Source organism: Bacillus paramycoides (genome assembly GCF_001884235.1).
Classification (GTDB): Bacteria; Bacillota; Bacilli; order Bacillales; family Bacillaceae_G; genus Bacillus_A; species Bacillus_A paramycoides.
This window is the reverse complement of the sequence record NZ_MAOI01000041.1, coordinates 1-56,406: the sequence shown is the minus strand read 5'-3', so window position 1 is coordinate 56,406 and position 56,406 is coordinate 1. Positions and strand designations below refer to the sequence as shown.

Annotated in this window: 61 protein-coding genes, 5 pseudogenes, 2 riboswitches and 1 other annotated feature (1 of these 69 only partly in view); of the genes and pseudogenes, 39 read left to right on the top strand and 27 right to left on the bottom strand. The window is 36.0% G+C overall.

The features are described 5' to 3' along the window. Window positions 1-416, bottom strand: the 5' portion of a protein-coding gene (thiT, locus tag BAU28_RS07160; RefSeq protein WP_071718164.1) for an energy-coupled thiamine transporter ThiT. 250 nt of this gene lie to the left of the window's left edge; the window shows 416 of its 666 coding nt (coding positions 1-416); the start codon lies at window positions 414-416; the stop codon falls past the left edge of the window. Between the two features lie 84 nt (window positions 417-500). Beyond that, window positions 501-602: riboswitch (TPP riboswitch) on the bottom strand. A 195-nt stretch (window positions 603-797) separates the two neighbouring features. On the opposite strand from thiT, the gene BAU28_RS07155 reads away from it, so the two are divergent. The 3 genes from BAU28_RS07155 to BAU28_RS07145 are packed head-to-tail and all read left to right on the top strand — an operon-like array spanning window position 798 to window position 3,194. Beyond that, window positions 798-1,025 carry a FeoA family protein gene (locus BAU28_RS07155; protein ID WP_002173924.1) on the top strand — a complete coding sequence of 76 codons (228 nt, stop codon included), beginning with the start codon at window positions 798-800 and terminating at the stop codon, window positions 1,023-1,025. Then, a complete protein-coding gene (gene feoB / locus BAU28_RS07150) occupies window positions 1,022-3,010 on the top strand; it encodes a ferrous iron transport protein B (RefSeq protein ID WP_071718163.1) in 1,989 nt (662 codons plus the stop codon). Before BAU28_RS07155 ends, feoB begins: the two co-directional genes overlap by 4 nt. Window positions 3,011-3,026: 16 nt before the next feature. Continuing rightward, window positions 3,027-3,194 (top strand): FeoB-associated Cys-rich membrane protein, encoded by a 168-nt coding sequence (locus BAU28_RS07145; protein ID WP_000989587.1) that lies wholly within the window; start codon window positions 3,027-3,029, stop codon window positions 3,192-3,194. A 37-nt stretch (window positions 3,195-3,231) separates the two neighbouring features. On the opposite strand, the gene BAU28_RS07140 is transcribed toward BAU28_RS07145, so the two are convergent. Beyond that, window positions 3,232-3,810 carry a lipoprotein BA_5634 family protein gene (locus BAU28_RS07140; RefSeq protein ID WP_048374403.1) on the bottom strand — a complete coding sequence of 193 codons (579 nt, stop codon included), beginning with the start codon at window positions 3,808-3,810 and terminating at the stop codon, window positions 3,232-3,234. Window positions 3,811-4,222: 412 nt separating this feature from the next. Between BAU28_RS07140 and BAU28_RS07135 the strand changes: the two genes are divergently transcribed. The 4 genes from BAU28_RS07135 to BAU28_RS07120 all read left to right on the top strand — a co-directional run bounded on the left by BAU28_RS07135 (window position 4,223) and on the right by BAU28_RS07120 (window position 6,730). Then, window positions 4,223-4,888, top strand: coding sequence for a PspA/IM30 family protein (locus BAU28_RS07135; RefSeq protein ID WP_002173920.1), 666 nt, complete (start codon window positions 4,223-4,225; stop codon window positions 4,886-4,888). A gap of 80 nt (window positions 4,889-4,968) precedes the next feature. Then, window positions 4,969-5,373 carry a DUF350 domain-containing protein gene (locus BAU28_RS07130; RefSeq protein WP_048374404.1) on the top strand — a complete coding sequence of 135 codons (405 nt, stop codon included), beginning with the start codon at window positions 4,969-4,971 and terminating at the stop codon, window positions 5,371-5,373. A 21-nt stretch (window positions 5,374-5,394) separates the two neighbouring features. Next, window positions 5,395-5,901: a DUF4178 domain-containing protein gene (locus tag BAU28_RS07125; protein WP_071718162.1), complete on the top strand. Its 507-nt coding sequence runs from the start codon at window positions 5,395-5,397 to the stop codon at window positions 5,899-5,901. A 13-nt stretch (window positions 5,902-5,914) separates the two neighbouring features. Further along, the gene (locus BAU28_RS07120; protein ID WP_071718161.1) at window positions 5,915-6,730 is read left to right on the top strand and encodes a DUF4247 domain-containing protein; all 816 of its coding nucleotides are present in this window, start codon (window positions 5,915-5,917) and stop codon (window positions 6,728-6,730) included. A gap of 408 nt (window positions 6,731-7,138) precedes the next feature. Here the strand turns inward: BAU28_RS07120 and BAU28_RS07115 are convergent, their stop codons facing one another. After that, window positions 7,139-8,011, bottom strand: a complete 873-nt coding sequence (locus tag BAU28_RS07115; protein ID WP_071718205.1) for a YitT family protein — start codon at window positions 8,009-8,011, stop codon at window positions 7,139-7,141. A 187-nt stretch (window positions 8,012-8,198) separates the two neighbouring features. Beyond that, window positions 8,199-9,233: a YdcF family protein gene (locus BAU28_RS07110; protein WP_071718160.1), complete on the bottom strand. Its 1,035-nt coding sequence runs from the start codon at window positions 9,231-9,233 to the stop codon at window positions 8,199-8,201. 715 nt (window positions 9,234-9,948) lie between these two features. Here BAU28_RS07110 and BAU28_RS07105 point away from each other — a divergent pair. Then, window positions 9,949-10,182, top strand: a complete 234-nt coding sequence (locus tag BAU28_RS07105; RefSeq protein WP_071718159.1) for a spore germination protein — start codon at window positions 9,949-9,951, stop codon at window positions 10,180-10,182. 177 nt (window positions 10,183-10,359) lie between these two features. Here BAU28_RS07105 and cydB read toward each other — a convergent pair whose 3' ends face one another. Further along, complete coding sequence (gene cydB / locus BAU28_RS07100; RefSeq protein ID WP_071718158.1) at window positions 10,360-11,388, bottom strand: cytochrome d ubiquinol oxidase subunit II; 1,029 nt, start codon at window positions 11,386-11,388, stop codon at window positions 10,360-10,362. Then, complete coding sequence (gene cydA, locus BAU28_RS07095) at window positions 11,378-12,727, bottom strand: cytochrome ubiquinol oxidase subunit I (protein WP_025148876.1); 1,350 nt, start codon at window positions 12,725-12,727, stop codon at window positions 11,378-11,380. Before cydA ends, cydB begins: the two co-directional genes overlap by 11 nt. Before the next feature lie 223 nt (window positions 12,728-12,950). On the opposite strand from cydA, the gene BAU28_RS07090 reads away from it, so the two are divergent. Next, on the top strand, window positions 12,951-13,514 hold the full coding sequence (locus tag BAU28_RS07090; RefSeq protein WP_071718157.1) for a beta-class carbonic anhydrase: 564 nt from the start codon (window positions 12,951-12,953) through the stop codon (window positions 13,512-13,514). On the opposite strand, the gene yidD is transcribed toward BAU28_RS07090, so the two are convergent. Further along, a complete protein-coding gene (gene yidD / locus BAU28_RS07085; RefSeq protein WP_071718156.1) occupies window positions 13,511-13,747 on the bottom strand; it encodes a membrane protein insertion efficiency factor YidD in 237 nt (78 codons plus the stop codon). The two genes, BAU28_RS07090 and yidD, sit on opposite strands and share 4 nt — an antisense overlap. A 128-nt stretch (window positions 13,748-13,875) precedes the next feature. Between yidD and luxS the strand changes: the two genes are divergently transcribed. Both luxS and BAU28_RS07075 read left to right on the top strand, forming a co-directional pair. Next, window positions 13,876-14,349 (top strand): S-ribosylhomocysteine lyase LuxS, encoded by a 474-nt coding sequence (gene luxS / locus BAU28_RS07080; RefSeq protein ID WP_025148878.1) that lies wholly within the window; start codon window positions 13,876-13,878, stop codon window positions 14,347-14,349. Window positions 14,350-14,581: 232 nt separating this feature from the next. After that, complete coding sequence (locus BAU28_RS07075) at window positions 14,582-14,821, top strand: hypothetical protein (RefSeq protein ID WP_071718155.1); 240 nt, start codon at window positions 14,582-14,584, stop codon at window positions 14,819-14,821. 335 nt (window positions 14,822-15,156) lie between these two features. Here BAU28_RS07075 and BAU28_RS07070 read toward each other — a convergent pair whose 3' ends face one another. Then, window positions 15,157-15,390, bottom strand: a complete 234-nt coding sequence (locus BAU28_RS07070) for a YczI family protein (RefSeq protein WP_071718154.1) — start codon at window positions 15,388-15,390, stop codon at window positions 15,157-15,159. A gap of 1 nt (window position 15,391) precedes the next feature. Next, a complete protein-coding gene (ytzI, locus tag BAU28_RS07065; RefSeq protein ID WP_071718153.1) occupies window positions 15,392-15,541 on the bottom strand; it encodes a YtzI protein in 150 nt (49 codons plus the stop codon). Between the two features lie 83 nt (window positions 15,542-15,624). Between ytzI and BAU28_RS07060 the strand changes: the two genes are divergently transcribed. Then, entirely contained in the window at window positions 15,625-15,942 is a 318-nt protein-coding gene (locus BAU28_RS07060; RefSeq protein WP_002173903.1) for a hypothetical protein, read from the top strand. Between the two features lie 84 nt (window positions 15,943-16,026). Next, entirely contained in the window at window positions 16,027-16,506 is a 480-nt protein-coding gene (gene mutTA, locus BAU28_RS07055; RefSeq protein ID WP_002015736.1) for an antimutator 8-oxo-(dGTP/GTP)ase, read from the top strand. A 200-nt stretch (window positions 16,507-16,706) separates the two neighbouring features. On the opposite strand, the gene BAU28_RS07050 is transcribed toward mutTA, so the two are convergent. Further along, window positions 16,707-17,372, bottom strand: coding sequence for an HAD family hydrolase (locus tag BAU28_RS07050; protein ID WP_071718152.1), 666 nt, complete (start codon window positions 17,370-17,372; stop codon window positions 16,707-16,709). Window positions 17,373-17,475: 103 nt separating this feature from the next. Here BAU28_RS07050 and BAU28_RS07045 point away from each other — a divergent pair, with 103 nt between their 5' ends. Both BAU28_RS07045 and BAU28_RS07040 read left to right on the top strand, forming a co-directional pair. After that, complete coding sequence (locus tag BAU28_RS07045) at window positions 17,476-18,585, top strand: hypothetical protein (RefSeq protein WP_071718151.1); 1,110 nt, start codon at window positions 17,476-17,478, stop codon at window positions 18,583-18,585. A gap of 262 nt (window positions 18,586-18,847) precedes the next feature. Next, window positions 18,848-19,075, top strand: coding sequence for a hypothetical protein (locus BAU28_RS07040; RefSeq protein ID WP_002173899.1), 228 nt, complete (start codon window positions 18,848-18,850; stop codon window positions 19,073-19,075). A 34-nt stretch (window positions 19,076-19,109) separates the two neighbouring features. Here the strand turns inward: BAU28_RS07040 and BAU28_RS07035 are convergent, their stop codons facing one another. Genes BAU28_RS07035 through BAU28_RS07025 form a run of 3 tightly spaced genes read right to left on the bottom strand, consistent with a single transcriptional unit; the run spans window position 19,110 to window position 21,692 of the window. Next, window positions 19,110-19,916: an ABC transporter permease gene (locus BAU28_RS07035; RefSeq protein ID WP_002173898.1), complete on the bottom strand. Its 807-nt coding sequence runs from the start codon at window positions 19,914-19,916 to the stop codon at window positions 19,110-19,112. Next, a complete protein-coding gene (locus BAU28_RS07030) occupies window positions 19,909-20,673 on the bottom strand; it encodes an ABC transporter ATP-binding protein (protein ID WP_071718150.1) in 765 nt (254 codons plus the stop codon). Before BAU28_RS07030 ends, BAU28_RS07035 begins: the two co-directional genes overlap by 8 nt. Before the next feature lie 11 nt (window positions 20,674-20,684). After that, window positions 20,685-21,692: an ABC transporter substrate-binding protein gene (locus tag BAU28_RS07025; RefSeq protein WP_002173896.1), complete on the bottom strand. Its 1,008-nt coding sequence runs from the start codon at window positions 21,690-21,692 to the stop codon at window positions 20,685-20,687. A 118-nt stretch (window positions 21,693-21,810) separates the two neighbouring features. Between BAU28_RS07025 and BAU28_RS07020 the strand changes: the two genes are divergently transcribed. The 6 genes and pseudogenes from BAU28_RS07020 to BAU28_RS06995 all read left to right on the top strand — a co-directional run bounded on the left by BAU28_RS07020 (window position 21,811) and on the right by BAU28_RS06995 (window position 27,860). Continuing rightward, window positions 21,811-22,107 (top strand): DUF3986 family protein, encoded by a 297-nt coding sequence (locus BAU28_RS07020; RefSeq protein ID WP_002173895.1) that lies wholly within the window; start codon window positions 21,811-21,813, stop codon window positions 22,105-22,107. A gap of 10 nt (window positions 22,108-22,117) precedes the next feature. After that, window positions 22,118-22,348 (top strand): hypothetical protein, encoded by a 231-nt coding sequence (locus BAU28_RS07015; protein ID WP_025148889.1) that lies wholly within the window; start codon window positions 22,118-22,120, stop codon window positions 22,346-22,348. Between the two features lie 104 nt (window positions 22,349-22,452). Then, window positions 22,453-22,629 (top strand): annotated as a pseudogene (locus tag BAU28_RS07010) (YwbE family protein); the annotation flags it as partial. Window positions 22,630-22,813: 184 nt separating this feature from the next. Continuing rightward, entirely contained in the window at window positions 22,814-24,880 is a 2,067-nt protein-coding gene (locus tag BAU28_RS07005) for an LTA synthase family protein (RefSeq protein WP_071718149.1), read from the top strand. 507 nt (window positions 24,881-25,387) lie between these two features. Then, window positions 25,388-26,617, top strand: coding sequence for an ATP-binding protein (locus tag BAU28_RS07000; protein WP_048374424.1), 1,230 nt, complete (start codon window positions 25,388-25,390; stop codon window positions 26,615-26,617). Between the two features lie 25 nt (window positions 26,618-26,642). Then, window positions 26,643-27,860 carry an ATP-binding protein gene (locus tag BAU28_RS06995; RefSeq protein ID WP_071718148.1) on the top strand — a complete coding sequence of 406 codons (1,218 nt, stop codon included), beginning with the start codon at window positions 26,643-26,645 and terminating at the stop codon, window positions 27,858-27,860. Window positions 27,861-28,172: 312 nt separating this feature from the next. Here BAU28_RS06995 and BAU28_RS06990 read toward each other — a convergent pair whose 3' ends face one another. Next, complete coding sequence (locus BAU28_RS06990) at window positions 28,173-29,093, bottom strand: Nif3-like dinuclear metal center hexameric protein (protein WP_071718147.1); 921 nt, start codon at window positions 29,091-29,093, stop codon at window positions 28,173-28,175. Window positions 29,094-29,213: 120 nt separating this feature from the next. Between BAU28_RS06990 and BAU28_RS06985 the strand changes: the two genes are divergently transcribed. Continuing rightward, window positions 29,214-29,537, top strand: coding sequence for an iron-sulfur cluster biosynthesis family protein (locus tag BAU28_RS06985; RefSeq protein WP_025148896.1), 324 nt, complete (start codon window positions 29,214-29,216; stop codon window positions 29,535-29,537). Window positions 29,538-29,649: 112 nt separating this feature from the next. Further along, window positions 29,650-30,555 (top strand): DMT family transporter, encoded by a 906-nt coding sequence (locus BAU28_RS06980; protein ID WP_071718146.1) that lies wholly within the window; start codon window positions 29,650-29,652, stop codon window positions 30,553-30,555. A gap of 28 nt (window positions 30,556-30,583) precedes the next feature. On the opposite strand, the gene BAU28_RS06975 is transcribed toward BAU28_RS06980, so the two are convergent. Beyond that, on the bottom strand, window positions 30,584-30,805 hold the full coding sequence (locus tag BAU28_RS06975) for a hypothetical protein (RefSeq protein WP_000639048.1): 222 nt from the start codon (window positions 30,803-30,805) through the stop codon (window positions 30,584-30,586). Between the two features lie 303 nt (window positions 30,806-31,108). On the opposite strand from BAU28_RS06975, the gene BAU28_RS06970 reads away from it, so the two are divergent. Beyond that, window positions 31,109-31,489, top strand: a complete 381-nt coding sequence (locus BAU28_RS06970; protein WP_071718145.1) for an ATP synthase subunit I — start codon at window positions 31,109-31,111, stop codon at window positions 31,487-31,489. A 668-nt stretch (window positions 31,490-32,157) separates the two neighbouring features. Here BAU28_RS06970 and pckA read toward each other — a convergent pair. Next, a complete protein-coding gene (gene pckA, locus BAU28_RS06965; RefSeq protein WP_025148898.1) occupies window positions 32,158-33,744 on the bottom strand; it encodes a phosphoenolpyruvate carboxykinase (ATP) in 1,587 nt (528 codons plus the stop codon). Between the two features lie 229 nt (window positions 33,745-33,973). Then, window positions 33,974-34,096: riboswitch (SAM riboswitch) on the top strand. Window positions 34,097-34,265: 169 nt separating this feature from the next. Here pckA and metK point away from each other — a divergent pair. Beyond that, window positions 34,266-35,465 carry a methionine adenosyltransferase gene (gene metK / locus BAU28_RS06960; RefSeq protein WP_025148899.1) on the top strand — a complete coding sequence of 400 codons (1,200 nt, stop codon included), beginning with the start codon at window positions 34,266-34,268 and terminating at the stop codon, window positions 35,463-35,465. A 43-nt stretch (window positions 35,466-35,508) separates the two neighbouring features. Here metK and BAU28_RS06955 read toward each other — a convergent pair whose 3' ends face one another. Continuing rightward, window positions 35,509-35,688: a hypothetical protein gene (locus BAU28_RS06955; protein ID WP_048374428.1), complete on the bottom strand. Its 180-nt coding sequence runs from the start codon at window positions 35,686-35,688 to the stop codon at window positions 35,509-35,511. A 6-nt stretch (window positions 35,689-35,694) separates the two neighbouring features. Next, window positions 35,695-35,874, bottom strand: a complete 180-nt coding sequence (locus tag BAU28_RS06950) for a hypothetical protein (RefSeq protein ID WP_025148901.1) — start codon at window positions 35,872-35,874, stop codon at window positions 35,695-35,697. Window positions 35,875-36,128: 254 nt separating this feature from the next. On the opposite strand from BAU28_RS06950, the gene BAU28_RS06945 reads away from it, so the two are divergent. Both BAU28_RS06945 and BAU28_RS06940 read left to right on the top strand, forming a co-directional pair. Next, window positions 36,129-36,638, top strand: coding sequence for a MogA/MoaB family molybdenum cofactor biosynthesis protein (locus tag BAU28_RS06945; protein WP_071718144.1), 510 nt, complete (start codon window positions 36,129-36,131; stop codon window positions 36,636-36,638). Next, the gene (locus BAU28_RS06940; protein WP_002173878.1) at window positions 36,635-37,237 is read left to right on the top strand and encodes a molybdenum cofactor guanylyltransferase; all 603 of its coding nucleotides are present in this window, start codon (window positions 36,635-36,637) and stop codon (window positions 37,235-37,237) included. The genes BAU28_RS06945 and BAU28_RS06940 overlap by 4 nt, the downstream gene beginning before the upstream one ends. 285 nt (window positions 37,238-37,522) lie before the next feature. Here the strand turns inward: BAU28_RS06940 and BAU28_RS06935 are convergent, their stop codons facing one another. The 3 genes from BAU28_RS06935 to BAU28_RS06925 form a co-directional block, all read right to left on the bottom strand. Beyond that, complete coding sequence (locus BAU28_RS06935) at window positions 37,523-38,665, bottom strand: glycosyltransferase family 4 protein (protein WP_071718143.1); 1,143 nt, start codon at window positions 38,663-38,665, stop codon at window positions 37,523-37,525. 12 nt (window positions 38,666-38,677) lie between these two features. Beyond that, window positions 38,678-39,211, bottom strand: a complete 534-nt coding sequence (locus BAU28_RS06930; protein WP_002173876.1) for a phosphatase PAP2 family protein — start codon at window positions 39,209-39,211, stop codon at window positions 38,678-38,680. Between the two features lie 145 nt (window positions 39,212-39,356). Then, window positions 39,357-39,869, bottom strand: a complete 513-nt coding sequence (locus BAU28_RS06925; RefSeq protein ID WP_002173875.1) for a gamma carbonic anhydrase — start codon at window positions 39,867-39,869, stop codon at window positions 39,357-39,359. Window positions 39,870-39,943: 74 nt separating this feature from the next. Here BAU28_RS06925 and BAU28_RS06920 point away from each other — a divergent pair, with 74 nt between their 5' ends. Both BAU28_RS06920 and BAU28_RS06915 read left to right on the top strand, forming a co-directional pair. Further along, window positions 39,944-40,747, top strand: coding sequence for an alpha/beta hydrolase (locus tag BAU28_RS06920; RefSeq protein ID WP_071718142.1), 804 nt, complete (start codon window positions 39,944-39,946; stop codon window positions 40,745-40,747). A gap of 40 nt (window positions 40,748-40,787) precedes the next feature. Next, window positions 40,788-41,852 (top strand): tetraprenyl-beta-curcumene synthase family protein, encoded by a 1,065-nt coding sequence (locus BAU28_RS06915; protein WP_071718141.1) that lies wholly within the window; start codon window positions 40,788-40,790, stop codon window positions 41,850-41,852. 34 nt (window positions 41,853-41,886) lie between these two features. On the opposite strand, the gene BAU28_RS06910 is transcribed toward BAU28_RS06915, so the two are convergent. The 5 genes and pseudogenes from BAU28_RS06910 to mnmL all read right to left on the bottom strand — a co-directional run bounded on the left by BAU28_RS06910 (window position 41,887) and on the right by mnmL (window position 45,429). Continuing rightward, entirely contained in the window at window positions 41,887-43,188 is a 1,302-nt protein-coding gene (locus BAU28_RS06910; RefSeq protein WP_071718140.1) for a PepSY-associated TM helix domain-containing protein, read from the bottom strand. Window positions 43,189-43,516: 328 nt separating this feature from the next. Then, window positions 43,517-43,705, bottom strand: a pseudogene (locus BAU28_RS30860) (hypothetical protein); the annotation flags it as partial. Next, window positions 43,693-43,770, bottom strand: a pseudogene (locus BAU28_RS29720) (amino-acid racemase); the annotation flags it as partial. The pseudogenes BAU28_RS29720 and BAU28_RS30860, both read right to left, overlap by 13 nt. 130 nt (window positions 43,771-43,900) lie before the next feature. After that, window positions 43,901-44,473, bottom strand: a complete 573-nt coding sequence (mnmM, locus tag BAU28_RS06900; protein WP_071718139.1) for a tRNA 5-(aminomethyl)-2-thiouridylate-methyltransferase MnmM — start codon at window positions 44,471-44,473, stop codon at window positions 43,901-43,903. After that, entirely contained in the window at window positions 44,470-45,429 is a 960-nt protein-coding gene (mnmL, locus tag BAU28_RS06895; protein ID WP_002173869.1) for a tRNA modification radical SAM protein MnmL/YtqA, read from the bottom strand. The genes mnmM and mnmL overlap by 4 nt, the downstream gene beginning before the upstream one ends. Window positions 45,430-45,540: 111 nt before the next feature. Between mnmL and BAU28_RS06890 the strand changes: the two genes are divergently transcribed. The 9 genes and pseudogenes from BAU28_RS06890 (at window position 45,541) to leuS (ending at window position 54,759) form a co-directional block, all read left to right on the top strand. Beyond that, window positions 45,541-45,804 (top strand): YtzC family protein, encoded by a 264-nt coding sequence (locus BAU28_RS06890; protein WP_000840865.1) that lies wholly within the window; start codon window positions 45,541-45,543, stop codon window positions 45,802-45,804. Between the two features lie 15 nt (window positions 45,805-45,819). Beyond that, window positions 45,820-45,969 (top strand): hypothetical protein, encoded by a 150-nt coding sequence (locus tag BAU28_RS06885; RefSeq protein WP_001129340.1) that lies wholly within the window; start codon window positions 45,820-45,822, stop codon window positions 45,967-45,969. 364 nt (window positions 45,970-46,333) lie between these two features. Beyond that, window positions 46,334-47,095, top strand: coding sequence for an ABC transporter ATP-binding protein (locus BAU28_RS06880; protein WP_002173867.1), 762 nt, complete (start codon window positions 46,334-46,336; stop codon window positions 47,093-47,095). A 17-nt stretch (window positions 47,096-47,112) separates the two neighbouring features. Next, window positions 47,113-48,972, top strand: a complete 1,860-nt coding sequence (locus BAU28_RS06875) for an FtsX-like permease family protein (protein ID WP_071718138.1) — start codon at window positions 47,113-47,115, stop codon at window positions 48,970-48,972. 349 nt (window positions 48,973-49,321) lie between these two features. Continuing rightward, a complete protein-coding gene (locus tag BAU28_RS06865) occupies window positions 49,322-49,888 on the top strand; it encodes a tyrosine-type recombinase/integrase (RefSeq protein ID WP_002173865.1) in 567 nt (188 codons plus the stop codon). Between the two features lie 35 nt (window positions 49,889-49,923). Then, window positions 49,924-50,166: pseudogene (locus tag BAU28_RS06860) on the top strand (cation:proton antiporter regulatory subunit); the annotation flags it as partial. 2 nt (window positions 50,167-50,168) lie between these two features. Then, window positions 50,169-50,477 (top strand): annotated as a pseudogene (locus tag BAU28_RS06855) (cation/H(+) antiporter); the annotation flags it as partial. A 343-nt stretch (window positions 50,478-50,820) separates the two neighbouring features. Further along, window positions 50,821-52,014, top strand: coding sequence for an MDR family MFS transporter (locus tag BAU28_RS06850; RefSeq protein WP_025148914.1), 1,194 nt, complete (start codon window positions 50,821-50,823; stop codon window positions 52,012-52,014). Between the two features lie 51 nt (window positions 52,015-52,065). Beyond that, window positions 52,066-52,285: a binding site (T-box leader), on the top strand. A gap of 65 nt (window positions 52,286-52,350) precedes the next feature. Further along, the gene (leuS, locus tag BAU28_RS06845; protein WP_071718136.1) at window positions 52,351-54,759 is read left to right on the top strand and encodes a leucine--tRNA ligase; all 2,409 of its coding nucleotides are present in this window, start codon (window positions 52,351-52,353) and stop codon (window positions 54,757-54,759) included. A 27-nt stretch (window positions 54,760-54,786) separates the two neighbouring features. Here the strand turns inward: leuS and BAU28_RS06840 are convergent, their stop codons facing one another. After that, complete coding sequence (locus BAU28_RS06840) at window positions 54,787-55,215, bottom strand: GNAT family N-acetyltransferase (RefSeq protein ID WP_071718135.1); 429 nt, start codon at window positions 55,213-55,215, stop codon at window positions 54,787-54,789. Window positions 55,216-55,382: 167 nt separating this feature from the next. Between BAU28_RS06840 and BAU28_RS29055 the strand changes: the two genes are divergently transcribed. Further along, window positions 55,383-56,406: hypothetical protein (locus tag BAU28_RS29055; RefSeq protein WP_083594582.1), on the top strand; the 1,024-nt coding region annotated here is incomplete at its 3' end.

Sequence of the window (56,406 nt, the reverse complement as noted above, 5' to 3'; positions counted from 1 at the left end):
ATATAAACGAGTGCTTTTTTTCCATTGTTTTGTTTTGATGTAGGTTTATCTTTGCGACTGCCAAAACTTGAATGTTCTGCATTACTGTTGTTTGAAGCAAGAGCTTTTTGAATTGGACGATAGAATAATCCAGCAAAGCCGATAAATGCAAAGGCTATGAAGTATTCAATGAATGCTTGCACTGGTGTTAAAATGTAAGCATCACCTACGACAATTTGTAAAAGTCCCCAAATTAAGCCTCCTAAGAAAGCCATTTTGAAGCCCCAGCGGTATGCGATAATAAAAATAGGAATCATAGCAAATGAAATGGAACCGCCTGTTGGAAGTTTAATTGATAATGGTAAAATATCGATAATCAAGGCGAAGGCTGCAAGAATTGCAGATTCGATCATCGCTTGTAAATTGGTGTTACGCATGTTGTCTCCCCCTAAATCCAAGTTACACAAAAAAGAACATTATCATAGGAGGATACGAAATACGTAAATAAAAAGAGGTATGTATTTCGGACGTTTGCACAATCCCTGCGTTAGCATTAACTAACAGGTTCGAAGGGTCGGAACGAAGTGTTCCCTCTCAGCGGCAAGGCTCCCCCTGTGATAACGAGATTCTTTATTTGCTATTGTTTATTGTAAGCGGAATGGATGAGAATGGCAAATAAACCTTGTATGACAATTGTTGAAATATAATTGTATTGAAATGTTAATAAATATGAAGCAAAAAGATATAGTCCAAATGAAATAGAGTATGATATAATTTGTTTGAAAATAATTATCATTCTCTTCTGAGGGGGGAAGGTTATGAGCTTAGTAGATATTAAAATTGGTGAGAAAGTGTTAGTAAAAAGTATTCAGTCGTTAGATCAGTTATTAAAGCGTAGATTAGCTGCTTTCGGTCTTTCCGAAGGAAGCGAACTTCGCCTAAAACAGAAAGCGATGTTTAAAGGTCCTTGTACATTGGAGTGTCGTGGGCAGTTAATTAGTATTCGTCATTGTGACGCGAAAATGATAAAGGTGGAATTAGCGTGAATAAGGTTGCTTTGCTAGGGAATCCGAATACAGGGAAAACATCATTATTTAATGCACTCACTGGTTCTTATGAATATGTAGGGAACTGGAGCGGTGTAACAGTAGAAAAGAAGGTTGGTAAATTAAAAGATAAGCAAGGAACATTAATTGATTTACCAGGCGTTTATGATTTAAATCCAGTTTCACGTGATGAAGGCGTCGTTACAAATTTTCTATTAACAGACGAATTTCATCATATGTTAAATATAGTGGACTCTTCGCAATTTGAGCGAAATATGCATTTAACATTGCAATTACTTGAATTTGGTAAGCCAGTTTCAATTGGTTTAAATATGATTGATGTGGCAAAGCAAAGAGGAATTGTTATTAATGTAAAACGATTATCAGAAATATTAGGAGTAACAGTCGTTCCTGTTGTTGCAAGAAGCGGAAAGGGCTGTGAAGAATTACTTGCTACTCTTCATGAAGAGAAACAAAAAGAGAAAAAACCATTCATTATTTCATATGGTGTACGAATGGATGAAGGGATCGGAGAGGTAATCGCTCTTTTAGAGACAGCGAATTACGAGCATCCAAGATGGTTAGCCCTTCAATTTTTAAGCAATAACGAAGTAGTAGAAAAAGAAATGAAAGCATTACCAATTTATAAGGAACTTATAGCCATTCGATCTCGTTTGGAAGGAAAACTTGATTGTACGTTGGAGGAGCATATTTACAAAACTCGTGAAGCGTATATTGAAAAGTTAAAAACAAATGTCATTCAGCATGAGAAAGAAGGAAAAATTCCTTTTTCGGAAACAATCGATAAGTTAATTACACATAAAATTTTAGGACTTCCAATCTTTTTAGCAGTTATGTTTTTTATTTTTCAAGTTACGTTTACGTGGATTGGTACACCTTTATCTGATATGCTTGATGGATTTTTTGGCGGACAGCTTACTGATTGGGTTACAGCTGGTCTCGCAAGTGTTGGTGCTTCTGACTTTATTCAAGCGCTCGTTACAGAAGGTATTATTGCCGGTGTCGGTGCAGTATTAGTATTCGTTCCACAAATCTTTGCACTATTCTTCTTCATTTCATTATTAGAAGACTCAGGATATATGGCGCGAATTGCAGTTGTTATGGATAGAATTATGGAGTTTTTCGGCTTAAACGGAAAAGCATTTATCCCGATGATTATCGGCTTTGGATGTAACGTTCCAGGTATTATGGCAGCGAGAACGATTGAACAGGAGAAAGAACGTTTACTTACAATTTTAGTAACACCATTTATGTCTTGTTCAGCACGTTTACCTGTATATGCATTATTTGCGGGAGTGTTCTTCCCTCATAGTCAGGCGACTGTTGTGTTTTCTTTATATGTTGCAGGTATTGTTCTTGCGTTACTCGTTACAAAAATTATGTCCCTTACTATTTTAAAAGCGGAAAAATCTATTTTTGTAATTGAACTACCTCCTTACCGTGTGCCACAAGCGAAAACACTATGGCTGAGCACGTGGGAGAAAGGTAAAGGATTTGTTCGTAAAGCAGGTACATTTATCTTCGGTGGTTCTGTTGTCATTTGGTTATTAAATTATGCAGGTCCATCAGGATTTGGTGTTGATATGGGAGACAGTTTCTTAGCGATGATTGGTGGTTTTATCGCTCCACTATTCGCACCGCTCGGCTTTGGAACTTGGCAAGCTGGGGCATCCCTTTTAACAGGATTTTTAGCGAAAGAAGTTGTCGTTTCAACAATGGCGATTATTTATGCGGTTAAAGAAGATGTGCTAGGTAATGTAATGGGGGCACATTATACAGCGTTATCAGCGTACGCATTTATGTTCTTTGTTTTATTATATGTTCCGTGCTTAGCGACAGTAGCTGTTATTAGACGCGAAACAGGATCGGTGAAATGGACAATTTTCTCTGTCGTTTATCCACTTGTTGTTGCTTATGTATTAACGCTCATTATATACCAAGTTGGATCCTTACTCGGATTCTAGAAGGAGATGTATTACAATGATGGTCAATATTATAATTGGAGCTATCATTTTTGGTTATGCAGCATATACGTTAGTTAATTTTGCAAAGAGAAGTAAAAAAGGAAAATGCGCAGCATGTTCTTTAAATAAGTCATGTCAGTCGCAAACTTGTAGTCCAGATATGGAGCAAATTGCTCATAAATAGAAAAAAAGCTTTGCGGATTTCGCAAAGCTTTTTCTATTTATTTTTTAATTGTAACAAGTTGAGCTCCTTCTACACCATTTTTTCCAGGGAATTCTTTACTAGGATCCTTATCGAATTTTAGTACGCCTACAGATTTTTCTTCACCTTTTACATTTCCGTAAGTTGCATCGTCAACGATTGCGAACATATCAGCATATGCGCGGCCACTTCCGATAATTGTGTTACCTTCATAGTTTAATTTTGCCCCATCAAGTGTAGCATTTTCTACCTTCTCTTTTGCAAATAGTACGCCTTGCTCTGCTGTTACAGCTGGTAATTTATCAATTGCTTTTGTGTCGTCATTTTTATCGACTTTTCTAAGTAGTTCTTTCTTAACAAGTTCTTCGCCAGTTTTCTTATCCATTACAAGAACCTTTTTATCTTCAAGTGTTGTAAGTTTCATTTTATACATATCTTTTTCTTTTACTTCTTTTTTATTTTTATCCGCAATTTGCTGAACTTGCTCTTCTGTTCCGTATAATACAAAGCCGTTCGCTTTTTCTCCTAATAAAGAACAACCTGATAATGCTCCAAATGAAATTGCTGCTGCCAATCCGATTCCTACTAATTTTTTCATGATGATTTCTCCTTTTATATGTTTTATAGTAAATACCGTTTCTGTATTAGTCCTGAAATTATGAGAAGCATTTTTGTTATTCCGTTGCTTCTGGTATTAGTGTATAAGAAATATGGAGATGCAACTATCGAGTTAGCTTACAGTAACATTACAATGATGTAATTTAGTGAAAGTATGTAAAAATAAGTTAATTTCGAGAAAAGAAATAATAAGAATATAGTAGGAATACAATATTCTATCTAGAATGTCATATTATATTGGATGTATTTTGGAAATAACATGTAAGGATATCTTAGTTTTGTTATAATAAACACATAGGTTGTAAAAATGAATATTCTTACTGTAAAGGGAGATTTTTAATTTTTCTAAGTAGTAAATTTGAAATATGAGGTATATCATAGGAGGAATTTGAATGTCTGTATTTAAACGATTACGAGATTTAACAATGTCAAATGTGTATTCATTAATTGAAAAAGCTGAGGATCCAGTTAAGATGACGGATCAATATTTACGTGATATGCAAGCGGATGTACAAGAAGCTGAGAAAAGTGTAGCTGCTCAAATCGCACTTGAGAAAAAGTTCAAGTTATTATTTGAAGAGCAAGAAGCACTTGTGAAAAAACGTGAAGAGCAGGCACATATGGCTGTTCAAGCTAGTAACTTAGATCTTGCGCGTCGTGCTCTTGAAGAAAAACAAAATGCAGAGCAAAAGATGAATGAATATAAAGCGAGCTATGAACAAAATAAAGCTGCTGCTGATAACCTTCGTGCGAAGCTAGAAGAAATGCGTAAGCAATTAACAGAGCTGAAAAATAAACGTGAAACACTTGTAGCACGTGTAAATGCAGCGAAAGCACAAAAGAATATTAATCAGGCGATGTCTGGATTTGATGCAAATACAGCAAAAGCTGGTTTAAGCCGTATGGAAGAGAAAGCTCTTCAATTAGAGGCTGAGGCAGAAGCGAGCGGTGAAATTTACAAAAAAGAAAAATCATTAGATGATGAATTCGCAAGCTTAAATAAAAATTCTGCTGTTGACGATGAATTAGCTCGTATTATGAAGCAGTATGAGAAATAATATAGAATAGAGACAAATGGACCGACATGTCTAAATATATTCATGTCGGTTTTCTATTATATTTTAGAGGAGGTTTTGCAATGACATGGATGAATGTGTTAGCTATGCTCGTATGGACAGGGGCGAGTGCGGTACTTTTATTTGCAATTATGTGGGTTGATTCGATTTTTACAAAATACAATGATTTAAAAGAAATAAAAAATGGGAACACAGCTGTGACAACACGTTTCGTTATGAAGTTATTCGCTCAAGGATACATCTTGTCACAATCAATAACGAAAGCGAATGATTTATGGCAAGCGCTTCTTGCCTCAGCAGTTTCATTCGTTATTTTATTAATTGTAGAGATGTTTATTGAATTTGTTTTAAGAAAAATGGTAGGTCTTGATTTAGAAGAAGGAACGAAAGAAGGCAGCGTAGCACATGCGATGTTAGCTGGTTCATTACATATCGTTGGTGCACTTATTTTAGGTGCTTGTTTATAAAGAAAAAAGGAGGGGTAGATTGTGAGCTTATTTAAACGTATTAAAAATATAATGAAAAGCCCGGAGCAGCCGAAACCAGAAAAGAGTCTTTTAACGTTAGCTCCTGGCGATATGATTGAAGTTTCGTTAGTAATGTATGAATTAACTGGGAAAACGAGCATGCATTCTCGTAAGGAGATTGTTTTAACCCTGCAGGACGGGAAAGACATTCGCTATTTAAAAATTGAAGACCGTGAAAATACGTATTACAAATTATATACACCAATTGACGGTCGTTTAGATTCAATCGATGAAATTCCGACGACAATTGAAATGGATGATACAGAGTACCATATGGAAGAGCAATATAATGGACGTGTTGTTGTAATGGGGAAAACACCATTCGCTGCTTCGGAGGAACAGTACGTATGGGAATTCCAGTCTGATAATCGTAAATTATTACGTATTGAATGGCAAAATGGTCGCACAATGATGTATGAGGGAGAAACAATTATTCCTGCTGATGTACAAATCATAAGAGCAACATAAGGGGGGCGTAATCATGTCAAACCGATTGTTTACCATGATTAAATCGTTCGTAATCCCTATACTTGCTATCGTTACATTACTTGTTATTGCGGGTTATGCTTTATCAGGCTGTCAAAGTGGTCAAGCGAAGTCAATTCAAGACCGCTATCCGCTTGAGTCTGTCGCAAAGGAAGGTAAACAAGAATCTTACGTGTATAGGGCCGCCAATCGGTCAGTTCCTGAAGTCGCAAAGGAACTTATAGCCGAAAGGAAACCGAAGCAAGCATCTAAAGAAGACGAAAATCAAATGTTCCTCGTTTATTCTGATAAAATGTATAATCTTCAAAAGGATAAAGAGAAACCATCCGATACGTTAATTGAAATAAGTAATGAAGAATTTGTCCGTCAAAATTACCAACCATCCTTCTTACAAGGATATATTATGGGGAGTATAATAAACGATATATTCGGTTCACGAAAATCATCATACGGTGATTATCGCGGATATAACGACAGACAAAATCATAAACCGGTTATTCCGGAAAGACCACCTACGAAAGAAGAAAAGAAAACCCCGCCTCCAATTACGAAGGAAGGGAAAGGATCGATTATTAAGCGAGGCGATAATGTTGATTCGAAACCATCAGTAGGTGATACAGGTAGTATTACGGAAAAAGGAAGTAATACCCCGCCACCGTCTACTGGAAGCAAAGGGACAATCACGAAAACGCCAGGTGGCTCGAGTGGATCTGATGTGAAGCCGAAATCATCCATTAAAACTCCGCCAAAGAATACGTCTCCCCCGAAAACGAGGGTTGGCGGCTCAGGAACAATTACGAAGAGAAGATAGTGTAGGGACCGAGAAGTAGAATTTGCTTTTCGGTCTTTTTTGTTATGGGAATTAATTCCTTTTAGCTGGTGCAATTAAGGCATAAGGGGGATAGTATGTACATGTACTCTATTTCTGTATATTCCGCTTCGTTTTCAACATGAAGTGACCGCCTTTCACAAATACGTAGAATGGATTAAGAGTGGAGGAAGATGGGGGAGTGAAAATATATCAGCGATTTTTAGAATATATCGTTCACAACTCAAATTATATCGGCGATTTTCAAACAATATCGACCGCAACTCAAATTATATCAGCGATTTTTAAAATATATCGATTTACCGACAAATACCGTCAACGGTAGCAAACTAATAATAAAACGAGGCTGTTCCAAATTTTCTTTTGGAACAGCCTCGTTTGTTATAACTATTAATGAATATCATGTTTCTTGAAATTACCGCCTTTTACTTCTGCTACGTCATAAACTGTAATAAAGGCATTTGGATCAATTTCCTGAATAAGTTCTTTCATTTTACTTTCTTCTAAACGGTTAATTACACAAGAAATTTCTTTGAATTTCTCTCTTGAATAACCACCATAAACTTCATTGTATGTTGCGCTTCGGCCTAAACGATCGCGAATCGTTTCCACCATTAGCTCAGGTTCTTTTGTAATGATTTTAAATGTTTTTGATCCACTTAAACCAACCTCAACAATATGAATTACTTTAGAAGCGATAAAGTAAGCAATTGCCGAAAGGATAGCTCCTTGAAGACCAAATACTGTTGAAACAAAAATAAAGACAAACATATTTAAGAATAAAATAAGGTCACTTGTTCCAAATGGTAATTTACGAGAAAGTAATACTGCTAGCATATCGATTCCATCTAATGCACCACCGTTACGTAATGCAAGTCCCATACCAAAACCGATAACAATACCACCAACAACAGTAACTAAAAGTGTGTCGCCTTCAATAATAGTTGGTATTCCGTGCATGACAACGGTACCTACTGCTAATGAAGCAATCCCGATAATGGAATAAATTGCAAAGCTTTTACCAATTTGCTTATATCCTAACCAAACGAAAGGAATGTTAATAATTGCGATTAGAGCTCCTAATGGCAATCCAAATAATCTTGAACTAACGATACTTAAACCAGTCACACCACCGTCTGATACGTTATTTGGAATTAAGACAGCTTCTAATCCGTACGCTGTGATAAATGCCCCAATAATAATCATCAAAGCTTTTAAAGCGATTTTTAGCTTATTGGGCTTGTTTTTGATAATTTTCTTCATATAATTTCCTCGTTTCAAATCAGTTTCTTGTTTGTTACATAATTCACACTTAAATTTCATTTTAACATTTTATTTGAAAAAATTCTCCTTTATTGGATGTATGCAGGGAATATTATCACCATATTACCATTAAAATATTTTTGAAATTCGTATAAGAAATCCCATCCTTTCAAAGGATGGGAGGGTGTTAAGAAAATATAAAACTAATGACTGTTAGGAATAAAGCGAAACCTAAAATAGTTCCACATACTTTCATATGGCGCTTACGACCCATAACGACGATTGCAACATATTCGCGAATCATTGCGTTAGGCCAGTAATAAAATGCTGTTTTGGAGCCAATTCCCTGGCTGTTAAGACCAGCTTGTCTCGCATATATACCAGCGCGGAAAAGATGGAAATTATTCGTTGTAAAGATACTTTTATACTTACCTTCAGGTTTTAATGAATCCATAATTTCTTTAGAAAACAACATATTTTGATATGTGTTTACAGAGCGATTTTCTTGCACTGTATGTTCAAAAGGAATTCCTTTTTCAACAGCATAATTTTGCATCGCTTCTGCTTCTGGAAGATTTTCATCTGGGCCTTGTCCGCCAGAGAAAATGATTGTCGGCGGTGTAGTAACAGCTGCTTGTTTCCAATAAAAGTCGATCGCTTTATTAATACGACTTGCAAGTAAAGGTGGCACTTTATCATTAATTAAACCACTGCCAAGAACGATGATGAAATCTTGGTTACGTCTCGGTCTATTGAATTGATATAAAAAATAAGCGCTTAAGAAGTTAGATAAATGTATAAAGAAATACATAGTTATAAGAGAAATAGCAGCAAAAATAAATTGAAAATGTGTTGAGAATAAACTTGCTGGGTTTATGATAGGGAGTAGTATAAAGAATAAAATCCCTAAAGCCGCAATTAAAGTTAAAGAGTTTGTGAAGCGTCGTCCTTCTCTCTGCATTAAAATTCTTGCATTAAGAAATAGTCCAAACATTAAAGCGACTATAGCAAAAGGTATCATTACAATTAGCGCTATCATGGGAATAATAACGATAAAATGTAAAGCGTTATTACCAGATGCAAACGAGACGATTGCACAAAATAATAGAAATGAGCAGAAAAAGGCATTAAACAAAAAACCATTTATTATTTTTCGTGGATCTTTTAAATACGAGAAAAGAAAAATAATAAACAATATAAGAGGAATAATTCCGAAATACATAAATGTTGTACACCCCAATTTTTATGATGTTGTTATTGCACTTTTAATACTACATGATTTTGAGGTTATTAATAATAAAAATAACGATTCAGAACTTTCTCAATAAATGATATAGATAAATATGATAAAATGTATTCAAAGCGATATATTAAAAGTAAAATGGTTGAGAAGGCACTCTGTAGAGTGTCTTTTTTCTTTTGGGTATGTAATTATGCATATTGTGTTTATTTTCAGGGAAAGAGGATTAAAATATAAGTTGTGGATACACGCTATAAAGCAGAATTTTATATAAACATTTACCTCTACTCTTTTTGTATCTAACAATCTTGTAACAATTAATGATTCTGTTTTCTAGTGTGTGTTTACGAAAAGTGGGATGGGCTGTATATAAACAGGGGAAAGAGCGTCTTCTTGAAAGGCGCCTTTTTGTTATTTAGTGCAAATGGTTATCACCATTGATATAGTGGAAAATATCTATACTAAACATTAGCAATCTTCCGTATAAAGATTATCAATTTACTATATATTCCAGTGGTGATAAGCTACATATGAAAGGCTTTCTTTTTCAAAATATTACCCCTAATAAAATTTTGAAGAAGTCAACTGTCTCCAAACTAGCCATTCATGCTTAGAGAAAAAGCACTCAGCCAGAGTGCTTTTTCTTATTTAAACATGCTATTTTTTTAGGTAATTCTCATAAAATAAAAGTAACGAAATGAAAGTGGGTGACAAAATGCCAGCTGTTGTTGAAGGAGTTATTATTGAAAACTGTAACGGAACAGTTAATTTAGGTGATAAATATAATGTGCAGCCAATTGAAAAAACAAAAGCGTATAATGGATCGGGGTCATCAAATACTGGATTTAATGTGAGAACATTTAATGGTATTAGTACAGCAGATGTAATTGATAGCGATGTGTATGATCAAGTAATTCAATCTACGTTATAATTTTTATATGTAAAATTGCATAAAGTGATGTGTTTGCCCTGTGATACAATTGAGCTGTGAGCTGTGAGCTGTTAGTGATTCTTCTTTATCATAGTTGTTAGATTAGAAATGTAACATCTTATCGAAAATCATACGTATAAGAAAAAAGACACTTCGCTTGAAGTGTCTTTTTTCATTTTAGTGATACCCTTTAGCAGAGTCTTTATGAATTTTATTTTTAAATATGCTGTAGCTCCAAAGTTGATATCCAATAACGATTGGTACCATGACCATTGCAACGAAGAACATAATTTTTAAGTTTAATTGACTACCTGCTGCGTTGTATAACGTTGTGCTATAAGCGTCGTTAATACGTGATGGTAACATTCTTGGGAACATACCTGCAAAGCCAGTGGTCATAAACATTGCGATTGTTAAGCAAACGAATGTGAATGCAAGGCCGATTTTATGTTTGTACACCATAATAAGTGCTAGTACACTCATTAACATTGCAAGTACTGGAAGAATGAATAGTACAGGATATTCCGTAAAGTTTTGGAATAAATTTGTGCGATTGGCAGTTGCTACATAGAAAATAGCTAAAGTGATAGCAGCTGCCATTGAAAATGGTCTTGCGATTTTATAAGCACGATCGGATACTTCACCAGTTGTTTTAATCATAACCCAAAGGGCACCAGATACGACGAATATAGCGGTGAAGAAAAGACCACCTAAAATGCCGTAATGGTTTAGTAAGCTAAGTAAATTTCCTTCATAACCATCTTTTCCGATTTGTAGTCCGTAATATAGGTTAGCGAATGTAACACCGAATAAGAAGGCGATTAGGAAACTACCAATTGCAAATGCCCATTTACAAGTTTTTTGCCATATAGGTGAATCGTCTTTATGCATAAACTCAAGTCCAGCAGCACGAGCAAATAGTGCAAGTAATACTAAAAATAGTGGTGTATACAGGTAACTAAACATATTTGCATATGTGATTGGGAAGGCAGCGAATGTTGCACCACCAGCTGTAATTAGCCATACTTCATTACCACCCCAGAATGGTCCAATTGCTTCTTGTAATTGATTCCGTTCTTGTCTATCTTTCGCAACGAACGGGAAAATCATCCCGTTACCGAGTGCGTAGCCGTCAAGAATAAAGTAAACTGTCCAAATCACACCCCATAAACCGAACCAGATGATTGCAAGCATATCATGAGACATGAGCCACACCTCCCTCAGTATTATGTTCTTCTAATGCAGCTGGTCCTTTTTTCGCGAACTTCAGCATTAAGTATACGTCTGCAATTAAGAGTAAAGTGTAGAACAATATTAAACTAATTAATGAGAACCAAATTTGTGGAACTGATATAGGTGATACAGATTCTGCTGTACGCATCAATTTATATACTGTCCATGGTTGACGACCTACTTCAGCAACAATCCAGCCAGCGTTAATTGCGATATATGGAAGTAAGACAGACCACATTGTAATTTTTAAATAACGTTTTGAGTTTTCTAGTTTTCCTTTTCGGTTTAAATAGAAACCGAACCAAGTTAATGCCATAAAGAACATGCCAAGTGCAACCATTAAGCGGAAGCTATAGTACACGAGGTTAACGTTTGGACGATCTTCTTTCGGAATATCTTTTAAACCAACAATTTCTCCATCAAATGAGTTTGTATAGAAGAAACTTCCGAGTTTTGGAATTGTAAGCAGTTCAAAGTTTTTTTCATTTTTCACATCAGGAATTTGAATGATTGAGAAGCCTTGTCCTTTTCCAGTTTCCCAAACAGCTTCCATCGCAGCTCCTTTTGCTGGCTGATACTTAGCTGCTGATACACCGGATTGATGTCCCATAAAAGGTGTAATAGTTGCAGCGAATAACCCTAGCATTAAACCGAACTTAAATGATTTTTTGAAGAATTCCACTTCATTTTTACGTAGTAAGTGATAGGCGCTAATTGCCATAACGAAGAAAGCACCGACAATATAACAACCAATTACAGTATGGAAGAACATATTCCATGCATATGGATTTGTAACAAGAGCCCAGAAGTCATTTAATTCAGCGCGGCCGTTACGTACTACGTAACCAACAGGATTTTGCATAAATCCGTTTGCCGTAATAATCCAAAGGGCAGAAATGTTTGTTCCAAGTGCAACCATCCACATACAGAAAGCACGGAACTTTGGTGAGATTTTGTCTTTACCGAATAACCATATTCCCATGAAAGTAGATTCTAAGAAGAAGGCAACGAGTGCTTCGATTGCGAGAGGTGATCCGAAAATATCTCCCATATATTTGGAGTACTCAGACCAGTTTGTTCCAAATTGGAATTCCATCGTAATCCCAGTTATAATCCCCATTACGAAGTTAATTGTAAATAGTTTTCCCCAGAAATTTGCCATTTTGCGGTATGTTGGATTCAATGTGCGGGCGTATTGAGTCTCCATACATGCTACTAAAATAACAAGTCCGATTGTCAAAGGTACAAATAAAAAGTGATAAAAAATAGTAATTGCAAATTGAAAACGACTCAGTAACAGAACGTCGGACATAATAAATATTCACTCCTTTTTACATTATCTACAGTTAGTTTATAGTGAAAATAGGGGGGGAGTATGTGTGACTTGTTACAAAGCTGTGTGTATATTTTGAAAGAATTATGTCGGTTATCTGAAAATATATTGTTTTTATAATAAGACAATATCCTTTTTGAGTTTTTCATATTTTGGTACACTATTTATGTAGTGTAAATGAGAGAAAAGAGGGTTTTTTACTATGAAGTCATTAGAAGAGATTTTGCAGTACAATGAAAAATTCGTTGAAGAGAAGAAATATGAAGAGTTTGTAGCTGGGAAATTTCCAAATAAAAGAATGGTAATTATCTCTTGTATGGATACACGTCTTGTTGAACTATTACCGAAAGCAATGAATATGCGTAACGGTGATGTGAAAATTATTAAAGTAGCAGGCGCTGTTATTTCTCATCCATTCGGAAGTATTATGCGTAGTATTTTAGTTGCTGTATATGAGCTTGGTGCTGACGAAGTATGTGTTGTTGGTCATCACGATTGTGGTATGGCAAAAATTCAAGCAAGCAGCACAATCGAAAAAATGAAAGAACGCGGTGTAACAGAAGAAAAGTTAGATACGCTTCGTTATTCTGGAATCGATTTAGAAAAATTCTTGCGAGGATTCTCTAGTGTAGAAGAAAGTGTAGAACATAGTGTATCAATACTTCGCAACCATCCGTTACTACCTGAAGAAGTACCTGTTCACGGTCTTGTTATTCACCCTGATACAGGAAAATTAGATTTAGTTGTGAATGGCTACGAAGCTTAAGAATTTACTTTGTCATCCTTTTTATCTGGGACAGGATCAAATCCTCCTGGATGAAAAGGGTGACATTTTAATATACGCTTACATGTAAGCCAAAATCCTTTGAGTACACCATGTTTTTGAAACGCTTCTAATCCATAATGAGAACAAGTCGGATGAAAGCGACATGTTGGTGGCGTCATTGGAGAAATGAACTTTTGATAAAAGCGTATAATACCGATAAAAATCTGTTTCATAATGGTCTCCTTTTCAGCATAGTCTTAAAGTATTATAGCACGACCGTACATAATTCTTTACTAATGTCGATTTCCGTTATATCATATTGGATATAACGGAATTAAAATAAAAGCGGGAGAGATGTTGTATGCCATCAGTAGAAAGCTTTGAATTAGACCATACGATTGTAAAGGCGCCTTATGTAAGACATTGCGGAGTTCACAATGTAGGTAGTGACGGTATTGTAAATAAATTTGATATTCGTTTTTGCCAACCGAATAAACAAGCGATGAAACCAGATGTTATTCATACGTTAGAGCATTTATTAGCATTTAATTTACGTAAACATATTGATCGTTATCCGCATTTTGATATTATCGACATTTCACCAATGGGCTGCCAAACAGGATACTATCTTGTTGTAAGCGGGACACCAACAGTTCGTGAAATCATTGATTTATTAGAACTAACATTAAAAGATGCGGTTCAAATTACAGAAATTCCAGCTGCAAATGAAACGCAGTGTGGCCAAGCGAAGCTTCACGACTTAGAAGGAGCGAAACGCTTAATGAATTTCTGGTTAAGCCAAGATAAAGATGAACTTGAGAAAGTATTTGGATAAAAGGAAAACTGCCTGTGAAAGGGCAGTTTTTTATTTTTTCTCTGTCGATAATTCCTATTTCTGTTAAACGAACGCACCTGTAGCCAAAATGAAAAATATAATTGGGCAAGAATATTGATGTGAGCTTATTGGAAAGCGAAATGAAAATAGAATTTGACATAACACCTTTAGGTGTTATAATAAAAACGAAACCAAATGGTGTTATTTTTAGTTTCTTTAGGAGGTAAAAGGAATGGACAAGCAAGGACAAGAAATGTTTTTGAATTTTATTTTACAAAGAGTTCAAGAAGATAAGCAGGATGAAGCAAAAGCAATACTTACAGAAAACTTCAAGAAACAAGATGAGGGTGCGTTCTCAAAAGAGGATATTGAACAATTTATACCTAAAATGATTAGTCTACTAAAACCAGAAAAATTAGAGGAAGTAAAAGCTGTAGTAAAACAGTTTTCTGGAAACTACAGTAATAAATAAGAAGAAACAATCTAAACATAATGTTTTCTAATAAGCTGTACACTCCATATTATTTTAAACTTTGAAATTAAAAGGGAAGATATGAAGCACGTTATATGCTTAAACAAGAACCATTAGTTACTATACAAAGTTGGCTGTACTATTAGAAGGATAAGCTATCTACTCTAAAAACGTCTGTAGAGGAAGATAACAATTAGTTATAAGAGAACCGAATTTGTGTTGTTTAACACTTATTGGTTCTCTTATTTGTTTTGGTCGCATTCTTTCAACTGTCTTTTATTAACTGTTCGTAAAAGCCAAATTGGTGAAAGGTAATAGTCAGAAGGTGATTAAAATTACATTTTTATGTAGGTAATGATGAGAACAATCCAAGAGAAAGCCCCGGCAACAATACAAATAAATCCAGTTCCTGAATCCTTTTTCTTTATTTGTTCAATTGCAATGAGGAACATTAAAGCTCCTAATAGAAATTGTGAAAGTGGTAGAAAGTTATGTTGATCTGTCAGTAAACCAATGCTGGATATGATGATGACACTGAGTGCGATTAAAATGCGTAGTATACGAAGCATGTTATGACTGCTCCTTGTTGTTTTTTGTATAGGGGTTATCTTCTGGTTTATCAACGGAATGTTTATATGAATAGCCTTTATTAATTGTCATGATGGAGAGTACTAATACGATCAGTACGATTATAATGCCGATAATTAATATTTTGAGCATGAAATCCCTCCTTTTCTTTATTTTACATAATTTTGTAATTGATGAAAACAATAGAAATTAAAAGGATGAAAGAAGGGTGTTACATGGAGAATAAAAAAACATATTATATATCAGTTGGGAATGGCCAAATTTCGCAAGTGAAGACGGCGGATACGTATAATTTTGAGATTTATGCAAATGACGAAGAGATTACAGAGTTAAGAGAGTATTTTGATCAAGCATATGAAGAGGACTTAGGTTCGTTTGTACGCTCCCACGTTCCATTCGTTGAGTATCATCACGATTCGAATAATGACCGATATGATGAACAACTACAAAAAGCATATAAAATGATTTATGATCTAGGGAATCATGAAACGAAAGAATTAGTCGCGCAAATGGGAATAATCAACGGATTGTAATTGGATAATATTATGCAGAAAAGCGAGAATATGCTACAATTTGTGGTAGGAAAAACTTGTAACCATCAATAGGGGAGTAATGGCATGTACAAATTTAAAGATTATTACCACAACACTGTACAATTATCGTTTGAACGTTACCCATTTTCTCCTGAGCCAAAGCATGTTTGGGTTGTATGCCGGTACGGGGATCAATGGTTATTAACGCATCATTTACGCCGCGGTCTTGAATTTCCAGGTGGTAAAGTCGAACTCGGGGAAACACCGGAAGAAGCGGCAGTTCGAGAAGTTCATGAAGAAACCGGCGGCATAGTTTCTGATTTAACTTACTTAGGACAATATAAAGTATCCGGAAAAGACAAAATAATCATTAAAAACATTTATTTTGCAACAATTAGTGCAGTAGAGCAGCATACGCATTACGAAGAAACGAAAGGGTCTGTTTTATTAAAAGACATTCCTGATAACATTAAAACTGATAGGAAATTTAGCTTTATTATGCGCGATGATGTATTAGCGCGTACGATGAAACATATAGAAGAAATCGGCTGTTTTACAAAGTAAAATGGCCGGTTTCTTTTTTTGCCCCAAAAAATGGTGTGAATATACCTTTGCATTCAGGAATCAAAGCCTCCGCTTATTATTGTCAGTTTCTGTCAGTAAATCGATATATTTTAAAAATCACTGATATATTTGGAGTTGTGGTCGATATATTCGGAAAATCGCTAATATAATTTCATTTGCTATCATATCGTTTAAAAAGTTTACTGAATCCCCACCTCTAAAAACGAAATCACCTCTAACAAATCATCCACCACACGTGAATGTTCAAAATCACCCCAAAACAAATCCTTCTTCCAAACGCCCCGAATTCCTACGTTTTCAGCTCCAAGCACATCGTTTTCTGGATGATCTCCAACATAAAGACATTCTTCAGCCTTTACACTTAGCTTTTGCAAAGCTCGTTCGAAAATTTCTCGGTGTGGTTTCTTCATTTTTTCTGCTTCTGAAATGAGAATTGTATTTGTATACGTATGTATGTTTAAGGCACGAAGGTTATTTGTTTGAAAGTCAGTAAAGCCGTTTGTAATAATACCAATTTTTATATTGTGCTGAGTTAGTTGCTGAAGTAATTCATGCATGTTTGGGAAAGGAATGCAGTGATGTTGAAAGTTTGTAGTGTAGTCATGCAGCAGTTGCTCTTGTGTTAAAGTGGTAATATTGTATTCGGAAAGGAGAGCAGCATATACTTTATCTTTCCAAGTGTAGCCATTATTATCGAGTTCAAGAAAACGAGAACAATACTCGGCTTGTTCTATGTTTATAAAATGAAGAGAAAAGCGATTGTATTGGTCGTGAATAAATTGCTTTAAAGATTGACGACGATCTAATAGTGTCCCATCTAAGTCGAAAAGTACTGCACGAATCATAAGTAACCTCCTTAAAAAATAGGGATATTTTCATAAGTAATTATCGCATATTTGTTAGAAAATGATTATTATATTTTTGTAGAATGAAACGACGGAGGTTTATATGAAGGAACTGTATGGAAGGTTAGTTTGTTTTATTATTTCAATTGGCTTAGTGGCTGGATGTGATATGACGAAGCAAACTTCGAAAAGAGAGAAGAAAGATGTGTGCGAAACGACAGAAGAATGCACGCAAATAGGAGATAAAACACTTCAAAAAGTATATAAAAAGATAGATGGACTTTCAGAACTTGAAGTACCAGAAGATTATGATGTAGAAGAACATGTAAGTAATGATAGGAAAGAAGCAGAGAAGAAAAAAGAGGATGATGAAAATTATTTCTTTTTAGCTTCTTATTATATTGATGGTGATGAAATTATAGATCCTTATTTCGACAAACTAGATCGTGAACGATTGAATAAGGCTTTTGCGGAGGATAAGGAAGCGAAAGAAGAAGTATTAAAGCAACGTAAAGATAGGGATTATCATGAATCGTTATGGGAGATGTATAGCACTCTTATTCCAGCTAAGTATCGCACTGACATAAAAGAGTTTGACATGGTAACAGATGGTTACGACGGAATTGTCGCCCACGTTATGCCAAGTATGGAGTATCCGAAAGAGTGGACCATTAGTTTAGATACGCTTGATTCTGCAGTAAATATCGATCAAGTGATAAAAACGTTAATACATGAGACGGCTCATGTATTGATGCTGGGACATAAACAAATACCAGTAAACGAAAAGTACTTAAAAGCTTTTGAAGAAGATAAAGATATATCATCATACCAAAATAAATGTAAATCTCTTTTCTTACAAGAAGGATGTGCGAAGGAGAGCTCTTATATAAATCAATTCCATAATTTGTTCTGGAAACAAATTGTGCTGGAGTGGATAGAAAAGAAAGTGGAAGAAAGTGAAGAAGCTCAAATGGAATTCTTTAAGGAAAAGCATGATGATTTTGTTTCACTGTATGGGACGACAAATGTAGCAGAAGATATTGCGGATACATTTACAGCGTTTATTTTACAAGATTCAAAAAAGGTGAAAGAAGGATCAGAGTTAAAGTATAAGAAAATCGCCTTCTTCTATCAATTCCCTGAGCTTGTAAAAATGAGAGCAGAAGTGTTATCGGGATTATATAATATTTCGAGGGATATAGAGCAGTCATAGTGTAGTTTTCACTATTTGTCGGTAAGTCGATATAATTGGATTTATGTTCGATATATTTTTAGTCGATCAAATGAAAACGCGAGGACGTTCCGTTCTTTGCGTTTTTCATGTTGATAAAATTGAAAATTCAGTCTTTTTACAAAAAGAAGCAGGAACTGAAGCTTTAAAATAGAATTAGTATAAAAATGTCACAAATTAGACACAATTATAATGCGCATATTATAGGGGCTATAAGTTTACTCTAGAGGAGGTAATGAAGCGTATGAAAACGATTCTTGCTGTTGCTGGTCTCATTTGGGTAATGTCTCATGGTTTTCCGATTTTTGAAGGAGAGCAAATTCGTAGTGCATTGAATAAACAGTTTAATGATTATCATATTATTGATCGAAAAGATAATGTCGTTACGGTGCGTGTGAAAGATTGTTTCCATACAGTTACAGTTGCTAATGGCAATGTTACAAATGATTCAAAAATGTGCGATAAAAGATAAAAGAAAGAAGCTGACTCTGGCGTATGGCTTTGAGTTAGCTTCTTTTTCGTTTTCCAACAAGGATTTTTTCAAATGCTTCGACAAATACATACATAAGAGTTGCAAGGACGCAAGTGAGCAATACGCTGAGTAAGACGAGTGTGAAGTTAAAGACTTGGAATCCGTAGCTAATTAAATAGCCAAGTCCTTGTTTAGAAACGAGGAGCTCTCCGAAAATAACACCGACCCATGATAAGCCAACGTTCACTTTTAACGTTGAAATAATGGCAGGGAAGGATGAAGGGAGAATAACGTGCTTATAGCATTGCCATTTATTTGCGCCAAATGTGTGCATTACTTTTATATAGTTGGAATCGACTTCTTGAAATGCGCTGTAAATAACGAGAATGGTAATGATGATGGAGATGATTACCCCCATTGCGATAGAAGATGAAATGTTTGGGCCGAAAATGACAATAATAATTGGGCCGAGTGCTACTTTTGGCATTGCATTTAGGACAACGAGATATGGATCAAGTACGCGAGCTAAAAGGGGCATCCACCAAAGGAAAGTGGCGATAATAGCTCCGAGTACTGTTCCGAGAATGAAGCCTACTCCTGTTTCGAGTAATGTCGTCCATATGTGAATCCAAAGTGAACCGTCAATCCATTTCGTTAAGAAGAGATCCCAAATACTTGAAGGAGAGCTAAAGAGTAAAGGATCAATCCACTCTTTCTTGCTAGCTATTTCCCATAGTGCAAAGAAAAGAACAAGAAGTAAAAGTTGTAAAGAGCGAGCCAACCATGCACGTTGTCTTTCTTTTTTTCGAAACTGTTCATGTAGTTGTTTTATATTATCCAAGTCGTTCCAACTCCTTCCATATTTCTTGGAAGAGGGCTGGGAAGTCATGGTGGTGGCGTGCTTCTAACGGTGATAAGGAACGGATACTATCTGGGACGATGAATGTTTTTGCAATCTTTCCAGGGTTCGCTCGCAGCAAATAAATACGATCGCTCATCGCAATTGCTTCTTCAATATCATGTGTCACAAGTAGTGATGTTTTCTTATATTTACGTAGTAATGTGAAGACGAGTTCTTCTAGTTTTAATTTTGTTTGATAATCGAGAGCGGAAAATGGTTCATCTAGCAATAAAATTTTTGGATCGGTCGCTAATGTTCGAACGAGTGCAGCACGTTGGCGCATGCCGCCGGATAGTTCACGAGGATATTGCTGTTCTATATCATGTAAGCCGACTTGTTTTAAAAGCTTTAATGTATGTTCTTTCGTATTTTCATCATAAATTTTCCGAATATGAAGTCCGAGCATAATATTTTCTTCAATTGTTTTCCACGGAAACAAGTAATCTTGCTGGAGCATATAGCCCATAGATGGGGTCATAGTTGTAATCAGCTCACCATCTAAAAATACGGTCCCTTCAATTGGATTGAGTAGCCCTGCAATAATAGAGAGAAGCGTTGTTTTTCCGCAACCACTCGGACCAAGGATAGAAATAAATTCCCCCTCTTCCACTTGCAAACTCATACCTTCAAGAATAAGTTTGGCATTTTCTTTTGCAAAAAAGCAGTGAGAAACGTTACGTATTTGTAAAAAACTCATATATTTCGCCTCTATTTCTTAATGACGCTTTCAGCAATTTTTGTATTGACGAGCGTTTCATGTGGAACTTCTTTTTGTAATTCGCCAGCTTCTTTCATAATCGTTTGGAGCTGTTTCCATTCTTCAGCATCTAATAATGGATTTGTCGCATAAGAATGTTGTTTTTTGTAGCGCTCAATTACTTTTATTGAAATGTCTTTTGAAGTGTCTTTAAATAGTGGAGAAACAGCATCAGCAATCTCTTCAGGACTATGTGTATCAACCCATTGCTGCGCTTTATATAGCGCACGCGTGAATTTTTCTGCAGCAGCTTTATCTTTCTTTAAGAAACTTTCTTTTGCCATAAACGTTGTATAAGGAACAGTGCCAGATTCAGCTCCGAAAGAAGCGACAATATAACCTTTTCCTTCTTTTTCAAATATACTTGCAGTCGGTTCAAAGAGCTGTACAAATTCTCCTGTACCAGATGCAAAGGCATTTGCAATATTAGCAAACTCGATATTTTGAATTAAGTTCGTATCTTTGTGAGGATCAATGCCATTTTTCTTTAAAACATATTCTCCAACCATTTGTGGCATGCCGCCTTTACGCTGTCCTAAAAACGTAACGCCCTTTACGTCATTCCAATTAAAAGTGTCTAATTTTTTACGTGAAACTAAAAATGTTCCATCTGTTTGTGTTAACTGTGCAAAATTAATGATAGGATCTTTTGCTCCTTGTTGATGAACATAAATGGACGTTTCTGAACCAACGAGAGCAATATCAATTCCGCCGGATAATAGGGTAGTCATCGTTTTATCCCCGCCAGCGGTTGTTTGTAAGTCAATATTTAAGCCTTCATCTTTAAAAAAACCTTTTTCAATTCCAACATATAATGGTGCGTAGAACAGAGAGTGGGTAACTTCGCCAACTCGAATTTTTTGAGCTTGTTCTTTCGTACTTTCTTTTGTGCTACTACAAGCAGCAAATGTGAAAACAGCTAGTAACATGATGCAAAAAACGGTTATTAATTTTTTCACTATATGGCACCTCCTAGAAGTTAATCTACAAGCATGATATGTAGGTTAGTGCCCATATGTGAGTATATAGCAGGAATTTTTTGGGTAGTACAGAAGTACAAATATAAGGGGTGATAAAATGGAGTACGAATACGATGATAGCATACATTTACATCTTGATTATTTCGGAACTGAATGTGATATGGAATCGATTGCTTATAAGAGGAAGCATGAAGACGTATGGGATGTGTATTTTAATTTTGGAGTATACGGTATTCAGAAAGATGATGTAGAGGCAGGAATGTTTATGGACGAATATGCCGGTTATTACGTTTTTTCTGTACATGCTCGTGATTTGAGCTGGGAATTTGGAAGTGCTCAGTTTGAGGAATGGGTTTTGAGGAACCATATAGTAGAGAAAACACTTCAAAAATAGGAGGAATTTCGTGGTTGAATTTCTCATCTTATTATTCATTTGCGTAGTTGGAATTTTCATCATGCAAGTGCTCATTTACCGATTTGCAAAGAAAAATATTCATAAATACAAAGAAGTGAAGTGGATTCATATGTGGCTAGATATGACTATGAAAAAGGGTCCGAGATTAGATTTTTTTGATTTTGTACTTATAGTAATCGTGAGTATCATATGGAAAATATGGATGCTTCCTCTTATATAGTAAACATGCTAATCATTTCAACATTTTCCCTTGCATAATAAATAACGAAAAGAACCTGTCATATGACAGGTTTTTTCTATAGTAATAGTTTTCCGAAACTCGTGCCGACAAGATCACAAATTTCGGTCGGTTCACATGTAGTTATCCAATTAGATAAAGATTATAGTAAAACTGTGAGCGGTGTTGTGAAAGATATTTTTACAAACATGGAAACACATACGTACGGAATTAAAGTTCGATTACAAGATGGGCAAATTGGTCGTGTTCAAAGTGTTGGATAATGAAAAAGAGATTTCCTTTCTTAGGAAATCTCTTTTTTTCGTTCGGTATGTACAAGAGGTAACAGATGACATTATACGGAGGATGTACATGAGAAGACGTTGTGTACATAATATGTTATGTTTATATAAGTAATATTTTATTACGGTGCGAGGTGAAATTAATAAACAGAAAAGAGGGGATGAATTGAGGTATAATTTTTCATTTCATCAGCCAAGAAGAAGTATATTAATTTCAGTGATGTTAAGTGGCCTAGCAACCCTATATGTAGTACCCACACTTTTCTTGGTTTTAAAATATTTTAGTTTAGATACGATGAAAGATATGTTAAATCAAAAAATTGTTTTAAGTATAATGACAATTTTGATGTGGAGTGTATTACTGTATGTTGCGTATTTGAATAAAGATATAGTTAATAAATTTAAATTGATTATTAGGATTTATATTAGAATGTTTTTAGTAGCCCATGCGGTTACTTTGCTTTTTATTTTTATGCAAAATAATATGGATTTCGTGAATACAGTGAATTGGATTTACTATTATAACGCACAGTTTATATTTAGTTTAATTGTAATTTATGCGATATATGTCTTGATGTACAACGTGCTGGGAAAAATTTTTTTGAGTACGATTTTGACAAGCAGTTTGCTAATCATTTTGGCTATTGTAAATTACTTTAAAGTTGTTTTTAGGGGAGATCCTTTATATCCTTCTGATTTTACACAGATTGGACATATGCAATCTGTTATACCGATGGTGATGGATTATTTTAGTTGGGGTTATATTCTTCTCGTTATTGTAAGTGTTGCTGCCTGTATTTTGGTGGGTATGTATGTGAGGAAATATATTCAAAATGTAAAAGTTCATACAGGCGTACGAGTTCTATTTATAATAGGATCCGTTTTTGTTTTATATGCGTATGGTAATTTTACGAATACGTTTATGAATAAATGGTTTCAAAAGTCGGGTATAGAGTTCGTTTTGTGGAATCAAAATGAAAATTATGCTTCAAATGGTTTTGTGTTAGGCTTTATAAGCAATTTAGATACGACAGTCATGGAAAAGCCGAAAGACTATTCAAAAGAAAATATGCTTCAAATAGCAAACGATGTAAAGAAACAATATAGTAGCAAAATAGGGGCGCAGAAGCAAAAAGAGAAACCAAATATTATTTTTGTAATGAGTGAATCGTTTTGGGATCCAACGAAATTAACGAATCTTTCCTTTAGTGAAGATCCTTTACCGAATTTGCATCATTATATAGAAAGTTTTCCTGGTGGACAAACTATTTCGCCGGCATTTGGAGGAAATACTGCGAACGTTGAATTTGAGGCGTTAACGAGTTATTCAATGAGTTTGTTAAAGCCAGGGTCTATACCATATCAGCAAGTCGTTACAAATAAAGTGGAAATTCCATCCATTACTCGAACGTTGAAAAAAGAGGGGTATTACACAAGCGCTATTCATTCGTTCGGTCGCTCATTCTTTAAACGGGATGATGTATATAAAGTGTTAGGATTTGATAAGTTTAATGCACAAGATACGATGGAAAATGTAGAAGTTGATGGAGATTATATTAGCGATTTATCTATGAGTAAAGAGATAATAGCTGAATTAGAGAAGCAAAAGAAGCCTACGTTTGTTCATGCAGTTACGATGCAAAATCATTTTCCATTTACAGAAGGAAGATTTGGCGAAAATCAAATAGAGATTAGTGGATTAGAAAATGAAGAATCGAAAGCTGAATTAGAGACTTATACAGAAGGATTAAGACGTTCAGATGAAGCTCTGCAATATTTAATAGAGCAACTAGATAATTTAGATAGACCTACATTATTAGTATTCTTTGGAGATCATCTCCCATCACTAGGAACAAATAAATCTCTTTATAAAGAGACTGGTTATATAACAAATGAAAAAACACCAAGTGAACGATTAGCGATGGCACAAACGCCGTTATTAATGTATGCAAATTTTGATATACCAAATGACAATTTAGGCCTAGTAAGTCCAATTTATTTTTCAAATCTTGTCCTTGATTATGCTGGATTAAATAAGGTACCGTTCTATCAATTTTTATCGAAGTTATATGAAGAAATTCCCGTACTTCGTGACGAATTGAAGATAGGAAAAGACGGAGAAGCAATAAAAAGTTTAACAGCGAAACAAAAAGAAATGTTAAAGCAATATGAGCTTATTCAATATGACTTACTTATTGGAAAGCAATATAGTAAGGATATATTATTTAAATAAGCGACAAAAAGAACTTGTATACGATACAAGTTCTTTTTTCATAGTATTTAACGGGGTAAACAGACAAGCTGGGTTTAGGGAGTATTACTTGTACATTTAGTATAAATTAAAATAGAATCGTTTAAGTGATTGATTTGTGAGAAATATGTGAATTTTTATCCGTTTTAATATTATATGAGTAGAAAGTTATAATAAAAGCCCCTCTGGATTTAGGAACTAGAATATGTATTAGGAGGAGTAATCTTTATAACGGACAATGAGGTTATAATCGGACGTGGATGAAATATATGTTTTACATATTTTATCCATTTCATATTTGGATTCTGTACATAATTTGACAATTTGTTTAACACGTAAAAAAACTCTTTTGCATTTCTAAGAGAGTTTTTATTTGGGTGTCCATGGATTGATTTTCCTCATTTGTTCAATTTATCTTTGTTTGTCTATGAAAATCATTTATTATAATAAATGGTATTCTTCGAGATATGATTTTGAAGGGGTGTTGAAGTGGGAGAGAGCTTTCTATCTGCTAAAGAAGAAAAGAAAAACGCTAAGATTTTCTTATGGGTACTGCATGTCATTGTGATTGTATATGAGGTTGCATATGCGATTATATTGGAAGATAAAATGCCTTTAGAAAATTGGCATAAAGGGATATTGAAGATTGCATACATCATGATTATATTAGGTATCGGTGTTTACTTATTTGAGAGAGGAAAAGCACATTTAGTTAAATATACATATTTATTTGCATACATGATTGCAGAGATTTTCAATATTGGATGGTATGCTTTTCATAATACAATAGCATTTGATGAAGGGAATGTAATCGAATTTATTTTCATTTTCTTCGTGCCAATATTTTTAAGTAAACGATATTTATTTATCTTAGCGCCATTTCTTATAGGAAAATATATGATATACCTATTTGTATTTGGAGAACTGAATCGGTTTATACCTCTTGTTATGAATATGTTGTTGCTTTTCGTGTCATATATTATTTTAAATCGATTTGTGCAATATTTTTCAGCAGTCAAGAAAAGTATTGCCGAGGCTAGTCAGGCACAAAAATTGGCGGTTATCGGAAAAATGGCAGCGACAGTCGGACATGAAATTAAAAATCCACTTGCTTCATTAAAAGGGTTTACGCAATTACAAAAAGAGAAGCACGAAAAAGATGCGACTTATGGACAAATGATTCTTGAAATAGAAAATATGAATAATATGATTAGCGAATTAATGGAGGCTGCTACATGTAAACCTTCTGTTTATGAAAAACATATTGTAAGTGATGTTCTAGTACAAGCAGTAGAAAATATGCGTGAAAAAATGGACGAGTTAAATATAAATTTCACCTTTAATGAAGAGCATAATAGAAGTGAGATTGAATGTGATAAACGAAAATTAAAAGGTGTATTTTTGTATGTTATTAAAAATGCTCTAGAGGCAATGGAACATGGTGGAACATTGCAAATACAAGTTGAAGATAAAAAAAGAGATTATGTAGTAATAAGTATAGTAGATAGTGGTTTCGGGATAAAAAAAGAGAATTTAGGAAGAGTTACAGAGGCTTTTTATACAACGAAGCAAGATAAAATTGGATTAGGTCTTACGGTAGCAGAGCGAATTATTACAGAGAACCTTGGAGAATTACATATTTCTAGTGAAGTAAAGAAAGGAACGAGAGTAGAAATACTGCTTCCGAAAAAACTTGAGCGCAATGTAACACAAGATTAAGAGGTGTTGTAAAAGGAGCTATCATATGGATAAAGGCTATATATTTGAGAAAGAAGAGATAAGGGCGTTAAAAATATTTTTAAGCTTATTCTTCGTCATATTTTTTGTGTATGATTTTGCTGAAAAGGCTATGGTCCTTTTATCAGTGGAAGATCAAAAGCCCGCAGATGTTTTTGGAGAAGGATTAGGTCTATGGTTCTATAGTTTGATGATCTTATTATTCTTTACTGGAATTTACTTTATGAAGCAGAAAAATCCATATATTGTGAAGTATATTATTTTAATTGGCTATAATATATTGGATTTTATTAATAACTTCATTATTTATTACGGAAGTGATACTGAATTTGATGGTGGAAATATAGTAGAAGGGTTCTTTATTTTATTTGCACCGATCTTTGTGAATAAAAGGTATTTTTGGTTAGTTGCCGGAGTCCTTGTCGGAAAATATGCACTGATGGGATTCGTTGTTCAATCCTTTATTGTCCTTATTCCAATGGCATTATGCAGCGGTTTTGCTATTATATGTTGGATTATATTTTTAAGATTCCAGTCTTACGTTCGCACACTTGAAATGATGGATAAAGAAATACAAAAGGTAGAAAAATTAGCGACTGTTGGAAAAATGGCAACAGTAATTGGCGATAAGATTAAAAGACCGCTAGCAAAGTTGAAAAAACTTGTGAATAAGCAAGCGGAAAAACATCCAGAAGATAAGATTTATAGTGAGATTATGAAGCAGGAAGTAGATCGTATTAATACAATCGCTACAGAATTAAGTGGGTTTGAGAAATCGAAATCGATAGAATCAAAAACTCATAATATAAAAGAAATCGTCTCTTATGTTATTCGAGTTATGGAAAAACCGGCTTTAGAACAAGGGATAAAAATAAATGCTATTTATAGTAAAGATATACCCTCAATCACATGCGATGAAAAACGATTGAAGCAAGTATTTTTTAATTTAATAAAAAATGCGATTGAAGCAATGTCAGTTGGCGGAACTATTACTGTAAAAGTTACAGCAGAAGATGTAATTGTTATTCAAATTATAGATGAGGGATGCGGTATTCCCAAAGATAAAATTCCGAAGCTAAATGAAGCTTTTTACACAACGAAAGAAACTGGAACGGGCTTAGGTTTAGTAGTTACAGAAAAAATTATTAAAGATCACCACGGTCAATTGAACTTTGAAAGTGAAGTTGGAGTTGGAACGACGGTAGAGATTATGTTGCCGATTTAATGATAGTGCAAGAGATAAATAGAAAACATCACTTTGTCAAAAGTGATGTTTTTTTATTGATTTATCCTGCGTTAAGGTCCAATTGGTTCAACTAATAATCAGTGATGAGAGTTTCAAAATGAAACAATATACATAGGCGACTTAATATATGACTTTTAATGTGCAAAACAGGCTGGGACAAAATTTTGTTTAGCGTTATAGAGAGCAAAGAGAAGGAAAGGATTTGAAGGGGCTAATCATGTTTTTAAAGTAACGTATGAAATGTTAAGTGTGGTAAAGAGAGGTAGCTAAAGTAAGATACCTCTTTAAAAATTATAACCACCATTTTTCCTGCGGCAACAAAGTAATGCTCACATCAAAATTTTCTTTAAACCAATCGTGCATCAATGTCTTTTTCACTAAAAATTCAGAGGCAGAGTGCGATACACCGATGAGTGACATATTTGTTTCTTTTACGTAATCCATAATAAGTGAGTACTTATGCTTACCGTATTCGTTATCAATATGACAATGGATTTCCCCCGCAATGTAAGCTTCAGCACCTTTTTCTTCGGCTTCTTTCATTAAAGATACGACATCACCGCAGCCAGCAATAATTGCAATTTTTGTAATGGAGTCATGTTGTTTACCTTCAAAGTCTGTATACGGAATGTTGAAGAGTTTTTTTAGATGTTTTTGGAGTTTTTCTGTTGATGTTTCATCTATTTCGCAAATAAGGCCGACTGGTTGTTGCTCTGGACCACCGTGAGCAAATCCGTCAATTACATTAGCTTGAAGTGCCTTTGCAATTGAAATACTAGTTCCATATGTTTGATGAAAATCCATTGGACCGTGACATGTATATATAGAAAGTTGTTTTTCTTTTATTGCGTGCAAATATTTCGATGGAATTGGAACAAATCCTCGCCCTGATTTCCCGAGCGGATCACCGCATTCCATCACAAGTGGATGGTGCATGAAGAGTAAATCACCTGTCATAGATTGTGAAATGAATTTTTCAAGAACATCATCTGTAGGGAAGACAGCCAAAAATACTGTGTTTACATTTTCAGCCCCTCGTATCATAAGACCATTAAATTGTTCAACAAAATTTGCTTCAAAAAATTGTTTCCACGGAAACTGGATTTGATCATATGTAGCTGGAATGAAACGACTAAAGGAACTGTCTTTTCCGTATTTTTCAATTTGGAATAAATGATTAAGCGATCGCTCTATTTCTTTTAAGGCTGGCATTGTAATTCCTCCTTTATCATTGCCATTTTAACATTAGTCTTAATTTTCTGTATACAAGAATTAAGAAAAATAGTGGTACAATATATGAATGATATGAGAAGAGAGGATGTAGATTCACGTATGTACGTTACTGTAACAGATGCAGCATATAAAAAGATTATGGATACGATTCCAAGTGAAGCGAAATATATAAAGTTATTTTATGATAATGAAGGTTGCGGTTGTGTCATGAGCGGGATTATTGATTTAGTAGCCGTTTCAGAGAAAGATGAGCGCGATGTAAATATTGAATCAAGTGCATTAAACTTTATTGCAGATCGCACAAAGCTTGTATTTATGGATGATAAGTTAACGGTTGATTTACATGAATCTGGAGGGCATTTTCTACTGAAGAGTCCGAGCCAGTTTTATAATCCGAATATGAAGCTACATATTCGAGTATAACAAAGACAGAGAGGCGTATCATATACGCCTCTCTGTCTTTGTTTTTTTCACATAATGAAATGTACATGTGATTGAATTTTCTGTATAATTTTCTTTGCGGAGGGGATTACGCATGAGAAAATGGGGAATTGAATTATTAATTTTAAGTGTTGTTATTATATGGGGCGTCAATTATACGATTGCGAAATACGGACTTTTAGAGTTTACAGCGATTGAGTTTACGGCACTTCGAATGATGGCAGCGGCACCGTTATTGTTATTACTTACGTTTTTTATTGAAAAGTCACTTTACATGGAGCGAAAGGATATACCAAGATTAATCATCGTTAGCGTTGTAGGTATTGTACTGTATCAAACGTTATTTATGGAAACTGTCAAATATACATCCGCTACAAATGCCTCTTTACTCATTTCTATTTCACCTATTTTTACAACTTTATTTGCTATTTCGCTTAAACAAGAAAAGTTTTCTTCCCGAAAGTTAATCGGTTCTATTATTGCTTGCGGTGGTACTGTGCTTGTTCTGTTGGCGGGACATTCACTTGTTAGTTCCTCTTACGGAAACGGAATTGGACTTATTACATCAATATGCTGGGGACTTTACCCTGTTTTAGCAGGTCCTCTTATAAAAAAATATTCTGCTCTTCGTGTTACGGCATGGTCAGCAGTTGTTGGAGCAATTCCGCTTGCTGTGTTAAGTGGACCACACGTTTTTTCAATGCCATTTCATATTGCAAATGGGATGACATGGTTTGCCTTGCTTTATTCTATTTTCTTTGTAACGGTATTCGGTTTAGTTATGTGGTATGTTGGTGTACAAAAAATTGGTGCGTCGCACACAATGGTATATATGTATATTACACCGCTTGTAGCGGTTTTATTTGCAGCTCTATGGGCAAAAGAATATATTTCATTACAGCAAATTATCGGTGGAATCATCATTTTCTTCGGTCTATGGTTTGTGAAGTCAGAGAAAGTAGAAGCGCAGTCTACCGTGCAAGAATCTATATCAAAATAGGAAAACAGATCACCTATGATCTGCTTTCCTATTTTTTTATTTTAGGTAAAAATACGAGAAATAAAATGGCAGTAATAAGTGGAATTAAATTAAGAAAAGGAATGCGGAAGAGTGTAATAAGAATAATTCCTGGAAGAAGAACACCGAGGACAGCATAGAAGATACTATGATTTTTCGTGTACCAATATAATGAAAGGCCAATAAGGGCAGGGACAATGAGGTGAATGAGAGCCATTAAAAAATAAATCATTAGACGCCCCCTTTATTTATGTGCTTATTACATCATATCCGTATGTTCATAGATTGATATCATTTTTTTCATAAATGGACGAAAAATGTTTTGAAAAACGTCACATTTATCGGTGATTCTATACTAGGAATCTTGTATAATATTATTTCCTAAAAACATTTTAGTAACGTAAACATTGTGTTTATGTTGTTTTTAATTTGGATGAAATAGGTATGTAAATGAATTTTTAAGTAGTATGGACTCGAACTAAGTGAGTTATACAGCTTTGTTGGATAGATAAAAACTATTGAAGAGGAGTACAGCATGATTAGTATGTCATTAAGGTCGTTTAAAATTCAAGCGTATTATCTACTAGGGATTATGTTACTAGGTTGGGCGATAACACCATTTTCAGCTCATTTTTTAGGTGCTGGAATTGGACTTATTGTAAGCATGTATTGTGTTTGGATTTTAGGAAGACGTATTGAGAAGCTTGGAGATAGCATTGTAAAGAAAACAAAGGCGCCGACACTTGGTATGTTTAATCGTTTTGCAGCTGCAATTCTTGGTGCCATTGTTATGTATGAAATTGAGCACCATATGGTTATGTGGGCATTTGCAGTTGGTATTATGGGCGGTTATTTTTTAATTGTTATTAATTTAGGCTACTATAGTATGAAAGATGAAAAAGAATTAACGAAATAGATAAAAAAGCTTCTTTTTAGATGGAATAGAGGATCCGGCGGTGGATAGAAGCGGTCAGAGCCTTTTTTTGCCCCATGCCGCGTGAAAACAGAAAGAGTAAGTGAGCGAGAAATCTGTTTATATTTTTGAAGACTTGATTTGTATGTGAGAAAATCCAAGTATATAAATTGAAAACTGGTTTTGGAACCTTTTAGGTGGAATAGAGGATCTAGCGATGGTTAGAAGTGGTCAGAGCCTTTTTTTGCCCCATGCCGCGTGAAAACAGAAAGAGTAAGTGAGCGAGAAATCTGTTTATATTTTTGAAGACTTGATTTGTATGTGAGAAAATCCAAGTATATAAATTGAAAACTGGTTTTGGAACCTTTTAGGTGGAATAGAGGATCCGGCGGTGGATAGAAGCAGTCAGAGCTTTTTTTGCCCCATGCCGTGTGAAAACAGAAGGCGTAAGTGAGTGGGAACTAAGTTTATGTTTTCGAAGTCGTGATTTGTATGTGGATAAATTGAAGAATATATAGAAAGAAGCTTACGTGAAAAACGTAAGCTTCTTTTTTATGTAAGTATGTGTAACCGTTAAGCCGCATTGGGTTTTGTCGGTGAGTACGCGAAACTTTGTGATTACACAATACTTATTCATATGAGTAAAGGGTTATTCAACAGAAAAGTTAAATTTAAGCGATTGGACCGCCTAAGTTAATAATATCTTCAGAAACGCTATCGAATTTTTTGAAGTTTGCTTTAAACTCGTTCGCAAGCTCAATTGCTTTCGCTTTGTAAGCAGCTTTATCAGCCCAAGTTTGTTCAGGCATTAATACTTCGTCAGGTACACCTGGAACGTGACGAGGTACTTCTAGACCGAAGATGTCGTGTTTTGCAGTTTCTGCTTTCGCAAGTTCACCGCTTAGTGCTGCTTGAATCATTGCACGAGTGTAACCTAAGTTCATGCGTTTACCAACGCCGTATTCGCCACCAGTCCAGCCAGTGTTTACTAAGAATACTTTTGCATCATGTTTCTCGATTTTTTCACCAAGCATTTCAGCATAGCGAGATGCATCAAGCGGTAAGAACGGTGAACCGAAGCAAGTTGAGAATGTAGCTTGCGGAGATGTAACGCCGCGCTCTGTTCCTGCTAGTTTACTAGTGTAACCGCTTAAGAAATGGTACATAGCTTGTTCTTTTGATAACTTACTGATTGGAGGCAATACGCCAGATGCGTCAGCAGTTAAGAAAATAATTGTATTTGGATGTCCTGCAACACTTGGCAGTACGATATTGTCAATCGCATGCATAGGGTATGCAGCACGTGTATTTTCTGTTAAAGTAGTATCGTTATAGTCTGCGATGCGTGTTTGGTCATTAATGACAACGTTTTCTAAAACTGAACCGAATTTAATTGCATCAAAGATTTGTGGTTCTTTCTCATGAGAAAGGTTTACACATTTTGCATAGCAACCACCCTCAATATTGAATACACCGTTATCAGACCAACCGTGTTCATCATCACCGATTAATTTACGGTTTGGATCAGCAGATAATGTTGTTTTACCTGTTCCAGATAAACCGAAGAATAGTGCCACGTCGCCTTCTTCGCCTACGTTTGCAGAGCAATGCATAGAAAGAATATCTTGTTCTGGAAGTAAGAAGTTCATAATAGAGAAGATTGATTTTTTCATTTCTCCAGCGTATTCTGTACCACCGATTAGTACGATACGTTTTTCGAATGAAACCATAATGAATGCTTCAGAATTTGTACCGTCAACTGCTGGATCAGCTTTAAAGTTTGGTGCAGAAACAATTGTGAACTCCGATTCGTGAGTTGTTAATTCTTCTTCAGTTGGACGGATAAATAATTGATGCACGAATAAATTATGCCATGCGTATTCGTTAACAACTTGAATTGGTAGACGATAGTTGCGATCAGCGCCTGCAAATCCTTTGAATACGAATAACTCTTCTTTTTCTTTTAAGTATTCTAAAACTTTAGTATATAATTTATTAAAATGTTCTTCAGAAATCGGTTGATTCACAGCTCCCCAAGCAATTTTGTCAGCAACCGATGCTTCTTTCACAATAAATTTATCTTTAGGAGAACGTCCTGTATATTTTCCTGTTGAAGCAGAAACGGCACCAGTAGAAGTTAATTTCCCTTCATTTCGCATTAATACTTTTTCCACTAATTGCGGAACACTTAGTTGAATCTGTGCATTGCTTCCGTTCAATAATTCATGTAAACCAATTTGGACATTCACAGTACTCATAATTTATATACCATCCTTTTCATTTAATGAAATATTTCTCGTAATCCCCATCAAGAGTATAACACAATCATATAAATAATGTATACTATTTATTTGTTTTTGTTTGTGTGAATGCATCATTTCCTTATTAATATTTCATTCTATGCTTATTGAGAAAAACTTTCAGGAAAATGTGAATATTAATTGACAAATGAATATCATTTCTTTAGTATAGGTTGGGACGGATACTCTCTTATCCCGAGCTGGCGGAGGGACAGGCCCGATGAAGCCCAGCAACCTCACTTGTGATGGTAAATAACAAGTGAATAGGTGCTAAAACCTGTGCGAGGCTAATGGTCTCGAACGATAAGAGCAAAGGGCAAAAAGCAGTATGCAAGTAGCAAATTAAACCTTTCCTCTATGTTAAGTAGGAAAGGTTTTTCTGTATGCTTGTGTGGGAGAATAAATGTATGTCGCAGTTTGTGGCAAATTAAGGATGAGTTCCGTACAATATATACAATTACTGTAGGGAGGTTTACCACATGACAAAAAAACGTCATCTGTTCACATCTGAGTCTGTAACTGAAGGACATCCAGATAAAATTTGTGACCAAATTTCTGATTCAATTTTAGATGCGATCTTATCAAAAGACGCAAATGCACGTGTGGCTTGTGAAACAACTGTAACAACTGGTTTAGTATTGGTAGCGGGGGAAATTACGACTTCTACTTACGTAGATATTCCGAAAATCGTTCGTGAAACAATTCAAGGCATTGGTTACACACGTGCAAAATACGGATTCGATGCAGAAACTTGTGCTGTTTTAACATCTATCGATGAGCAATCTGCTGACATCGCTATGGGTGTTGACCAAGCGCTAGAAGCACGCGAAGGTCAAATGACTGACGCTGAGATTGAGGCAATTGGTGCAGGAGACCAAGGTTTAATGTTTGGTTTCGCATGTAATGAAACACAAGAATTAATGCCACTTCCAATCTCGCTTGCTCACAAATTAGCTCGTCGTTTAACTGAAGTACGTAAAGATGACACATTATCATACTTACGTCCAGATGGAAAAACGCAAGTTACAGTTGAGTATGATGAAAATGGTAAACCTGTACGTGTAGATACAATTGTAATTTCTACACAGCATCATCCAGATGTTACATGGGAAGAAATCGATCGCGATTTAAAAGAGCATGTAATTAAAGCTGTAGTTCCAGCAGAATTAATGGATGGAGAAACGAAATTCTTCATTAACCCAACTGGTCGCTTCGTAATCGGTGGACCACAAGGTGATGCTGGTTTAACAGGACGTAAAATCATCGTTGATACTTACGGTGGATACGCTCGCCACGGTGGCGGTGCATTCTCTGGTAAAGATGCAACGAAAGTTGACCGTTCAGCAGCATATGCAGCTCGTTATGTTGCGAAAAATATCGTAGCAGCTGGTCTTGCTGATAAAGCGGAAGTACAACTTGCATACGCAATTGGCGTAGCGCAACCAGTATCAATTTCAGTTGATACATTCGGCACTGGTAAAGTATCTGAAGATGTATTAGTAGAACTAGTTCGTAACAACTTCGATCTTCGCCCAGCTGGTATTATTAAAATGCTAGACTTACGTCGCCCGATTTACAAACAAACAGCAGCTTACGGACACTTCGGACGTACTGATGTAGATTTATCATGGGAACGTACAGACAAAGCAGCTGCTTTAAAAGAGCAAGCTAGTCTATAATATATGAAAAAAAGCTTTGCGCTGTGTGAGCGCAAAGCTTTTTTTATTTGGTTTCATTTACTACTTGAATGCATGAACTACAATACACTTCACCGTCTAGTTCAATATACTTTTTCATATTTGTCATCCCACTTGCCGGAAATGGTATATGAACCCATGCTTTTTCATACGTTTGTATTTCTTTTTTGCATGATTGACAAACGGTTGGCTTTTTATGAAACATGCGAGATCACCCTTTCATTTGACGTGCTTTGCCCGCGCAAAATGCACTACATAGTAAAAAGAGTGTTGCGAAAATAGTGCTCATTAATGTAGCGTATGGGATTGCACCTTTCAAGGAAAATCCGACAGTGATGGAAGCGATAAATAAGAGAATAAATGTTGTTGTTAATTTTTTATAAAGTTCCATAATATGTAGACCTCCACTTTATTTTGTAGTGCAAGTTTTAACATTGAATTCTACTATGCAGAAAATATAAGGAAAGTTAAAGAGTAGCTAATGATGTGAAGTCTAAGAGTATAAGAAAGTATATTGTTTTATCTTCCTTTTTGTGGTTGTACATACTTATATTGTATCATGACGTATCAGTGGCTTCATACATAATTGTGTAAAGGTATGTATGATAAAATGAAGAAAAGTCTTTAAGGAAGGAAGGATACAAAATGAGCGCAATCGAACATAAAAAACAAGCACCAAAAGAGGTACGCTGCAAAATTGTTACGATTTCTGATACGCGTACGGAAGAGACTGATAAGAGCGGGCAATTATTACATGCATTATTAATAGAAGCGGGACATAAAGTGACTGCTTATGAGATTGTGAAAGATGATAAAGAAAGTATTCAGCAGGCTGTGTTAGCTGGTTATCATCAAGAAGATGTTGATGTTGTGCTAACGAATGGCGGTACTGGTATTACGAAGCGTGATGTAACGATTGAGGCAGTATTAGCGTTATTGGATAAAGAGATCGTTGGATTTGGTGAGCTGTTCCGCATGATTAGTTACTTAGAAGATATCGGAAGTAGTGCAATGTTAAGTAGAGCAATTGGCGGTACAATCGGGCGTAAAGTAGTCTTTTCGATGCCAGGGTCTAGCGGAGCTGTTCGTCTTGCGATGAATAAATTGATTTTGCCTGAATTAGGTCATATTACATTTGAGCTGCACCGCCAATGAAAAGGTGTACTGGAATTGTATTAGCAGGAGGCATGTCGAGTAGATTCGGAGAACCGAAAGCGTTAGCGATTTGGAAAGGGACTACTTTTGTTGAGCATATTGTGAAAGTAATGGAAAGTACTTTGCAAGAAATTGTAGTCATTAGTCATGTTGATATAAAAGAGCGATTGGAGCAATTAATACAAGTTCCTGTTATAGAAGATATTCCGCACTATAAAGGAAACGGGCCGCTTGCTGGAATTGTATCAGGAATGGAATACATAGATTCAGACTGGTATATCATAATGCCTTGTGATGCGCCGAATGTTTCAAAAGAATGGTTTGCAATTTTAATAGAGCAAACGAGCGATGAGTATGATGCGATCGTTCCTATAATTGAAGGTAGAAAACAGCCGCTATTGGCAGCGTATCATAAACGAGTTAAAGGGAAAATTGATAAACTGCTTCAGGAAGAAAAAAGAAGTATGGGACAGCTTTTATCACAATGTAATGTGAAATATGTTGCCGGAGAAGATGTGCAAGCGAATTCGTATTGGTTTATAAATGTGAATACGAAAGAAGAATATGTACAGGCTCAAAAAGACCTTTCAAATGAATGAAAGGTTTTTTGATATACAGAAATTGGGGGACAATTACTGTATAAAGGTATGTGAGTAAGTTGATTTTAAGAGAGATTTCTTAAAATCATTATACAGTAAAAATACTATATAACCATATATTAATTTTTATGGGTTTTTATTACAAGTCTGTTTAGTTATGTATTATTCTGTTATAATGGCTATAGATACAAGATTATGTTTCACCGTATGTATCATTTATTAAACTAAAATTTACGATTGTGTAGTAAACTCCCTACGGTTCATTGTAGGGAGTTTATTTTATAATTAAGCTAGTAGCTCTGCCTTGTTTCGGTGAAGGACTTCTTCATATTGGTTAAGTAAATTAAGAAAGATTTCATCCCAACTTTGTGATTTCGCATAAGACGAGGCGGCTAAACCCATTTGTTTCAATTTTTCTTCATTGTTTAATAAATAATAAATAGATGATAAAAAGGAGTCCTCATTTTTTGGATCACATAGAAATCCAGTTGTTTCATCTTTAATAATATTTTTAACCCCACCACTATTCGCACCAATGACAGGTGTACCACATGCGAGTGATTCAAGTACGACGTTCCCAAATGTTTCAGTAGCAGATGGAAATACCATCAGATCGGAAGAAGCATAGGCTTCAGCCAAATCCTCACCTTGTAAATATCCAGTAAAGGTTACATTTGTTTTTGGAACATTTTCATGCAAGATCTTTGCAAGAGGGCCATCTCCAGCGATGAGCCAATGAATATCGTTACGTTCTTTATTGGTCATATGAATAAGTGTTTGAAGAGTGTCGATATCTTTTTCAGGAGCAAGGCGTCCGACGTAGGAAAGAATATAGTCCGCTGTAATATTATATTTTTTTCGGAATAGGTCTTTATTGTAAGTTGGATGATAGAGAGAGCAATCTACACCGCGTCCCCAAATATAGAGGTTTTGAAATCCTTTATTCTTTAATTGATGTAATGTTTCAGGGGAAGGAACAAAGTTCTTTTGCATATGGCTATGAAACCATTTTAAATAGTTCCATAGCATAGTGGAGAGAAATTCAATTTTATAATAACGTAAATAGGCGTCAAAATCAGTATGATAAGAACCGACAACTGGGATGTTTAATCTTTTTGCATAATATAACCCACAAAGTCCCATGTTGAAAGGTGTGGCAATGTGAATGATATCAGGTTTAAAAGCAAGAAGTTCCCGTTTAATGCGCGGAGTAGGAAAAGAAAAGCGGCATTCTGGATATAATATTGTTAACGGGAGACTTCTCATTTTGTTCACATTCGCTACGAAATTATCTTCAGCCGTATGCTGAGGGGCGAAAACAGAATAGGCGATATTTTCTTTCTGAAAATATCGTGTTAACCGTGCCAATGTTTTCGCGACACCGTTGACTTGTGGTGTAAATGTATCGGTAAATATGGCGACTCTCATCATATCGCTCCTTTACGTGAAAAGTGGAATGAATTGATAAAAAGAGATGATGCCAGAGCAGGTGCCAAGGCACATACCTACAAATACATCTGATGGATAATGAAGCCCTAAATAAATACGGGAGATACCGACGCATAGTGCTAGTGGCAGTAGAAAAATAAGTAAGCTTGGGTTATAGCAAATAAATGGAACGAAAACAGAGAAAGCAGCTGTCGTATGACCAGATGGAAAAGAATGATCTTTTAAAGGATGTACTGGATATTTCGCATCTTGAATTGTTAAATAAGGGCGTTTTCTTGGGTACCATTTTTTTAATATTTGTACGGGAATATGGCTAATTGCTAAAGAAATGGCAGTTGCAATTGCAGCTTGATATAGAGCGCCTTTTGCAAACAATAAAAAGGAAAGTGTAAGCGCGATGGAGAAGCTTGCACCACCGATATGAGTAATGTTACGGAAAAAGATATTTAATGTTTTTTGATCAAAGTAGCGGTTAATTCCTTTGAAAATGTAACATTCTATTTTATATAATTCACTGACCTTCATGAGATTTTTCCTCCCTCATTTACATATATATGGAGATATTAGCTCCTATTCTAATAAGGTTTTGTTGAGGGAATAATAATGTTTTGTAAAGAAAAAGTTAGATTTTTTTATGAAAAAAGCTGCCAGTCTTATGGCAGCGGTAAAATTATTTTTGTAACGATTTATAATATTGTCCTTTTTCAACGTATTGTGTGCGGATACGTTCCATATCTTTACGGTCTTCTTCTGTTAATTCGCGAATGACCTTCGCAGGACGACCGAAAGCTAACGTATTAGGAGGGATTTTCTTTCCTTGTGAAACGAGACTTCCAGCACCGATGAAAGCTCCTTCACCAATTTCAGCACCATCTAATATGATAGATCCCATTCCAATTAAAGCATCTTTTTCAATTTTGCAGCTATGTAAAATAACTTGATGCCCAACTGTAACATCATCTTCTAAAATAAGAGGATACTGAGGGCTTTGGTGAAGCGTACATTGATCTTGCACATTTACTCTATTTCCAATCATCGTTGGTGATACATCACCACGAATGACTGTATTAAACCAAATACTAGATTCCTCACCAATTGTCACATCGCCTGTAATAGTAACATAGTCAGCGATAAAAGCACTACTCGCAATTTTCGGATTTTTTTCTTTGTAAGGATATATCATGTAAAGCCTTCCTTTCCTAGAGACTAATTTTAGTGTATCAAATTATGAAAAAGAGTGAAATGGAGGAGTTTCGTATGTGGAACTATGAAGCGGAAGAAGCGAAAGCCGTCATTATTATAGTGCATGGTGCTATGGAATATCACGGGCGTTATGAAGCAGTTGCAGAAATGTGGAATCATATCGGTTATCACGTCGTTATGGGAGATCTTCCAGCACACGGAACAACTTCAAGGAATAGAGGACATATCGATTCATTTGATGAATACATAGAAGAAATAAAGTTATGGGTGAAAGAAGCAAGAAAGTATAGATTGCCCATTTTTTTATTTGGTCATAGTATGGGAGGACTTGTCGTTATTCGTATGATGCAAGAAACGAAAAGAGAGGACATAGATGGAATCGTACTAAGCTCGCCTTGTTTAGGCGTATTAGCTGCACCTTCCGCTTCGCTTCGTGCAGCTTCGAAAATATTAAATGTTGTTGCCCCGAAGTTACAATTTGCAACAAATCTCACTGTAGAAATGTCAACTCGCAATCATGAAGTGAGAGATGCGATGGAAAATGATTCATTGTTCTTGCGCAAAGTATCAGTACGTTGGTATAGTGAGTTGATTAAGTCTATCGAGATTGCTCATGAGAAAATAGATGGGTTTCCAGATGTTCCGCTCTTGCTAATGCAGGCATGTGAGGATAAACTTGTAGATAAAACACGTGTCCGTACATGGTTTGATAATGTTAAAATTAGTGATAAGGCGTATAAAGAATGGCCTAATTGCTATCATGAGTTATTAAATGAGTATGAACGTGATGAAATTTTGAATTATATTCAGTCATTTACTGAAATGCATGTCAATAATATAGTAAAAACAAACAAATAAATCATTATTTGTATATTGAATAGAGGAGATGAAGGAAGAAGTGAACGTACCGAGTAATCCCATAACGCTCATGGCGAAAGTATACCGTGATGTGTTTCCGGTTGTACACCATGAGCTAGCGATGTGGAAAGAGCGTGCCTACCATATTCCGAATGACGAGCTTCATAGTCAGGCAATCGCAAGTATTGAGCATAAAACGTTTCATTGTGAGGGCGGTGGCATTTTAGCGTTATTGGCAAATGAACACCGAGAGGAATGTATTCGTTTTATCGTAGCGTATCAAACGATTAGTGACTACTTAGATAATTTATGTGATCGTAGTACATCACTTGATCCGAAAGACTTTGCGGCTCTTCATGAGTCGATGTTAACGGCGTTAAGTCCTGAAGTTGAAGGGGGCGGTAATTATTATCGTTACCGTGATGATCAAGATGATGGTGGTTATTTAGACGAACTTGTTGAAACATGCCAAGATGTTTTAAAGAAAACGAAGCATTATGAAAAAATTGCTCCTATTCTTCATGAGCTTGCTTGTTATTATTGTGATTTGCAAATTCATAAACATGTGAAATTAGAAGAAAGAGAATCACGTCTAAAAACATGGTTTGAAGCTCATAAAGAAAATTTACCACCGATGAGCTGGTTTGAATTTTCGGCGTGTGCAGGATCAACGTTAGGAATCTTTTGTCTTGTAGCATATGCATTTCATGATGAATTACATGACGAAGATATTGCGAAAATTAGACAAGGGTATTTCCCGTATGTACAAGGACTTCACATTTTACTTGATTATTTCATCGATCAAGAAGAAGACCGTATCGGTGGAGATTTGAATTTCTGTAGTTATTATGAAAACGAACAAGTAATATTAGAACGCATGAAGCACTTTGTAGAAAAAGCAGAAAAGAGCATTGGTGATTTGCCTCATGCGAAGTTTCATCGTCTTATTAGCCGAGGTTTACTTGGTATTTATTTATCAGATCAAAAAGTATCCGCTGAAAAGAATATGCAAAAAATGGCACGGCGCATTGTAAAGTACGGGGGACTGACTTCACGATTCTTCTATTGGAACGGGAAGATGTACCGAAAGAAAATGGCGCAGTGATGAAAAAAACCACTCAGGGAGAGTGGTTTTTTTATTATGATCGTATTTTTGAAAATACGTATATGAGAAGTTCAATTGTGAAGATAACTAAAACAGATAGTCCGAATAAAGGCATGACAGCGCCTAGTATAACCATCATGATAAAGAAAACGAATACGCTTTTCTTATCTCTTTGCTTTGGAGGTGCTGCTAATTTTCCTTTCGGTTTTCTTGCTAACCACATTTTTATTCCGTAATAAATGAGAAGTAATAAAGATAATGTCGTTAATAAGCATAATATTTTATTAGGCCATCCGAATAAATGTCCTTCATGAAGAGGGATACCGTAAGAGAACCATTTTGCAAATAATCCGTAGTCACGATAGTCTGTTTTTGAAATAAGCTCTCCACTATACTGATCAAAGTAGGCAGTAATTTCTTCATTCGGTGCTACGTGCATGCCTGTAATACCAGAACCACTCGATTTCGAAACAGTGAATACAGCTTTCGGATCAGCTGGTAGTGAAATAACATATGGCTTCTTTATTTGAATCCCTTTTTGTAACTCATCAACTGATATTCCTTTCTGTTCATTCGAGTTAGACTCAGGAGGAGTTTCCTGTCTTGTTGCCCATGGTAATTCTTTAAACTTTGATTCAGGTGGTGACATATATAACTTCGGATATCCGAGTGATTCATTTGACGTTGCGATTTTATAAATTTGATTGCCCATAAATCCTGACCAAGGTAATCCAGTTGCGACTAGCAGAACGAGAGGAATTGTAAATATAATACCGATAATAGAATGACGTCGTTTTGCTCGTTCGCGTTTATTGGATGATGGCGTGTTTTTAAATTGGCGTATACTCATATACAACCCAGTTACAATTAAAAAGATTGTCCAGCATGCAGAGAGTTCTACTAAATAATTGATAACTGTACCGCCGACTAAGAGGGAACTATGCAATTCACGCATAATATTGGCAAACGTTTCACTTGCGTTTTGATCCCCGACAATTTGATTGTTGCTATCTAAATACACATATTTTTGTGTTCCTGTATATTCATTTGCGATTGTGAGCCTCGTATTGTAATCTCCATTAAACTCACTAATTTTCGTCACATTATAATGTGGATACTTTTTCTCTGTTAATGAAATAGAATCAGCCATCGAAATAGATTCAGTTTGGGCGCTCTTCCCAAAATATAAATCTTTATAGATGAAATCTTCAACTTCCTCTCGAAATAAATACCCAATCCCGCTCAGTGACAAAGTAATAAGAAGCGGCGTAATAAAAAGCCCAGCATAAAAATGCCATCGCCAAAAAATGTAATGAAGCGAACGATTCAGTTTCATACTTCAGTTCCCCTAACCTTCCCTATATGAATAAATTACTTATTTAATATAGCGAGATTAAGTGTAATTACTTTGAAAGAATTGTGAAAAAAGTTAAAAGTTTTAGGGGAAGGATGGGTCGCTTGGTCGAATTTCGTCGGTAAATCGATATGTCAGGAAAATCGTTGATATATTTATCCCGCATTAACGGGCAGTAAGACTCCCACCTCAAAATTCGGAGAATGTGAGGAAGTTAGGTGGGAGATCAACTGCCCGTAAACGCCCGATTGGTTCAACTAATAATCAGTGGGGGATGGACAAAACCCCCACTGATTAAAGTTTCACTTTATCAGTGTGACATGCAATACTCGATGCACATCTTAGTTGAGCGGATAAGTTCCTCATTTCCTTTTTGTAACCGAATTTGAAGCGCCTTTTGAAAATAAGATAAGGCGGTATGTAAGTCGCCTTCATCTAACTTACTTTTTCCGTAATGTTGGTAGAGGAAATCCTCATAAGTAGGGAAGTTTGGCAGTGTGCTACAACTGTATCGACGAATGGTCCAGTTGATTTTGGACCCATTCCTGCTAGTATTCCAATCATTGTTTAATCCCCTTTAATATTGTATATATCCATTATATAGGAGAATAAGAAAAAGACGTGCAGTGAATGCACGTCTTTTTTTTGTTATGTTTTGTCGAAGAATCGATATATCGAAAAAATCGTTGATATCTTATCGCTTCTCAATCGCCACAATAAATGGCGGGTTATTTTGCTGGTTAATGAAGCCGTATCTTAGTACGTGAGCTTGTTTTTGGTCTAGTTCTTCTGCAAATTTGAGAACAGCGTCGCGTTCTACTTGTCCTTCTGGGTGTCCGTGGTAAATGACAAGGACAATGATACCTTCAGGTGCCATTACTTCTAATAGTTGTTCGATGGCCGAGATTGTTGAGTTTGGCTTTGTAACGATGTGCTTGTCACCGCCTGGGAGGTAACCTAAGTTGAAAATTGCTCCTGTTACTTTTCCTTTTGCATCTTCCGGTAGTACGGATAAGAGTGTATCGTGACTATTGTGAACTAAAACAGTACGTTCGAAAAGCTCTTTTTCTTTTAGGCGGATAGTGGAGCTTTCAATCGCTTCTTTTTGAATATCAAAGCCAAATACTTTTCCGTTATCTCCAACGATTTCAGCTAGGAAACAAGTGTCATGTCCATTTCCAAGTGTTGCATCTACTGCATAATCGCCTTCTTTAACAGCCGTTTGCAGCAGTGTGCGTGCAAACGGTAATACGCGTTCTAATTTCATTGTTGTTTCTCCTCATTTGCATATTTTCCTTGCCAGCTTCCGCGGCGTACAAATTCTGCATCGATGGAATTTAATACTTCCCATTTATTTAAGCTCCACATTGGGCCGATCATTAAATCGGGCGGACCGTCACCTGTGATGCGGTGCACAATTACGTCTTCAGGAATGATTTCAAGTTGATCGACAACGAGACTTACGTAATCTTCAAGTGAAAGGAATTCTAATTGTCCTTTTTCATATTGCTTCACCATGGGTGTTCCTTTTAATAAATGAAGCAAATGGATTTTAATTCCTTGTACGTCAAGCTTTGCTACTTCACGAGCTGTTTCCATCATCATGTCGTAATTTTCAAGTGGAAGACCGTTAATAATATGAGAGCAAACTCTAATGCCATGCTTGCGTAATTTATTAACACCTTCTACATAAGATGGATAATCGTGAGCACGATTAATAAGATTTGCAGTACGTTCATGAACAGTTTGTAGTCCGAGTTCAACCCAAAGGTATGTGCGTTTATTTAAGTCCGCTAAATATTCAACAACATCGTCAGGTAAGCAATCTGGACGAGTCGCAATAGAAAGACCGACAACGTCTTTTTCTGCTAGAAGCGGTTCGAATTTTTCTTTTAACACTTCAAGTGGCGCGTGAGTATTTGTGTACGCCTGGAAATAAGCGATACATTTTCCGTCTTTCCACTTTGAGCGCATTTTTTCTTTCATTTCATGATATTGCGTTATAACATCATCGCGGCGATCCCCAGCGAAGTCACCAGACCCAGCAGCACTACAAAATGTGCAGCCGCCGTAAGCGACTGTACCGTCACGGTTCGGGCAATCAAAGCCAGCATCTAATGAAACTTTAAAGATTTTCTCACCAAATTCATTTCGTAAGTGATAATTCCATGTATGATAACGTTTATTGTCGTTTGTATATGGAAAAGGGTTTTGAACCTTCATTACTTTCCCTCCTAAGACGAGTCAAAATGAAACAAAATCCATTATAACATACTCATAAGGTTCATATGGAAGGGACACACTAAAGGAGAATTGAAGCAAGGAGGGACAAGTATGGCAGAGCGTCAATCACTTGAATCGTATATTACACAAGCTGAACAAGCAGTGGAATATGCGAAAGAACAATTAGATCTTGGTATGAGACAAGAGCATTACAATACGATGGAGTATTCGGATGCTCAGTTGCAATTAGAACAAGCATATAATGACTTACAAACGATGCAGCAACATGCGAATGATGAGCAACGTGAGCAGTTAAATAGAGCACGTATGGCAATTCGCCAATTGCAACATCAAATGATTATTACACCGCACTAATAAGGAGTGAATGTAATGGCGAAACGTTCAGATCAAAATAACCCAGAGCAAAAAACGCAAAATGGACATAACGCTGAGTTTTCAAATGAACTTGATCCGATTGTTCAGGTGAAACAACGTAACAGTAAAAAAGGACAGCCTCAAAAATCAAAACAATCAGAGTAAACCAGGTCGCAGTATGACCTGGTTTTATTTTGCCCCGCTATTTGCGGGCAGTAAGACTCCTACCTCAAAAATCGGCGAATATGAGGTAGTTAGGTGGGAGTCGGGCTAATAATCAGTGGGGGATGAACAAAAAAACCACTGATAAAAGTTTCACTTTATTAGGTTAGTTTTTGTCGGTAAATCGATATATTTTAAAAATCGTTAATGAAGGAAATGAATTTGTTTTAAAAGGATAAAAAACTGAGCTTACACGCTCAGTTTTTTTTCTTACAAAAGTGTAAGGTAAATGTAATGTTAACAAATAGCAGTTCACCTCTAAAAAGCGCAAAATAGGTAATGGAAAGACAAGCGTAGGAGGATATATATGACGAAACCAGTTGTAGACGTGAAAAACGTTCAAAAAGTGTACGGTAAAAAAGGTGAGAACCAATCACATGCGTTAAAAGGTGTATCATTCTCAATTCAAGAGGGTGAGTTTGTTGGTATTATGGGACCATCTGGTTCTGGTAAAACGACATTATTAAATGTAATTTCAACGTTAGATAAAGCAACAGGCGGCGTTGTTGAAATTGCGGGTACGGACATTACGAAAATGAAGCAAGGTGAGCTTTCTGATTTCCGTTCGCAAAAATTAGGATTCATCTTCCAAGATTTTAACTTATTAGAGAACTTATCTATTTATGAAAACATTGCACTTCCACTTTCCCTTCAAGGTGTTCCGTCACGTAATATTGGCCCGAAAGTAGAAAAAGTAGCGGATATGTTAGGGATTTCGGAAATTCTTCAAAAGTATCCATCTGAAGTATCTGGTGGACAAAAACAGCGTTCAGCAGCAGCGCGTGCACTTGTGCATGAGCCGGCAATTATTTTAGGGGACGAGCCAACAGGAGCTCTTGATTCTAAAAATGCAGCAAGTTTACTTGATGCGATGACAAACTTAAATGAAGAACAAGGTGTATCAATTATGATGGTTACGCATGATCCATATAGTGCAAGTTACTGTCAACGTATTTTATTCATTCAAGATGGTGAGCTATATAAAGAAATTCACCGTGGTGGTACGCGTGAAGAGTTCTACAAAGAAATTTTAGATGTGCTTGCAGACATAGGCACACAAAAAGCGTAAGAAAGGAGGTCTAGGGCATGTTATTTAAACTTTCCATGTCAGGGCTAAAAAGTAAGCTGAAAGATTATATCGTCTTACTTGTTGGTCTTGTCATGTCCATTTCAATTTTTTATATGTTCCAAACATTAGCGTTAAACGAAGCCTTCCTTAAGGAAAATTCTACTATTGGCCAAATTGGATTTGTATTCCAAGCAGGTTCATTTTTACTAGCTATTATAACGTTCTTCTATATTTTGTATGCGAACTCTTTCTTACTATCTCTTCGTCAAAAAGAGTTTGGTATGTATATGATGTTAGGAGCAAAAAAGCATAAAGTTACATTACTTATGTTTATTGAAACAATCGTATTAGGTGCTGCGTCTCTTGCGATTGGTATTATAGTTGGTGTAGGACTTGCAGAAGGTATCGGACAGTTATTAATGAAACAATTAGAATTTGCTGGTAAAGGCTATAAAGCATTTTATTTACCATCAATGACTGTTACTTGCATCTTCTTCTTTGCACTATTTGTATTATCGGCAATTATGAACAGTATTAAATTATCACGTATTTCTGTACTGCAACTTGTACATGCAGACGCACAAACAGAACGTGTTGCGGTAAAAGGGAAAATGACAGGTGTAGTTGCAATTCTTGCGGTTATTTTATTAGGAATTGGCTATGCATCTATGATTTATATGGAAAAACTAAGAGAGATGGGCATTCTTATTGCATTAATTACAACAACAGCTGGTACTTACATGTTATTTGGATCACTTCTCCCAGTTATTATTAAAAAATTAAAGAGTAATAAAAAACGTAGTGAAAAAGGACTTAACGCTTTTACTTTTGCACAATTAAACTTCCGTATTAATAGTTTAACAAAAGTGCTTGCGACAGTAGCGATGTTAGTTGCTCTTGGAGCTGGTGCAATTTCAGGTGGTATGGCGTTTAAAAATAACGTTATAAAAATGGTTGATGGTTTAGTAATATACGATTCAGTTGTTCATAACCCTACAGCTGAAGAAAAGAAAATTCTAGACGGTATTCCATTTAAAGAGAAAAGTGAATATCGTTACAAAGTTGATGATAAATACGTTTATTATGTAAAAGAAGATTTAGAGAAAAATCGACCTTTAGTAAAAGATATGGAAAATATGAAGTCGATGAAGGATTTAGTGAATACGAAAAAAGTTTCAGAGGAACTACCAGTAGGTGCAGTTTCTAGAGAAATGAATGAAAAAGATGCGAATGCTAAAGAACTTCCAAAAGAATGGGTTGATGCTTTTAGTACAATCCATCCATATTATATATATGAAGATCATGCAATTAAAATTGTAGATCAAAAAATGTACGATGGGATAAATGGTAAAGAAAGTATAGCATTTATCGGAAAAACAGATGATTTTGTAGCATATACAAAAGAATGGAAAAAACTTGACGAGTTGCAGCTAGTTAAATATAAAAATGTAAAAGCTGAGCAAATGAGCAGTAAATATCAGGCGTACGATATGTTCTATGGCGTTGCGAGTGGAACAGTGTTTATGGGCTTCTTCCTTGGAATTGCTTTCTTAGCGATGATGGCAAGTTGCTTAATGTTTAAAATTCTTTCTGGTGCATCAAAAGATATTACACGTTATCAAATGCTTCGTAAAATCGGGGTGCGCCGTGAATTATTAACGAAATCAATTTATAAAGAGTTATTCTTAGTATTCTTATTCCCGGCGATTATAGGTATCGCCCACGTATTAGTTGGTATGAATATTTTCGGATTTATTTTAATCGATCCGTACTTCCGTATTTGGGTACCAATCGTAATTTTCGTAGTTATTTACACGATTTATTACTTCATTACAGTTCAATTGTATAAAGGAATTGTTCTTCCTAAGGAAGATTAATAAAAAACCGAGCGAAACTGCTCGGTTTTTATTATTTTCAGAAAAAATACTTTGATGTTACTAAAATATCTAATATTATACAAATAAGTAACATAATATAAGAGTATCATCAGCTGGGAAATGAAAGGAGGAATCCGATCTGTAGAAAGAAGCTGAACTTTTATCCCCCCATTTCTTTTCTAACCACACCGTATTTGTACAATCGTAAATTTCAAAATGAAAAATTGTCGGGACCTCAGCAGTATATTGTAAAAATAATGGATAATACATGGAAATCTCATAGCGTGATAAGGTAAAATGAACAGGATAATGAGAAAATTACCGTTCATAAGATGAGGAGAATACATGTATGGAAGTTGTAGAGGCATTAAAAGATATAAATCAAATTGAGGCTATGAAAAAGTATTTAAAAGAGCACTCACAGCGAGATTATCTTTTATTTGTTATTGGGATTAACACAGGATTAAAAATTACAGAACTACTTAGCATGAAATTTGAAGATGTATTAAATGAAGATGGGACTGTTAAAGATTTTTATTCTCTTCCTGTGAAAGATGAAAAATTTAAACAAGATATTTATTTAAATACAAAGGTAAAAGAAGCACTTTTAGAGTACGTACAATCTTTTGATGCTCAAAGGGAGAACTACGTATTTCAATCTAATAAAACGACAAATTCAATTACGCGCCAACAAGCATATCGTGTGATTCATCGTGCTGCGGAAGCGGTTGGGATTGTTGGAAAGATTGGAACGAACTCAATGAGAAAAACATTTGGGTTTCACGCGTACAAAAGAGGAATAGCGATTGCGTTGTTGCAAAAACATTTCCATCACGCGACTCCATCAGAGACGCTCAAGTATTTAGGTATCTCAAAGGATGAGAAGTTTAAAACGGAGATTGATGTAGATTTATAAAAGCCGTAACTAAACAACTTTAGGAGGCGGAAAATATGAATATTAGAGAAAGTGAACTACCGGGTATTGGATGTAAGTTTGAAGTAATCACAAAAGGTAATGAAAAAATGGTTATTGTTATTCATGATGATGGTCGAAGAGAAATGTATCATTTTGATGCTGATCATGAGGAGAGTATTTCAAGCATTTCCCTTCGCGATTCTGAAGCGAGACAAATTGCGGCTATATTAGGTGGAATGGTATATAGACCACAAGCTTTAGACACGATTGAGATGGCTTTAATCCGTTTTCATTAGGTGGGGCTGTTTGGTTAACGTTAGGAGCAGTACTCATAACTGTCATTGGTAATTTTACAGCTGGAATGATTGCTGGACGTAAAGCGGGTTTATCGCATAAGGCTTCCACGAATATTGGAATTGCTGGTGGCTTAATGGCAACGATTAAACCGTTCTCAGCCTTATATGTTTTAATATTGGCATCGTTAGGACCTTTGTTAACGAAAGAATTTGGGAGGATATACTCCTTACTAGATAAAATCTTTAAATGGAGCTCTAAAGAAAGTGCAAAACGTAAAAAAGAAGTTGGATAATCTAAAATAAGAGGAGATTGTATTAACTTAATACAACCTCCTCTTATTTTATGTAGATTGTTACCGCTGTCGCTTTTTGTCGGTAAATCGATATAATTGGAAAATCACTGATATATTTTAAGTTGCGGTCGATATAATTGGGAAATCGCCGATATATTTCGAGTTGCGGTCGATATATTTAAAAAATCGCTGATATATTTTAATGGGCAATCGATATAATTTCATATACTAACGTCCTATTATCTGAATTTCATCAACTATTAATCAGTTGCCTTCCTATTTAAAAACGACTACAATTTTACTGTTATATATGAACGAAAAAAATAGAATAGGAGGGGAAACTATGCCAAGGAAAGTATGGCTATTAGTAGCTGGGATGATTATTAATGTCACGGGTGCTTCTTTTTTATGGCCTTTTAATACAATTTATTTGCATGATCATCTAGGAAAATCTTTATCAGTGGCTGGAATGGTATTAATGATTAACTCGCTTACTGGTGTAATCGGAAACTTGCTCGGCGGTGTTTTATTTGATAAATGGGGCGGTTATAAATCAACTTTAGTAGGGATTGTTATTACACTCGTATCAATTTTAGGTCTTGTGTTCTTCCACGGTTGGCCTTTATATGTTGTATGGCTAGCGTTAATCGGCTTTGGCTCTGGAATGGTCTTCCCATCGATGTATGCGATGGTTGGCACGGTTTGGCCAGAAGGCGGAAGACGAGCGTTTAATGCGATGTATGTTGGACAAAATGTTGGTATTGCAATCGGAACAGCGTGTGGTGGTTTAGTTGCGTCTTATCGTTTTGATTATATTTTCTTAGCGAACTTTATTTTATACTTTGTTTTCTTCTTAATTGCTTTTATTGGATTCCGTGGTATGGAAGACAAAAAAGAGCCAGGAGTGCAAAAAGAAATCGAAACGAAAAAAGGCTGGTCACTTACACCAGGCTTCAAAGCACTTCTTATTGTATGTGTAGCATATGCTTTATGCTGGGTTACATACGTACAGTGGCAAGGAGCGATTGCAACACATATGCAGGAATTAAATATTAGCCTTCGTCACTATAGTTTATTATGGACGATAAACGGAGCGATGATTGTTTGTGCGCAGCCACTCGTTAGCATGCTAATTCGCTGGATGAAGCGTTCTTTAAAACAACAAATTATGATTGGAATCGTCATTTTTGCGGCGTCATTCATTGTGTTAAGTCAAGCGCAGCAATTTACGATGTTCCTCGTTGCGATGGTGACATTAACGATTGGTGAATTATTCGTATGGCCGGCAGTTCCGACCATTGCAAATATACTTGCACCGAAAGATAAATTAGGGTTTTATCAAGGTGTTGTAAATAGCGCGGCGACTGTAGGTAAAATGTTCGGACCGGTCGTTGGTGGGGCAATTGTTGATTTATACAATATGGAAGTATTGTTTATAGCGATCATGGTAATGCTTGTAGTAGCGCTTATTGCAACGAGCATTTATGATAAACGAGTAAAAGTAGAAGAAACAGTTGAAGAAAAAATTGCAGTTTAGTTTGACGGAACATGTAACATGTTTTAGAATATATTTAATTAACTCATACTTGTAATAACAGTGAGAAGGAGTAGTAGTAATAGAAGCTGGTTTAGAGAGTTGACGGTCGGTGCAAGTCAATCCACGTTTCGTTATGAACTCGCCTTTGAGTTGCAGTTGTGAAACTAATAGTAGCAATTGCCGTTAATCCACGTTACGGATCTAAGCGAATGTATATTTTTACATTAATTTAGGGTGGTACCGCGGGAATCTATAACCTCTCGTCCCTTTCTAGGGATGAGAGGTTTTTTGTATTTTGGGCGGTGAAAATAAATAGAATTTCAAGGAGGGTATCTCATGAGCTTTAATCATCAAGAAATTGAGAAGAAGTGGCAAGGGTACTGGGAAGAGAATAAAACATTCCGTACGCCAGATGAGACAGAAAAACCAAAATTTTATGCACTAGATATGTTCCCATATCCATCAGGTGCAGGCTTACACGTAGGACATCCAGAAGGTTATACAGCGACAGATATTTTATCTCGTATGAAGCGTATGCAAGGATATAACGTTCTTCATCCAATGGGATGGGATGCATTCGGTCTTCCAGCAGAGCAATATGCACTTGATACTGGAAACAGCCCAGCAGAATTTACAGAGCATAATATTAATACATTCCGTAATCAAATTAAATCATTAGGTTTCTCTTACGATTGGGACCGTGAAGTAAATACAACAGATCCAAACTACTACAAGTGGACACAATGGATCTTCTTAAAACTATTTGAAAAAGGCTTAGCTTACGTTGATGAAGTACCTGTAAACTGGTGCCCAGCACTTGGTACAGTACTTGCAAACGAAGAAATAATTGACGGTAAGAGCGAGCGCGGTGGACATCCAGTTGAGCGTCGTCCGATGAGACAGTGGATGTTAAAAATTACAGCTTACGGAGATCGTCTATTAGAAGATCTAGATGAGCTTGATTGGCCAGAAAGCTTAAAAGACATGCAACGTAACTGGATCGGTCGTTCTGAAGGTGCAGAAGTACACTTCAACATCGATGGTACAGATGAGAAATTCACAGTTTTCACAACGCGTCCTGATACACTATTTGGCGCAAGCTACTGTGTACTTGCTCCAGAGCATGCACTTGTTGCTGACATTACAACAGCAGAACAAAAAGAAGCTGTAGAAGCTTACATTAATTCTGTAAAAATGAAGAGTGACCTAGAGCGTACAGAACTTGCGAAAGAGAAAACTGGTGTATTCACTGGTGCTTATGCAGTTAACCCAGTAAATGGTGAGAAATTACCAATCTGGATTGCTGACTATGTTCTTGCAACTTACGGAACAGGTGCTGTAATGGCAGTTCCAGCTCATGATGAGCGTGATTATGAATTCGCATCAACGTTCAATCTTCCAATGAAGGAAGTTGTAAAAGGCGGAGACATTTCGAAAGAAGCATATACAGGTGATGGCGCTCACGTAAACTCAGCATTCCTTGACGGGTTAAATAAAGAAGAAGCAATTGTAAAAATGATTGAATGGCTTGAAGTAACAAGCGCAGGAAATCAAAAAGTAACGTACCGTCTACGTGACTGGTTATTTAGTCGTCAACGTTACTGGGGCGAGCCAATTCCAGTAATCCATTGGGAAGATGGTACAATGACAGCTGTGAAAGAAGAAGAATTACCACTAGTTCTTCCGAAAACAGAAAACATCCGTCCATCTGGTACAGGTGAATCACCACTTGCAAACATTGACGAATGGGTAAATGTTGTTGATCCTGAAACTGGTAAAAAGGGTCGTCGTGAAACAAACACAATGCCACAATGGGCTGGTAGCTGCTGGTACTACCTACGCTACATCGATCCAAACAACAGTGAAGCACTTGTAGATCCTGAAAAAGTAAAACAATGGCTTCCAGTTGATATTTATATTGGCGGAGCGGAGCATGCTGTACTTCACTTACTATATGCTCGTTTCTGGCATAAAGTATTATACGATATCGGCGTGGTTCCAACGAAAGAGCCATTCCAACAATTATTCAACCAAGGTATGATCTTAGGTGAAAACAACGAGAAAATGAGTAAATCAAAAGGTAACGTTGTAAATCCTGATGATATCGTAGCAAGCCATGGTGCAGATACACTTCGTCTATACGAAATGTTCATGGGACCATTAGATGCTTCAATCGCTTGGTCTGAAAATGGTCTTGACGGAGCTCGTCGTTTCCTAGACCGCGTATGGCGTCTATTCGTTCAAGATAACGGTGAATTAAGTGAGAAAATTACTGATGCACCAAACAAAGAGCTTGAAAAAGCTTACCACCAAACAGTGAAGAAAGTAACAGAAGACTATGCAGAGCTTCGCTTCAACACAGCGATTTCTCAAATGATGGTATTCATCAACGATGCATACAAAGCTGAAACACTTCCGAAAGAATATGTAGAAGGTTTCGTGAAAATGATTGCACCAGTTGCACCTCATATCGGGGAAGAACTATGGAGCAAACTTGGATACAATGAAACAATCACATATGCAAGCTGGCCAACATTTGATGAGTCTAAACTTGTAGAAGATGAAGTTGAAATCGTTGTTCAAATTATGGGCAAAGTTCGTGCAAAACTAACAATGAAAAAAGACGCATCAAAAGAAGAAATGGAACAACTTGCACTTGAAGCAATTAAAGAACAAATCGAAGGAAAAACAGTTCGTAAAGTAATTGTAGTTCCTGGAAAACTTGTTAACGTTGTTGCAAACTAATTGATTTTAAATAAAAGCTCAGAGCGTTTATGCCCTGAGCTTTTTTGTGTAGAAAATAAACTCTGGATCACCTTCATCTAAGTTTTCAATCATTCCACTACGTATAAATCCGTTCGCTTGAAAAATTTTTTGCATATTTTCATTAGATTTGTTCGTTGAAGAAAATATTTTTTGAGTAGGAGAATGGCTTAACATATATGAGATTAATGAGCTTGCATGACCTTTTCTTCTTTTAGTTGGCGAAATAATTATTAATGAGAGGAAAGTATAACCAAAAAAATTTGTATCGTATGTTAGAAAACCAGAAATGGAATTGCCCTCTTTTACAATTATGCATTGTCCTTCATTAATAGCGTGTTTAATATAATTTCTTCTACTATCGTCTCCGATTATTTCGATATCTATATGTACGATTGAGTCTAAATCGTTGATTGAAGCTTTTGTTACGTTCTCCAATGGAAATGCCCCCTTTTTTTATAAGGAAAGAATAATCAGTCAATTAATCCTATCATGAATGAATAGCGAAGAAAAAGGTGCGGAATTCCTATACAGACAAACACCTATTCTTCTATAGGAAATATGATAAAAAAGGTAGGCTAAATTGAGTAGAAGAGGTGAAAGGAATGAAAGGGATGGACAATAATGCACCACATGGCTTCTTCGGAGGCGAATCGGACAGTTATGCACAAATGATGTTAATGGGTGGAGCAGGGCAACAAGGATACGGTGGAATGCCGAGCTGGATGGGTGGAGCAGCTGGAGGAAATCAAGCATCAATGGCTGGCATGCAAACTGGAATGCCAACATTAACAGGAGGAATGCCGACATCAGTGGCTGGCATGCAAACTGGAATGCCAACATTAACAGGAGGAAATCAAGCATCAATGGCTGGCATGCAAACTGGAATGCCAACATTAACAGGAGGAATGCCGGCATCAATGGCTGGCATGCAAACTGGAATGCCAACATTAACAGGAGGAATGCCGACATCAATGGCTGGCATGCAAACTGGAATGCCAACATTAGCAGGAGGAATGCCGACATCAGTAGCCGGCGCACAAACTGGAATTCCAGTAGGAGTACCAACTACATTCCCTTCTTTCGTTGGAGGAGTGCAGACAGGATTCCCTGTACCAGGAGTAGGTGTTGTGGCAGGAGGAGTAGGTGGTCATCCACAAGTTGTTCATGGTCAACATCATCACCATGATCACCACGGACACCACGGTCATCCTCAACACCATGGTCAACATCAACACCACGGTCACCATGGCCATCATCAACAACAAGTACATCACCACGGACACCACCAAATGCATCCGCAGGCTGTCCATTATCAAACTCATCAAGCTCATCATCATGGTCACCACGGTCAACATCATCACCATGGTCAACATCACCACCATGGTCAACATCAACACCACGGTCAACATCAGCAACAAGTACATCACCAAGGCCATCATCAAGTTCATCCGCAGGCTGTCCATTATCAAACTCACCAAGTTCAACACCACGGCCAACATCAACACCACGGCCAGCATCAACACCACGGCCAACATCAACACCATGGCCATCAGCAACACCACGGTCAACAGCAACACCACGGTCAACAGCAACACCACGGTCAACAGCAACACCACGGTCAACAGC

Excerpts from the sequence above, each read along its gene's own strand:
- BAU28_RS06990 (WP_071718147.1), bottom strand. The coding sequence starts at position 29,093 with ATGCCAGCCTTAAAAGAAATAGAGCGATCGCTTAATCATTTATTCCAA.
- BAU28_RS07135 (WP_002173920.1), top strand. The coding sequence starts at position 4,223 with ATGTCTGTATTTAAACGATTACGAGATTTAACAATGTCAAATGTGTAT.
- cydB (WP_071718158.1), bottom strand. The coding sequence starts at position 11,388 with ATGTCTCATGATATGCTTGCAATCATCTGGTTCGGTTTATGGGGTGTG.
- cydA (WP_025148876.1), bottom strand. The coding sequence starts at position 12,727 with ATGTCCGACGTTCTGTTACTGAGTCGTTTTCAATTTGCAATTACTATT.
- BAU28_RS07120 (WP_071718161.1), top strand. The coding sequence starts at position 5,915 with ATGTCAAACCGATTGTTTACCATGATTAAATCGTTCGTAATCCCTATA.
- BAU28_RS06885 (WP_001129340.1), top strand. The coding sequence starts at position 45,820 with ATGGCGAAACGTTCAGATCAAAATAACCCAGAGCAAAAAACGCAAAAT.
- leuS (WP_071718136.1), top strand. The coding sequence starts at position 52,351 with ATGAGCTTTAATCATCAAGAAATTGAGAAGAAGTGGCAAGGGTACTGG.
- BAU28_RS07050 (WP_071718152.1), bottom strand. The coding sequence starts at position 17,372 with ATGATTCGTGCAGTACTTTTCGACTTAGATGGGACACTATTAGATCGT.
- BAU28_RS07060 (WP_002173903.1), top strand. The coding sequence starts at position 15,625 with ATGGAGAATAAAAAAACATATTATATATCAGTTGGGAATGGCCAAATT.
- BAU28_RS07075 (WP_071718155.1), top strand. The coding sequence starts at position 14,582 with ATGGACAAGCAAGGACAAGAAATGTTTTTGAATTTTATTTTACAAAGA.
- BAU28_RS06980 (WP_071718146.1), top strand. The coding sequence starts at position 29,650 with ATGAGAAAATGGGGAATTGAATTATTAATTTTAAGTGTTGTTATTATA.
- mnmM (WP_071718139.1), bottom strand. The coding sequence starts at position 44,473 with ATGAAATTAGAACGCGTATTACCGTTTGCACGCACACTGCTGCAAACG.
- BAU28_RS06930 (WP_002173876.1), bottom strand. The coding sequence starts at position 39,211 with ATGAAGGTCAGTGAATTATATAAAATAGAATGTTACATTTTCAAAGGA.
- BAU28_RS07105 (WP_071718159.1), top strand. The coding sequence starts at position 9,949 with ATGAAAGTGGGTGACAAAATGCCAGCTGTTGTTGAAGGAGTTATTATT.
- BAU28_RS06865 (WP_002173865.1), top strand. The coding sequence starts at position 49,322 with ATGGAAGTTGTAGAGGCATTAAAAGATATAAATCAAATTGAGGCTATG.
- BAU28_RS06975 (WP_000639048.1), bottom strand. The coding sequence starts at position 30,805 with ATGATTTATTTTTTAATGGCTCTCATTCACCTCATTGTCCCTGCCCTT.
- BAU28_RS06940 (WP_002173878.1), top strand. The coding sequence starts at position 36,635 with ATGAAAAGGTGTACTGGAATTGTATTAGCAGGAGGCATGTCGAGTAGA.
- BAU28_RS06985 (WP_025148896.1), top strand. The coding sequence starts at position 29,214 with ATGTACGTTACTGTAACAGATGCAGCATATAAAAAGATTATGGATACG.
- mnmL (WP_002173869.1), bottom strand. The coding sequence starts at position 45,429 with ATGAAGGTTCAAAACCCTTTTCCATATACAAACGACAATAAACGTTAT.
- BAU28_RS06950 (WP_025148901.1), bottom strand. The coding sequence starts at position 35,874 with ATGGAACTTTATAAAAAATTAACAACAACATTTATTCTCTTATTTATC.
- luxS (WP_025148878.1), top strand. The coding sequence starts at position 13,876 with ATGCCATCAGTAGAAAGCTTTGAATTAGACCATACGATTGTAAAGGCG.
- BAU28_RS07020 (WP_002173895.1), top strand. The coding sequence starts at position 21,811 with ATGGAGTACGAATACGATGATAGCATACATTTACATCTTGATTATTTC.
- BAU28_RS07090 (WP_071718157.1), top strand. The coding sequence starts at position 12,951 with ATGAAGTCATTAGAAGAGATTTTGCAGTACAATGAAAAATTCGTTGAA.
- BAU28_RS06920 (WP_071718142.1), top strand. The coding sequence starts at position 39,944 with ATGTGGAACTATGAAGCGGAAGAAGCGAAAGCCGTCATTATTATAGTG.
- BAU28_RS06995 (WP_071718148.1), top strand. The coding sequence starts at position 26,643 with ATGGATAAAGGCTATATATTTGAGAAAGAAGAGATAAGGGCGTTAAAA.
- BAU28_RS06850 (WP_025148914.1), top strand. The coding sequence starts at position 50,821 with ATGCCAAGGAAAGTATGGCTATTAGTAGCTGGGATGATTATTAATGTC.
- BAU28_RS06890 (WP_000840865.1), top strand. The coding sequence starts at position 45,541 with ATGGCAGAGCGTCAATCACTTGAATCGTATATTACACAAGCTGAACAA.
- BAU28_RS07030 (WP_071718150.1), bottom strand. The coding sequence starts at position 20,673 with ATGAGTTTTTTACAAATACGTAACGTTTCTCACTGCTTTTTTGCAAAA.
- BAU28_RS07115 (WP_071718205.1), bottom strand. The coding sequence starts at position 8,011 with ATGAAGAAAATTATCAAAAACAAGCCCAATAAGCTAAAAATCGCTTTA.
- BAU28_RS07130 (WP_048374404.1), top strand. The coding sequence starts at position 4,969 with ATGACATGGATGAATGTGTTAGCTATGCTCGTATGGACAGGGGCGAGT.
- BAU28_RS06935 (WP_071718143.1), bottom strand. The coding sequence starts at position 38,665 with ATGAGAGTCGCCATATTTACCGATACATTTACACCACAAGTCAACGGT.
- BAU28_RS07145 (WP_000989587.1), top strand. The coding sequence starts at position 3,027 with ATGATGGTCAATATTATAATTGGAGCTATCATTTTTGGTTATGCAGCA.
- BAU28_RS06970 (WP_071718145.1), top strand. The coding sequence starts at position 31,109 with ATGATTAGTATGTCATTAAGGTCGTTTAAAATTCAAGCGTATTATCTA.
- BAU28_RS07070 (WP_071718154.1), bottom strand. The coding sequence starts at position 15,390 with ATGCTTCGTATACTACGCATTTTAATCGCACTCAGTGTCATCATCATA.
- BAU28_RS06880 (WP_002173867.1), top strand. The coding sequence starts at position 46,334 with ATGACGAAACCAGTTGTAGACGTGAAAAACGTTCAAAAAGTGTACGGT.
- pckA (WP_025148898.1), bottom strand. The coding sequence starts at position 33,744 with ATGAGTACTGTGAATGTCCAAATTGGTTTACATGAATTATTGAACGGA.
- BAU28_RS07140 (WP_048374403.1), bottom strand. The coding sequence starts at position 3,810 with ATGAAAAAATTAGTAGGAATCGGATTGGCAGCAGCAATTTCATTTGGA.
- BAU28_RS07155 (WP_002173924.1), top strand. The coding sequence starts at position 798 with ATGAGCTTAGTAGATATTAAAATTGGTGAGAAAGTGTTAGTAAAAAGT.
- ytzI (WP_071718153.1), bottom strand. The coding sequence starts at position 15,541 with ATGCTCAAAATATTAATTATCGGCATTATAATCGTACTGATCGTATTA.
- BAU28_RS07110 (WP_071718160.1), bottom strand. The coding sequence starts at position 9,233 with ATGTATTTCGGAATTATTCCTCTTATATTGTTTATTATTTTTCTTTTC.
- metK (WP_025148899.1), top strand. The coding sequence starts at position 34,266 with ATGACAAAAAAACGTCATCTGTTCACATCTGAGTCTGTAACTGAAGGA.
- BAU28_RS06945 (WP_071718144.1), top strand. The coding sequence starts at position 36,129 with ATGAGCGCAATCGAACATAAAAAACAAGCACCAAAAGAGGTACGCTGC.
- BAU28_RS06910 (WP_071718140.1), bottom strand. The coding sequence starts at position 43,188 with ATGAAACTGAATCGTTCGCTTCATTACATTTTTTGGCGATGGCATTTT.
- mutTA (WP_002015736.1), top strand. The coding sequence starts at position 16,027 with ATGTACAAATTTAAAGATTATTACCACAACACTGTACAATTATCGTTT.
- BAU28_RS06955 (WP_048374428.1), bottom strand. The coding sequence starts at position 35,688 with ATGTTTCATAAAAAGCCAACCGTTTGTCAATCATGCAAAAAAGAAATA.
- BAU28_RS07045 (WP_071718151.1), top strand. The coding sequence starts at position 17,476 with ATGAAGGAACTGTATGGAAGGTTAGTTTGTTTTATTATTTCAATTGGC.
- BAU28_RS06925 (WP_002173875.1), bottom strand. The coding sequence starts at position 39,869 with ATGATATATCCTTACAAAGAAAAAAATCCGAAAATTGCGAGTAGTGCT.
- yidD (WP_071718156.1), bottom strand. The coding sequence starts at position 13,747 with ATGAAACAGATTTTTATCGGTATTATACGCTTTTATCAAAAGTTCATT.
- BAU28_RS07040 (WP_002173899.1), top strand. The coding sequence starts at position 18,848 with ATGAAAACGATTCTTGCTGTTGCTGGTCTCATTTGGGTAATGTCTCAT.
- BAU28_RS06875 (WP_071718138.1), top strand. The coding sequence starts at position 47,113 with ATGTTATTTAAACTTTCCATGTCAGGGCTAAAAAGTAAGCTGAAAGAT.